This is a genomic window from Paenibacillus sp. J31P13 (assembly GCF_056269295.1).
The window spans coordinates 1-57,671 of the sequence record NZ_JBWDNR010000005.1 but is presented as its reverse complement, the minus strand read 5'-3'; the positions used below and the strand labels follow the sequence as shown (position 1 = coordinate 57,671).

At 43.5% G+C, this 57,671-nt stretch carries 51 protein-coding genes, 16 tRNA genes, 1 rRNA gene and 1 pseudogene (1 of these 69 running past the window's edge); 10 read left to right on the top strand and 59 right to left on the bottom strand.

Going from position 1 to position 57,671, the window contains the following annotated elements; genetic code table 11:
• The 11 genes from AC0YOD_RS17490 to AC0YOD_RS17440 all read right to left on the bottom strand — a co-directional run.
• On the bottom strand, positions 1-1,376 hold the 5' portion of the coding sequence (locus AC0YOD_RS17490) for an ABC transporter substrate-binding protein (protein WP_475800607.1). Its footprint begins 82 nt before the window's first position; only the first 1,376 of its 1,458 coding nucleotides appear in the window; the start codon lies at positions 1,374-1,376; the stop codon falls past the left edge of the window.
• 111 nt (positions 1,377-1,487) lie between these two features.
• The gene (locus AC0YOD_RS17485; RefSeq protein ID WP_475800606.1) at positions 1,488-2,360 is read right to left on the bottom strand and encodes a carbohydrate ABC transporter permease; all 873 of its coding nucleotides are present in this window, start codon (positions 2,358-2,360) and stop codon (positions 1,488-1,490) included.
• Positions 2,361-2,362: 2 nt separating this feature from the next.
• A complete protein-coding gene (locus tag AC0YOD_RS17480; RefSeq protein WP_475800605.1) occupies positions 2,363-3,280 on the bottom strand; it encodes a carbohydrate ABC transporter permease in 918 nt (305 codons plus the stop codon).
• Positions 3,281-3,385: 105 nt separating this feature from the next.
• Positions 3,386-4,723 carry a response regulator transcription factor gene (locus tag AC0YOD_RS17475; RefSeq protein WP_475800604.1) on the bottom strand — a complete coding sequence of 446 codons (1,338 nt, stop codon included), beginning with the start codon at positions 4,721-4,723 and terminating at the stop codon, positions 3,386-3,388.
• Positions 4,724-4,751: 28 nt separating this feature from the next.
• A complete protein-coding gene (locus tag AC0YOD_RS17470) occupies positions 4,752-6,554 on the bottom strand; it encodes a sensor histidine kinase (RefSeq protein WP_475800603.1) in 1,803 nt (600 codons plus the stop codon).
• Positions 6,555-6,756: 202 nt separating this feature from the next.
• A complete protein-coding gene (locus tag AC0YOD_RS17465; protein ID WP_475800602.1) occupies positions 6,757-7,773 on the bottom strand; it encodes an HD-GYP domain-containing protein in 1,017 nt (338 codons plus the stop codon).
• Positions 7,774-7,962: 189 nt separating this feature from the next.
• Positions 7,963-8,430 carry a hypothetical protein gene (locus tag AC0YOD_RS17460; protein WP_475800601.1) on the bottom strand — a complete coding sequence of 156 codons (468 nt, stop codon included), beginning with the start codon at positions 8,428-8,430 and terminating at the stop codon, positions 7,963-7,965.
• A gap of 233 nt (positions 8,431-8,663) precedes the next feature.
• The gene (locus AC0YOD_RS17455) at positions 8,664-10,592 is read right to left on the bottom strand and encodes an ABC transporter permease (protein ID WP_475800600.1); all 1,929 of its coding nucleotides are present in this window, start codon (positions 10,590-10,592) and stop codon (positions 8,664-8,666) included.
• Positions 10,567-11,337, bottom strand: coding sequence for an ABC transporter ATP-binding protein (locus AC0YOD_RS17450; RefSeq protein WP_475800599.1), 771 nt, complete (start codon positions 11,335-11,337; stop codon positions 10,567-10,569). The genes AC0YOD_RS17455 and AC0YOD_RS17450 overlap by 26 nt, the downstream gene beginning before the upstream one ends.
• Positions 11,338-11,479: 142 nt before the next feature.
• Positions 11,480-12,466, bottom strand: a complete 987-nt coding sequence (locus tag AC0YOD_RS17445; protein ID WP_475800598.1) for a sensor histidine kinase — start codon at positions 12,464-12,466, stop codon at positions 11,480-11,482.
• Positions 12,463-13,170, bottom strand: a complete 708-nt coding sequence (locus AC0YOD_RS17440; protein ID WP_475800597.1) for a response regulator — start codon at positions 13,168-13,170, stop codon at positions 12,463-12,465. Before AC0YOD_RS17440 ends, AC0YOD_RS17445 begins: the two co-directional genes overlap by 4 nt.
• Before the next feature lie 220 nt (positions 13,171-13,390).
• Here AC0YOD_RS17440 and AC0YOD_RS17435 point away from each other — a divergent pair, with 220 nt between their 5' ends.
• On the top strand, positions 13,391-14,086 hold the full coding sequence (locus AC0YOD_RS17435; protein WP_475800596.1) for an SDR family oxidoreductase: 696 nt from the start codon (positions 13,391-13,393) through the stop codon (positions 14,084-14,086).
• Positions 14,087-14,197: 111 nt separating this feature from the next.
• Here AC0YOD_RS17435 and AC0YOD_RS17430 read toward each other — a convergent pair whose 3' ends face one another.
• The 3 genes from AC0YOD_RS17430 to AC0YOD_RS17420 all read right to left on the bottom strand — a co-directional run bounded on the left by AC0YOD_RS17430 (position 14,198) and on the right by AC0YOD_RS17420 (position 16,108).
• Positions 14,198-14,380: a hypothetical protein gene (locus AC0YOD_RS17430; protein WP_475800595.1), complete on the bottom strand. Its 183-nt coding sequence runs from the start codon at positions 14,378-14,380 to the stop codon at positions 14,198-14,200.
• A 231-nt stretch (positions 14,381-14,611) separates the two neighbouring features.
• The gene (locus AC0YOD_RS17425) at positions 14,612-15,433 is read right to left on the bottom strand and encodes a TrmH family RNA methyltransferase (protein WP_475800594.1); all 822 of its coding nucleotides are present in this window, start codon (positions 15,431-15,433) and stop codon (positions 14,612-14,614) included.
• A 9-nt stretch (positions 15,434-15,442) separates the two neighbouring features.
• On the bottom strand, positions 15,443-16,108 hold the full coding sequence (locus AC0YOD_RS17420; protein WP_475800593.1) for a potassium channel family protein: 666 nt from the start codon (positions 16,106-16,108) through the stop codon (positions 15,443-15,445).
• Positions 16,109-16,284: 176 nt separating this feature from the next.
• On the opposite strand from AC0YOD_RS17420, the gene sspI reads away from it, so the two are divergent.
• Positions 16,285-16,518, top strand: coding sequence for a small acid-soluble spore protein SspI (gene sspI / locus AC0YOD_RS17415; protein WP_475800592.1), 234 nt, complete (start codon positions 16,285-16,287; stop codon positions 16,516-16,518).
• Here the strand turns inward: sspI and AC0YOD_RS17410 are convergent.
• The 3 genes from AC0YOD_RS17410 to AC0YOD_RS17400 all read right to left on the bottom strand — a co-directional run bounded on the left by AC0YOD_RS17410 (position 16,512) and on the right by AC0YOD_RS17400 (position 19,703).
• On the bottom strand, positions 16,512-17,717 hold the full coding sequence (locus tag AC0YOD_RS17410; protein WP_475800591.1) for an alpha-D-ribose 1-methylphosphonate 5-triphosphate diphosphatase: 1,206 nt from the start codon (positions 17,715-17,717) through the stop codon (positions 16,512-16,514). The genes sspI and AC0YOD_RS17410 overlap by 7 nt on opposite strands.
• Before the next feature lie 66 nt (positions 17,718-17,783).
• A complete protein-coding gene (locus AC0YOD_RS17405) occupies positions 17,784-18,782 on the bottom strand; it encodes a phosphotransferase enzyme family protein (RefSeq protein WP_475800590.1) in 999 nt (332 codons plus the stop codon).
• A gap of 357 nt (positions 18,783-19,139) precedes the next feature.
• Entirely contained in the window at positions 19,140-19,703 is a 564-nt protein-coding gene (locus tag AC0YOD_RS17400; protein ID WP_475800589.1) for a GbsR/MarR family transcriptional regulator, read from the bottom strand.
• A gap of 238 nt (positions 19,704-19,941) precedes the next feature.
• Here AC0YOD_RS17400 and AC0YOD_RS17395 point away from each other — a divergent pair, with 238 nt between their 5' ends.
• Genes AC0YOD_RS17395 through AC0YOD_RS17385 form a run of 3 tightly spaced genes read left to right on the top strand, consistent with a single transcriptional unit; the run spans position 19,942 to position 22,877 of the window.
• A complete protein-coding gene (locus AC0YOD_RS17395) occupies positions 19,942-21,135 on the top strand; it encodes a quaternary amine ABC transporter ATP-binding protein (protein ID WP_475800588.1) in 1,194 nt (397 codons plus the stop codon).
• On the top strand, positions 21,135-21,971 hold the full coding sequence (locus AC0YOD_RS17390; RefSeq protein ID WP_475800587.1) for an ABC transporter permease: 837 nt from the start codon (positions 21,135-21,137) through the stop codon (positions 21,969-21,971). The genes AC0YOD_RS17395 and AC0YOD_RS17390 overlap by 1 nt, the downstream gene beginning before the upstream one ends.
• Before the next feature lie 39 nt (positions 21,972-22,010).
• Entirely contained in the window at positions 22,011-22,877 is an 867-nt protein-coding gene (locus tag AC0YOD_RS17385) for a glycine betaine ABC transporter substrate-binding protein (RefSeq protein ID WP_475800586.1), read from the top strand.
• A 106-nt stretch (positions 22,878-22,983) separates the two neighbouring features.
• On the opposite strand, the gene AC0YOD_RS17380 is transcribed toward AC0YOD_RS17385, so the two are convergent.
• The 8 genes from AC0YOD_RS17380 to AC0YOD_RS17345 all read right to left on the bottom strand — a co-directional run bounded on the left by AC0YOD_RS17380 (position 22,984) and on the right by AC0YOD_RS17345 (position 32,740).
• Positions 22,984-24,084 (bottom strand): Gfo/Idh/MocA family protein, encoded by a 1,101-nt coding sequence (locus AC0YOD_RS17380; RefSeq protein ID WP_475800585.1) that lies wholly within the window; start codon positions 24,082-24,084, stop codon positions 22,984-22,986.
• Positions 24,085-24,203: 119 nt separating this feature from the next.
• Complete coding sequence (locus tag AC0YOD_RS17375; RefSeq protein ID WP_475800584.1) at positions 24,204-24,920, bottom strand: ThuA domain-containing protein; 717 nt, start codon at positions 24,918-24,920, stop codon at positions 24,204-24,206.
• A 41-nt stretch (positions 24,921-24,961) separates the two neighbouring features.
• Positions 24,962-26,125, bottom strand: coding sequence for a Gfo/Idh/MocA family protein (locus AC0YOD_RS17370; protein ID WP_475800583.1), 1,164 nt, complete (start codon positions 26,123-26,125; stop codon positions 24,962-24,964).
• 20 nt (positions 26,126-26,145) lie between these two features.
• Entirely contained in the window at positions 26,146-27,168 is a 1,023-nt protein-coding gene (locus AC0YOD_RS17365; protein WP_475800582.1) for a LacI family DNA-binding transcriptional regulator, read from the bottom strand.
• A gap of 168 nt (positions 27,169-27,336) precedes the next feature.
• On the bottom strand, positions 27,337-28,404 hold the full coding sequence (locus AC0YOD_RS17360) for an undecaprenyldiphospho-muramoylpentapeptide beta-N-acetylglucosaminyltransferase (protein WP_475800581.1): 1,068 nt from the start codon (positions 28,402-28,404) through the stop codon (positions 27,337-27,339).
• Between the two features lie 180 nt (positions 28,405-28,584).
• Complete coding sequence (locus tag AC0YOD_RS17355) at positions 28,585-30,171, bottom strand: peptide chain release factor 3 (protein WP_475800580.1); 1,587 nt, start codon at positions 30,169-30,171, stop codon at positions 28,585-28,587.
• A gap of 39 nt (positions 30,172-30,210) precedes the next feature.
• Positions 30,211-31,767, bottom strand: a complete 1,557-nt coding sequence (zwf, locus tag AC0YOD_RS17350; protein WP_475800579.1) for a glucose-6-phosphate dehydrogenase — start codon at positions 31,765-31,767, stop codon at positions 30,211-30,213.
• A 136-nt stretch (positions 31,768-31,903) separates the two neighbouring features.
• Positions 31,904-32,740, bottom strand: a complete 837-nt coding sequence (locus AC0YOD_RS17345; protein ID WP_475800578.1) for a YwmB family TATA-box binding protein — start codon at positions 32,738-32,740, stop codon at positions 31,904-31,906.
• Positions 32,741-32,868: 128 nt separating this feature from the next.
• Between AC0YOD_RS17345 and AC0YOD_RS17340 the strand changes: the two genes are divergently transcribed.
• Both AC0YOD_RS17340 and AC0YOD_RS17335 read left to right on the top strand, forming a co-directional pair.
• Positions 32,869-33,255, top strand: coding sequence for a hypothetical protein (locus tag AC0YOD_RS17340; protein WP_475800577.1), 387 nt, complete (start codon positions 32,869-32,871; stop codon positions 33,253-33,255).
• A gap of 171 nt (positions 33,256-33,426) precedes the next feature.
• On the top strand, positions 33,427-34,101 hold the full coding sequence (locus AC0YOD_RS17335) for a hypothetical protein (RefSeq protein ID WP_475800576.1): 675 nt from the start codon (positions 33,427-33,429) through the stop codon (positions 34,099-34,101).
• Positions 34,102-34,304: 203 nt separating this feature from the next.
• On the opposite strand, the gene AC0YOD_RS17330 is transcribed toward AC0YOD_RS17335, so the two are convergent.
• The 12 genes from AC0YOD_RS17330 to AC0YOD_RS17275 form a co-directional block, all read right to left on the bottom strand.
• Positions 34,305-34,964: a response regulator gene (locus tag AC0YOD_RS17330; RefSeq protein WP_475801022.1), complete on the bottom strand. Its 660-nt coding sequence runs from the start codon at positions 34,962-34,964 to the stop codon at positions 34,305-34,307.
• Positions 34,965-35,050: 86 nt separating this feature from the next.
• Positions 35,051-36,034: a sensor histidine kinase gene (locus tag AC0YOD_RS17325; RefSeq protein ID WP_475800575.1), complete on the bottom strand. Its 984-nt coding sequence runs from the start codon at positions 36,032-36,034 to the stop codon at positions 35,051-35,053.
• A 102-nt stretch (positions 36,035-36,136) separates the two neighbouring features.
• Positions 36,137-36,838: a PspA/IM30 family protein gene (locus tag AC0YOD_RS17320; RefSeq protein WP_475800574.1), complete on the bottom strand. Its 702-nt coding sequence runs from the start codon at positions 36,836-36,838 to the stop codon at positions 36,137-36,139.
• 1 nt (position 36,839) lies between these two features.
• Positions 36,840-37,322, bottom strand: coding sequence for a PspC domain-containing protein (locus AC0YOD_RS17315; protein WP_475800573.1), 483 nt, complete (start codon positions 37,320-37,322; stop codon positions 36,840-36,842).
• Positions 37,310-37,996, bottom strand: a complete 687-nt coding sequence (locus tag AC0YOD_RS17310; RefSeq protein ID WP_475800572.1) for a PspA/IM30 family protein — start codon at positions 37,994-37,996, stop codon at positions 37,310-37,312. Before AC0YOD_RS17310 ends, AC0YOD_RS17315 begins: the two co-directional genes overlap by 13 nt.
• A gap of 72 nt (positions 37,997-38,068) precedes the next feature.
• Positions 38,069-38,365: a LiaF transmembrane domain-containing protein gene (locus AC0YOD_RS17305; protein WP_475800571.1), complete on the bottom strand. Its 297-nt coding sequence runs from the start codon at positions 38,363-38,365 to the stop codon at positions 38,069-38,071.
• Positions 38,366-38,773: 408 nt separating this feature from the next.
• The gene (locus AC0YOD_RS17300; RefSeq protein ID WP_475800570.1) at positions 38,774-40,339 is read right to left on the bottom strand and encodes an ABC transporter substrate-binding protein; all 1,566 of its coding nucleotides are present in this window, start codon (positions 40,337-40,339) and stop codon (positions 38,774-38,776) included.
• Between the two features lie 141 nt (positions 40,340-40,480).
• Entirely contained in the window at positions 40,481-42,022 is a 1,542-nt protein-coding gene (locus tag AC0YOD_RS17295) for an ABC transporter substrate-binding protein (protein WP_475800569.1), read from the bottom strand.
• Between the two features lie 85 nt (positions 42,023-42,107).
• Complete coding sequence (locus tag AC0YOD_RS17290) at positions 42,108-43,040, bottom strand: carbohydrate ABC transporter permease (RefSeq protein ID WP_475800568.1); 933 nt, start codon at positions 43,038-43,040, stop codon at positions 42,108-42,110.
• 51 nt (positions 43,041-43,091) lie between these two features.
• The gene (locus tag AC0YOD_RS17285; protein WP_475800567.1) at positions 43,092-44,069 is read right to left on the bottom strand and encodes an ABC transporter permease; all 978 of its coding nucleotides are present in this window, start codon (positions 44,067-44,069) and stop codon (positions 43,092-43,094) included.
• 118 nt (positions 44,070-44,187) lie between these two features.
• A complete protein-coding gene (locus AC0YOD_RS17280; protein ID WP_475800566.1) occupies positions 44,188-45,801 on the bottom strand; it encodes a response regulator in 1,614 nt (537 codons plus the stop codon).
• The gene (locus tag AC0YOD_RS17275) at positions 45,794-47,539 is read right to left on the bottom strand and encodes a sensor histidine kinase (RefSeq protein WP_475800565.1); all 1,746 of its coding nucleotides are present in this window, start codon (positions 47,537-47,539) and stop codon (positions 45,794-45,796) included. The genes AC0YOD_RS17280 and AC0YOD_RS17275 overlap by 8 nt, the downstream gene beginning before the upstream one ends.
• 286 nt (positions 47,540-47,825) lie before the next feature.
• On the opposite strand from AC0YOD_RS17275, the pseudogene AC0YOD_RS17270 reads away from it, so the two are divergent.
• From AC0YOD_RS17270 to AC0YOD_RS17260, 3 genes and pseudogenes are all read left to right on the top strand, one after another.
• Positions 47,826-50,126, top strand: a pseudogene (locus AC0YOD_RS17270) (rhamnogalacturonan lyase); the annotation flags it as partial.
• A complete protein-coding gene (locus AC0YOD_RS17265; protein WP_475801021.1) occupies positions 50,103-50,969 on the top strand; it encodes a cohesin domain-containing protein in 867 nt (288 codons plus the stop codon). The pseudogene AC0YOD_RS17270 and the gene AC0YOD_RS17265, both read left to right, overlap by 24 nt.
• Before the next feature lie 124 nt (positions 50,970-51,093).
• A complete protein-coding gene (locus tag AC0YOD_RS17260) occupies positions 51,094-52,104 on the top strand; it encodes an S-layer homology domain-containing protein (protein WP_475800564.1) in 1,011 nt (336 codons plus the stop codon).
• A gap of 53 nt (positions 52,105-52,157) precedes the next feature.
• On the opposite strand, the gene AC0YOD_RS17255 is transcribed toward AC0YOD_RS17260, so the two are convergent.
• The 22 genes from AC0YOD_RS17255 to AC0YOD_RS17150 all read right to left on the bottom strand — a co-directional run.
• Complete coding sequence (locus tag AC0YOD_RS17255; protein ID WP_475800563.1) at positions 52,158-52,910, bottom strand: hypothetical protein; 753 nt, start codon at positions 52,908-52,910, stop codon at positions 52,158-52,160.
• Entirely contained in the window at positions 52,907-53,605 is a 699-nt protein-coding gene (locus tag AC0YOD_RS17250; RefSeq protein WP_475800562.1) for an ABC transporter ATP-binding protein, read from the bottom strand. The genes AC0YOD_RS17255 and AC0YOD_RS17250 overlap by 4 nt, the downstream gene beginning before the upstream one ends.
• 13 nt (positions 53,606-53,618) lie before the next feature.
• Complete coding sequence (locus AC0YOD_RS17245; protein ID WP_475800561.1) at positions 53,619-53,993, bottom strand: GntR family transcriptional regulator; 375 nt, start codon at positions 53,991-53,993, stop codon at positions 53,619-53,621.
• A gap of 44 nt (positions 53,994-54,037) precedes the next feature.
• On the bottom strand, positions 54,038-54,796 hold the full coding sequence (locus AC0YOD_RS17240; protein WP_475800560.1) for an ABC transporter permease: 759 nt from the start codon (positions 54,794-54,796) through the stop codon (positions 54,038-54,040).
• Positions 54,789-55,742, bottom strand: coding sequence for an ABC transporter ATP-binding protein (locus AC0YOD_RS17235; protein WP_475800559.1), 954 nt, complete (start codon positions 55,740-55,742; stop codon positions 54,789-54,791). The genes AC0YOD_RS17240 and AC0YOD_RS17235 overlap by 8 nt, the downstream gene beginning before the upstream one ends.
• Positions 55,743-55,929: 187 nt before the next feature.
• Positions 55,930-56,008: transfer RNA gene (locus AC0YOD_RS17230), tRNA-Leu, on the bottom strand.
• A 12-nt stretch (positions 56,009-56,020) separates the two neighbouring features.
• Positions 56,021-56,097, bottom strand: a tRNA-Arg gene (locus AC0YOD_RS17225).
• Between the two features lie 22 nt (positions 56,098-56,119).
• Positions 56,120-56,193, bottom strand: a tRNA-Cys gene (locus tag AC0YOD_RS17220).
• Positions 56,194-56,200: 7 nt separating this feature from the next.
• Positions 56,201-56,275: transfer RNA gene (locus AC0YOD_RS17215), tRNA-Gly, on the bottom strand.
• 7 nt (positions 56,276-56,282) lie between these two features.
• Positions 56,283-56,356 (bottom strand) — tRNA-Gln (locus AC0YOD_RS17210).
• Between the two features lie 33 nt (positions 56,357-56,389).
• A tRNA-His gene (locus tag AC0YOD_RS17205) sits at positions 56,390-56,465 on the bottom strand.
• 17 nt (positions 56,466-56,482) lie between these two features.
• Positions 56,483-56,556, bottom strand: a tRNA-Trp gene (locus AC0YOD_RS17200).
• A gap of 9 nt (positions 56,557-56,565) precedes the next feature.
• Positions 56,566-56,650 (bottom strand) — tRNA-Tyr (locus tag AC0YOD_RS17195).
• A 3-nt stretch (positions 56,651-56,653) separates the two neighbouring features.
• Positions 56,654-56,729, bottom strand: a tRNA-Thr gene (locus AC0YOD_RS17190).
• A gap of 36 nt (positions 56,730-56,765) precedes the next feature.
• Positions 56,766-56,841 (bottom strand) — tRNA-Phe (locus tag AC0YOD_RS17185).
• 20 nt (positions 56,842-56,861) lie between these two features.
• Positions 56,862-56,938: transfer RNA gene (locus tag AC0YOD_RS17180), tRNA-Asp, on the bottom strand.
• 36 nt (positions 56,939-56,974) lie between these two features.
• Positions 56,975-57,051, bottom strand: a tRNA-Met gene (locus AC0YOD_RS17175).
• A 16-nt stretch (positions 57,052-57,067) separates the two neighbouring features.
• Positions 57,068-57,143: transfer RNA gene (locus AC0YOD_RS17170), tRNA-Val, on the bottom strand.
• 68 nt (positions 57,144-57,211) lie between these two features.
• Positions 57,212-57,286, bottom strand: a tRNA-Glu gene (locus tag AC0YOD_RS17165).
• Between the two features lie 6 nt (positions 57,287-57,292).
• Positions 57,293-57,383 (bottom strand) — tRNA-Ser (locus tag AC0YOD_RS17160).
• Positions 57,384-57,389: 6 nt separating this feature from the next.
• Positions 57,390-57,465 (bottom strand) — tRNA-Asn (locus AC0YOD_RS17155).
• A 113-nt stretch (positions 57,466-57,578) separates the two neighbouring features.
• A 23S ribosomal RNA gene (locus AC0YOD_RS17150) occupies positions 57,579-57,671 on the bottom strand; the annotation flags it as partial.

Here is a 57,671-nt window from a genome sequence, read left to right as displayed (position 1 = left end):
TTTTGTGAAAACACTTCCTGTAGGACATTCGTTAATTCACCATAGTAATCCTGTGTATTGTATTGGGCTTCTGGCTTGCCGTCCAGTAAAGAATCGGACTCCGCGTTGTATTTGTATACGTTGTCGTATTTATTGAAAATAGCTTGTGCTTTTTGACCATATTCAGAGCTGCTGCTGTAATAATTCATTTGCGGCGGGATGAAGAATTTTCCTTCTGCTTGGCGTTTTTGAATATCTGCTTCAAGAGACTCTAGACCTTTATCAGTGAAATAATCAAACGTGATGTATCGAAATGCCATTTCTTGCTCATCTTTTGTAGCGTTAGGATTAATAACAAGATAGTCACCGCCAAGTATACCTGTGTGCTTGCCGCCCTTCTCAGCAGCCGGCATTGGGAATGTCAGTACATCCTCAGGCTTCATGCCGCCTTGGTTGAGCGCTTGTTCCAAAACACCTTCTGCTCCTGCGATAACCATTGCCGTACGACCTTGGGCAAATGCTCCGACCGCATCTCCCCAGCCAAGCGCCCAGTCCTGTGGAATCGCGTTAGCTTCCCATCTAAGCTTGTTATAAAAGTCGAGTGCTTTAAGACCAGCTGCTGAATTAAAGGTTGCCTTCACCTTGCCGTCAGCAATTTCTTGAACCTCGCCTCCTGCTTCAAATAAGAAGTTGGTCCAGTTCCAGCCTGCTTCTGTTCCTTTACCCATCGGCGCGATACCAGAGATACCCTTCTTAGGATCAGCAATCGCTTTAGCCGTATTGTACATATCATCCCATGTCCAATCATAAGACGGAACGGCAACGCCTTTATCTTCAAGCATTTTTTTGTTCACGACTGTTGTTGTTACATAGGCTTTCTGAGAAACCCCGAACACTTTGCCATTTATTATGAATTGACTTTGCAGAACCGGGTTGATTTGATCCTTGAATGCGTAAGAATCCCAAAGCTCCGTTATATCCGCAACCCAGCCGCGCTCCTGCAGAAACTTCGCTTCTGTAGCCCATGTATTGAAGAAGGTCGGCGCTTCATTTGCAGCCATTTTGATGCCGATTTCACTCGGGTTATAATGCCAGTCGCTTTTCACAATTGTAACGTTAGGGTATGCCTCGTTAAATCGTTTAATTTTATCGTCCTCTAGCTTACGATTTTCAACCTGATCAGGCAATGGATAGTAAATACTGATTGTAATTTTCTTGTCTTTAATATCTTCCTTAGGCGGGTCCGTTGCCTTCGTTCCAGTGTTATCCGTTGCAGCGTTAGTTGGCTTAACCGATTCCTTTGGATCATTTTTCGAGTTGCTCCCTCCGCTGCAAGCAGCCAGAATCGAGCACAGCATTACTAGGCAAATCATGACGGCGATATTTTTCTTTGGCATTGATATTCCCCTTCTCCATTCGTATTTTCGCTACATCACCATCATAAAGGAGGCGCTTTCAATCGGGCGAGGTGTATTCCTATTCCGATCATGTGCATACTTACGAACCCTTTAACCCTTAACCCCGCCAAGCTGAAGCCCACGCATGATGAATTTCTGGAATAAGAGGAAAACTACGATCGGAGGAAGCATCACCATAGTAAGGATTGCAAAACGAATGTTTAGATCCAGCCTTCGGGCATTTATGACGTATTTATATACTGCAGTAGCAAGCGGATATTTGTTGTCGCTATGCATGACAAGAGATGGCCAGAACCAATCATTCCACGCTGTAGAGAAGATGAATATGGCTAGTGTAGAAAAGATCGGAATCGATAACGGCACCGCGATCAGACAGAAGCTTTTCCAGTCGGATGCTCCGTCAATTCTAGCTGCTTCTATCATTTCATGATGAATGCCATCGAAGAAATTTTTTAGGAGCAGCAAATAAAAGGCGCTAGCGCTGGCAGGGAGCCAGAATGCAGCATACGTATTAAGCAAGCCTAAATCCTTCAGATTAAGAAAATTCGGAATGATGTAGGTACTAGGCGGGATAAACAACGTGATCATAAAGAAAAAATAGATGCCTCTTTGATAAGGGACATTCAGCTTCGATAAACTGAAGGCTGCCATCCCAAGCACCATAATAGTCATAATTAAATTTCCGCCGAAAATCATAAGTGTATTTTTCAAAAATTGCGGCAGGTTAATGAAGTCCCAGCCAATGCCATAGTTATCGAAATGCCACTCCGCCGGCAAAAAGTGTGGAGGAAAAGAGTTCACCTCTGTGTTTGCCTTCAGACCGTTAAACAATGCGCTCAATACCGGATAGAGCATAGAGCCAACCATTATTATAATGACAACAATGACAAAAAGAAGGCCAAACTTATTCGTACCTTTACGATAATCATAACTTGATAAAATTCCACGCTCTAAGCTCTTCATGACTAGCTTGCCTCCCTGTTGTTCAGCTTAAATTGCAATAACGCCAATCCGCCAAGAACAAGAAACATAAGCACACCTAACGCGGATGCAACCCCGTAATCAAGACGAGTGAAAGCATATTTGACGATAAGAAGACTATAGGTTAGCGTCGCTTTATTAGGGCCGCCATCCAGCAAGGCAAGCTGAGATTGAAATCCTTGTGTAGTTGCAATTAGCTGAAGTAGGAACAATAGAAGCACCAAGCCTCGTATAGAAGGAAGTGTGATATGCCATATTCGTCTGAAAATCCCTGCTCCATCAATTTCCGCAGCTTCATACCAATCTCGCGGAATGCTTAGCACAGCAGCTAAATAGATAAGCATGCCCGATCCGAACTGCTGCCAGGTTTCCATTATGACAAGTGAGATCATCGACCAGCTTTTGTTGGTCAGAAAAGCAATTTGGTCCGCGCCTGCTTCCGTCAGCATCCCGTTGATGGGTCCAACCGGATCATAAAACCAGCGCCATAAGCCATAAAGAACAACCGCTGGAATGACATTGGGCAAATAAGCAGCCACTCGTACAAAGCCTTGAAAGCGGCGCAGCTCAGAGATGGCAATCGCAAACAAAATCGGAACCCAGAAACCGATTACTAAGCATAAAAACATGTAATACAGCGTGTTCTTCACACCAATCCATACATCAGGATCATCGAATATCGTTTTGTAATTTTGGAATCCGACGAATTCATTTCCCTTTACAAAGTCGATCGTATAGAAGCTGTAAATAATCCCTTTTGTTATTGGCACCCACAAAAACAAAATAAAAATAATGGCCGCTGGCAGCAGAAATAAATAACCCGAAACATGCTTTTTCCACCTGCCAGTTCTCCTCCGTCCTTCCATATAGAGCGGCTCGTCTACTGTCACTGGTTGATTCATCCGTTTTCCCTCTTTTCTTTTCTATCGCTCCATTTTATTTTAGAAGCAAGGGGGCTCGTTGATAATGTCCATATCCAAGTGAATAATAGCTATTTTTACTTCATTTTATTTCTTCTCATCCTTCTTCAGCTCACTGGGGCTCATGCCGTAATATTTTTTGAATATTTTGCTAAAATGCTCTGGCGATTCGTATCCGACCCGCTCTGAAATCTCATATCTCCGCAAATCGGTGTTCAAAATAAGCTTTCGGCTCTCCTCCATCCGAAGCTTGATCACATATTCCCAAAGATTGCTCCCTGTATCCTTCTTGAACAGATAGCTCAAATAATTAGGACTAACATGATTTTTCTGTGCCACTTCATGCAGCGTTAGACCCTTTTGCGCAAAATTCCGATCGATGTAAGCCTTTGATTTCTCTACAATTAAGCTGTTTTGCTGGCTTAGCTCCTCAGCCGTTGGTTCCTTCGTATAGGTGCTCCAATTGAAGTCACCGTAGTAAAATACAAAATGATCCGGATGCTCCCGATTCCACATCATCGCCTTGCTAGCCTGTTCGCCCAGCATCCCCAAATATGCGATACCACGCGTAATTTGGCTAATGCCAATAACACAATGCAGCTTTAAATATTTGTGAATATTGTAATGAAGGCTGCGCCCGATCATATCCAATTGATTCATTTTATTGACACTGACTTCTCCAAACTCACTCTCATCCCATTGAATAAGAACACTTATTTCTCGATTGGGTGAGTAAAAGGCTAAATAATTCCATTCCTTATCAAGCAGCTCATTCACGATATTTAGAGCGGCATACTGCAGAAGCAAGGCATCGCTTGCCGCAAGCTCTTGATCCTTATCGAACCTATTCAATCGAAGCTTAATAACCGCATAATAAGGCCCCTTTAACGTTATGGCATAACGCTCCCAGAGCAGCTTTACAAACTCCTCCGAACTACTTTGCGTACCTGACAATAGCCCGTTAAGCAGCTCTGTTCGCTGCGGCAGAGGCTCCTCCATATGAAAATGCACCAGCAGCTTCGATAAAAACTGCTCCTCGGACGCTGACGGCTTATCTAGTTTGAGCAGTACATTCCTAACAGAATCAAGAAATTGAATGTTATTAAGCGGCTTGATCATATAATCCTTGGCACCCAGGCGGAGCGCCATTTGCGCATATTGAAACGTTTCGTAAGCAGAAATAATGATGGTCTTCACCCATGGCTTTAACAATTTGGCTTGATGCATCAGCTCAATGCCGTTCATAGAGCCCATTTGAATGTCCGTTATAAGCAAATCAATTTCTTCAGTCCGCAAATAATCAAGTGCTTCATAACCGCTAAATGCCATATATACATTAGCTAAGCTGATATCGGAAGCTGACAGCAGGCTATTTAGTCCCTCACATATCAACGGCTCATCATCTACGATCAAAATATTGTACATGCCGGTTCCTCCCCATTGAATCACTCTATTATTTGGGTTCATCATGGTTAAGCGGAAGGATAATGGTCACCACCGTTCCACCCTTCTCTCCCCTTTTGTAGCTCATTCCGTACATATTGCCAAAATGAAGCTGAATGCGCTGCTGAATATTTCGAATCCCATAGCCTAATGAGTGATCAGACTTATCCCCGCTCAGCATACGATCAAGCGAGCTGTAGTCCACTGCCTTATGTCCATTATCTTCAACCTTTATCGTGACTCTTTCACCCTCCACTACGGCAGATATATGAATCTCTCCATCCTCGCCCATAAACTTAACGCCATGGATGATGGCATTTTCAATTAGCGGCTGTAGGGATATTTTCGGAATAAGGATCGTACGAGCCGCATCGGGTATGCTCCAGACCGTCTGAAATTCATACTTGTAGCGCTTCTGCTGCAGACTGACATAAGCGGAAGCATGCTCCAATTCCTCTTCGAGTGGAATAAGCTCTCTTCCCCTGCTCAAACCTATTTTCATCAGCTTCGATAAATCCTTAATCATTTCTGCCGATTCGGTATTTCCCTCCAGTGAGCTCTTCCAGTAAATACTCTCCAGCGTGTTATAGAGCAGATGCGGATTTATTTGTTGATAAAGCAGCTGTAATTGCGACTCCTTCTGCTTAATGTCCATTTGATATTTATAGTGAATGAGTCCATTCAGCCTTCGCGCCATATCATACAAAGCAGCTATTAATACGCCTACCTCGTCTTTTCGTCCTTTGCCCGGTGTCTCCGGCACTAGCTTACCAGGCTCATAAGTGCCAACAAACTGCGCCAGCTTCTGCAGTGGCGTCATAAGTGAACGCCAGAAATAAACCATTACAACGCAGCCGAATAGGATATACGCAATCGATATAAGCTGAATGACATGCTTAAGCTCGTCTTGCTGATTTAATAAAGAGCTAACCGGAATCTGATAGACAAGCTTCTCTTTCAGAATTCGGTTATAGTTGACCACATAAATATAGTCTGCCGTCATAAAGTTAAGTGTTCCTTCCGCTTCCATCTCATCTTTAATTGCGATTTGAGGCGGCAGCGTCAAAGTCTTGCCCATCATCTCTGTATTCGATGCTGCAAGCACTCGGTTCGACCAGTCCGTAAACATGATCTTACCGTCTGGAAGCGAAACTGATTTCAATGATTCCGTGATCTTCATGTCCATCTTCGTTGCTACTAAAACCCCTATGATACCGTTTCCAAGAGTAACGTTGCTAACTGCCCGAATATAGGCTAGCGTACTAATTCTGGATAATCCCACGTTAGAATTAATAATTTCCATATAACCTTTACTTTTTAAACCTACCGCATCATCAAACCAAATGGGTTTCGTGCTATCAGAAAAAAAATAAACCCCAGACTGCATCAGTTGACGTTTTGGAGCGAAAAAATAATAGTCATGCGGATCATACACATATAGGGAGTAATAGACCGCTTCTCCGCCATTAATAGGAAGCGAGTAGCTCGCTAGCAGCTTATCGACCTTATCATATTTCCGTACCCGCTCAATGACGGTATCGCTTCCTCGCGGGATAAGCTGCTGCGTTAGCGGATTTTGTATAATCGTTGTCGTAATTTTACTGATTGTATCCATATCTCGGTTAATCAAGGTGTAGTTTTGCTTGATCAGCTCGACATAGGCATTCGTCACATGATTTTTGAGCAGATGCTCCGCCTTCATATTTCCATACCAATGCAGCAAGAAAATAGGGCTTACCATTACGAGAAACAAGAGGATCAGCTGCTGCTTTATGTTCATTCTTGTCATTGGATTACTAAAAACGGTTCGCATGCCGGCACCTCCGACTAATAATTGTACTATAGCAAATAAAACAATAATTCCGAGTGGCTATTTCTATCCTCTTCACGCATGAAATTGATGCCCATCGTAGAAATACACCTATTTTTCATCCGCTTCTGCTCAAATCCAATTAGGAGAGAAAAAAGTGCTGCTAATCAACGAATGTTGGTCAGCAGCACTTTGTAAGTATGTATCAAGCGATTATTGCTTTAATATGTATGTCGCGCTCAATGCTCAGGTCTACAAAAAAATCATTTAGCTTGATTAGCGGGGTTTCGATATTATGCGGGTTGATGAATACAACCTCTCCTTCACGACCATCCGTCAGAAGGACTTGTTTTCCTACGAGTCTCTTCATCATATTTTCAATAAAGACTGAAATAATTTGTGGATTTAGTGCGCCAAACTTTCCTTGCCCCATTTGATTGACGATTTCATGAAAAGATAGAGGCTCATGATAAGGACGATGCGAGGACATCGCATGGAAGATATCTGCTACTGCGACAATGGAGCTGAACAAGTCTATATTTTCCTTCTTTAAGCCTAGCGGATACCCATTGCCGTCCTCTCGCTCATGATGCTGAAGGGCAACCCTAGCAATTCTCTGGCTTAAGCCTGTCGTTCCCTTCAGCAGCTCGTAGCCAAAGATCGTATGCTTCTTTATTAATTGAAATTCAACCTCCGTTAGCTTACCTGGCTTATTTAAAACCTCCAGCGGGAGCTTCACTTTCCCAACATCATGGAGCGTAGCGGCTAAGGATAGGATCAGAAGCTCTGCTTCATCCAAATCTATCCATCTGCCAATTAGCGTAGAAATGACGCCCACACCAACATTATGCTGATAAACATAATCATCTTTTGCCTTAACGGCTTCAAACAGCTCAAATATGTCCGAATTTTTCGATAATTCGAGAATGGCAGGCAAAACCTCGTTGCGAATTTCCATCAGAGGTACTTTACGAGAGATCGCTATGGATTCAAATAATCCCTTGGACATCGCCACGGTCTGTCCTACGAGTTCATGTGTTTGTTGTCGGGTTCGATTGGTCTCTTTTCGTTCAGAGACAAGCGCGAGCTGGCTAAAATCTATACGGTGATTCATCATAATCTGTAGTGTTTCACGAGTAATAACAGAGCTGGCAGCGACAATCGTAACACCATATTCATTGACTATATCATTCTTAACTTGCTTTCCGATAAACTGCTCCATAGCTCCACTCCTCATACTTAGCGGTTCATGGTTTAGTTTACCATAATTCATTGAAATTAAGATATCTTGTATTTTTAAAATAATGAGGAATAATAAGTATTTAACATACATTATTTTAAAAATAACACAACAATAGGATATGTTTGATCGAATAATGGTTTGAGAAAGCGATTATCACCATTACATGCTTTATTTCACTTCTGACGCAAGCATCATTATACTCATTACAATGGTGAGAATGGAGCCAATTATGAAGGGCAGATACCCTCGTTTATTATTTGCAATCCATGTGCCGATTGTGAAAACGAGCGCAGAACTTGCGAAAAATAAGATGAACAAGCCCATTTCAGGAGAAAGGAAATCACGAATGCCCCATATTCCGAATCCCATCATAGATGGCACTGACAATGCTGCTATTATGCTTAATACAATAAGAAGAATAGCTCGAATCCCCCATAGTGAACGCCTAATTAAAAACATAATCGTGTAGAAGGGGAGAATTAAAAATATATAGGGGAAAAAAGTCCAGATTAATAATTTCCAGCCCTCACTGCCCATTCCTTGATGGTAGACCACCTTCAAATAGCCCAAATAGGCTAGAACCCCAGCAAAGTAGCTTGTCACCGCCGTTAGTAAATAAAATAGCTTTCGTTTCATAACACTAGCCACCTCCGAATGAAATCACTTCTGGCCCTCCATAATGGAAGGGGCTCTGTGTAATTTCTTATATCATACGGCATCCTTTATGCATCAAAACAGTTCTAACTTTTGTAGTACCGGGGTCGCTAGATGCAACCCTTTCTGTACATATAATAGAAAAAATCTCAATTCTCGCACCCAGTTAGAGCGATTGAATTGAGATTTTATAATACTTGCAACGAGCTTAATCTCTAAGCCAACTTAAGATGCATATGCCGCAAATAACGCCAGCGAATCATGAAGAAGTAGATAAGCTGCACCGCAAAGAAGCAAAGGTAAATAATGAAGGCATGACCCATCATCGGAAACTGAACGAGCAGCTGGATGTTATAGAACGCTACCGTACTGTGTATTAACGCCAAAGCGAATGGCAGGAAAAACATCAGCGCGAGCTGACGCGTCACTAGCTTGTTAAGCTCTTTGCTGCTTAGACCTAGCTTGCTGATCATCTGGTATTGCTTCTCATCTCGTTCTAAATCTGCATACAACCTAAAGTAGATAAAGCTTGCTGCAAAGGTGAAGAAGACAACCCCAACCAAAACACTCATGATTAATAAAATTCCGTTTAATTGCTTTTCAGCTTGCCAATCCAGAGCGAGCGAATTTAGTTCATACGTATAATAACCATCTTTCTGCTCCAAGTCCTTTTCTAAACCATGTGCAATCTTTAACGTTTTATCCCAGTTCTTCACGACGAAATAGTAATATATTACTTCCTTCGGCTCATCTATTTTTGCTTTATACAACTCGTCGAACAATTCATCTGTAACAATGATCGTATCCTCAAAGTTAGAAAAAATAAAATAGGGGCTTCTTTTCTTCACATGAAGCTCGCTGGTTTCCTCGCCTTTCCTCCAACTCCATTCCAGATTAATGACGGGATCATATTCCTTTATCTTTTTCCCTCTCGAAATGACACCTGAAGCGATGATTGCCTCATCTGGCCCGCTCAAGGTTTCCGTCTCATGCCCCAACATACCTGCAAGCCGATTATATTGGGAGAGCTTGATGACCGGCTGTCCATTATCTGAGTAGGCAAAGGAAGCACCCGCCAATTCATAGGCAAATCCGCCTTTTGTTAAACGCTCGCCTATTTCTTTCAAATGCTCCTGCTCTGTCTTATTCTCTGGGAATGATATATAAGTGAAGGCATATGGATTATCCTTCTCAGACAGGTTAGGATCTCCCATAGCTAGACAAACGCCTATGCCGCAGATAGCGACGGCCGTGACGGTAGCAACCATGAAGAACATAATAGCATTGTCTTTCATTCGATAAGCGAGGTCCGACAGTGTTAATAGGTTGATTTTATGAAAAAACAGCTTTTCTTTCTTCTTGAGCGCTCGAATCGCATAGACACTGAGCTGTGTGAACAAGAAATAAGTACCCAGTACGACACAGCCAATCGCCACCGCAAGAAGTGCTATATAGAACGCCCTGTATAAAACGAAATAAAATACCATGCCGTATCCCGCTAAAAGCAGTACCAGAGAAAGAAGGGAGAGCCATAATGAAGCTTTGGGCTCCTCCTTTGGTTTTTCATCCGATTTGATGAGATCCAAAACCTGCTGCCTCCTTCCAACACGAGAGGTGAGCAGCGATAGAATAAGAAACAAGACAAAAAATGCTATTGCAGTCGTCCAGACCGCTTTAATTGGAACTAGAAAATCCAGCCCATCCTCCAACATAAGCAATCGCTCGCTAATAAGAAGAAACAGCTTCGTAAATAAAATGCCGGTACCAATCCCAACAACAATAGACACAAGCCCGATAATCATATTTTCTACGAAAATAAGCCTGTTGCGCTGTTTATCTGACATCCCGAGCATCATCAATATGCCAAATTCCCGTTTGCGCACCTTTAGAAAAGCGCTTGCTGAATAAAGCAGAAATAGGAATGAGAAGACAAAAATGAAATACTGTGAAATTTTCAGTCCCATCGTTCCAAGCATAGAAGCCGTATCATTGCTGGAAGCAAGCTGCCCCTGCAAGGAGGGATGAAATAAAAGTACGGCGTAAATAAAGAAAATCATAACGGCAAATGCACTGCTCATGAAGTGAGCGGCATAGGTTCTCTTCTTGCGCAGAACATTATTAAACGCGAACTGTCGAAAATTCATTCTCATTCCCTCCAAGCAGAGCTAACACGTTAATGATTTTTTGATAAAAGATGGCTCGGCTCTCACCATAATGAATCTCACTGTAAAATTGTCCATCCTTAATAAATACGACACGGTCGCAGTAGCTCGCTGCCATAGCATCATGCGTAACAAGCATCATTGTCGTATTTTCCTCTTTATTCATCTTGCTCATCAGTTCCATCACATCACGCGCCGCTTTGGAGTCCAAATTGCCTGTAGGCTCATCTGCGAGCAGCAGCTTCGGATTATGAATGAGTGCTCTTGCAATAGCCGTGCGCTGCGCTTGACCGCCGGAAATCTCATATGTCCGTTTATCTAAAATTTCTGCAATGCCCAGCTTATTCGCTATGAATGCCGTGCGTCTCTTCATTTCATTCAATTCCATTCCGTCCAAGGTGAGCGGCAGCATAATATTTTCCCGCACGGTCAACGTATCCAGCAAATTGAATGCCTGAAAGACAAAGCCCAGCTCTCTCCGGCGAAAATGTGCAAGCTTCTCTCTCGTCAGCTCATATGGGTCCTGTCCGCCAATATGCAGCTCACCCGAAGTTGGACGATCAATCGTAGATACCATATTGAGCAGCGTTGTTTTCCCGCTTCCGGACGGCCCCATGATGCCGATAAACTCCCCTTGCTCAATCGTTAAATCAATATTTGTCAGTGCCTTATAGGCCACCTTGCCTGAATAAACCTTGTTTAAATTCCGTGCTCTCAATAACTCCATTGCAATCTCTCCCTGCTTGTTCTTGTTACATCTAGTGTAGCCCGAAAGCAGGCAATCTCCTATAATCTTTACTTTCATTTACCTAACAACTTTGTAAGATTCATCAAAAAAAGACCGATGAACGGCAATGCCATTCATCGGTCTATCTTGCTGCAAACGGAAAAATAACGCGAACGGTCGTCCCTTGACCGATTTTTGATTCTATCTTTATTTCATGATTCATTCTGTCCAGCACGGATTTCACAATATAAAGTCCCATACCCGTCGATTCTTTAAATTCCCTGCCGTTCTCGCCAGTAAAGAAAGGATGAAAGACACGGGACAAATCAGATGTAGGAATACCAACACCTTTATCAATGACCTCCAGCAGGACAGCTTTATCCTCTGAAAAGGCGCGTATGATCACTTTCTCCCGACTCCCAGCTGAGTATTTAACCGCATTCGAAACGAGCTGCTGTAAAATAAAATGAAGCCATTTGGCATCTGTTTCTACCTTCAGTCCCTCCTCAATGTCCATTTCAGGATGGACGAAGTTCCGAATGAACAGTCGTTTGTTCTCTAAAATAACCGCATTGGCTGCTTCTCTAAGCGAAATGGAGTCAACGTGGAAATCCTGCTCAAATGTCTCCAGCCTTGCCATATATAGAACCATCTCAAGCCCTTTGCGGATGCGATCGGTTTCCTCACGCATGCTCTCATCGCGAGGCTCATCACTGTCCTGAAGCATTAATTCCAGTACAGATAAAGGGGTCTTCATCTGATGGACCCAATGATTCATAAAGTGAATATGATTTTGTTGCTTGCGTTCTCCTATAATAATTAGATTCTGATAATGACGATATTGAAACTGCATCAAATCTCGTAAAGCAAGTGGTAAGGGAGAGGCTTCCTTGGTGCCTGCATTTTCCTCATCATACGTACCATTATGCTGTAGAAGCTCGTAAAACTTCCGATGAGTAAAGTAGCGGTATGCCAAATAGCCAATAAATACACATAGCCCAAGTAGGAGCGCATAAGCAGCAACCTTGAAATCATTATAGCCATCCAGCCAAAACACAAGAACAACCGCTGCCAGCTGTATAACCGTAAAGATAAGAAGCGAAACCTGATCTCGCCAAAATAGTCTCATCGCTGCGCCTCGTCTACCCATGAATCATTCAGACGATAGCCAGTCCCGCGTACGGTCTCGAGCGCATCCTCAATGCCGAGCTCTGCCAGCTTCTTGCGAACACGTGTTACATTGACACTTAAGGCGTTATCGTCCACATAGGTGTAATCATCCCATAGCTTCTCCAAAATCGTCTCCCTGCTAACGAGCCGTTGACACTTCTCTAGCAATGTTTCCACAAGTATCGTTTCTTTCTTGGTAAGTGCAACCGACTTGCCACCCAAGCTCAGCTCCATCCGCTCAGGATATAGCGTTAATCCCGATCTTTCTATTAAGCGCTCACCAACAGCGGCAGCATAATCACCGTAAACGCGTCTAAGCTGGCTTCGTATTTTCGCCATGACAACCTCGTAGTGAAATGGCTTCGTTAAATAATCATCCGCGCCATTTTCAATTGCTCTAACCTGCTCCATCTCTCCGCTCCTTGCGGATATAAAGATAATCGGACAGGTAGATACCGTCCTGATCTGGCGGCACCAATAATAACCGTCAAAGCTTGGAAGATTAATATCCATAAGCACCACATGCGGCTTTAGTAGTTGAAATCCTTCTAGAACTCGCCCAAAATCGGAGATTATGACAGCCTCATCCCCATACTTCTCAATATGCGACTGCAGTAATTGTGCAATTTTCTCATCGTCTTCGACGATCATAATCGTGTACAAGAGGGGATCCTCCTTCCATCTCATTGGAATATGATCTATTTTATATGAGCTCGGCCCTTAGTACAAATAATGAGATTAAAAATTAGAAGCCTCCATGCATTATTCCTACTATTCCAATGCGAAAAATATTGTAGTATAATTTGGGTTGTCAATTCAATTTTAACTTCTCATTCCAAAGAGAGATTGATCTATTAGTGAGTCAAAGAAGGAGCTGGGCAGGATGAATCTCAAAGACAAGCGTGTCGTAATCATAGGTGGAAGTACCGGAATAGGTCTAGCTACAGCTAAGATGGCTATTGAACAAGGAGGCCATGTCGTTATTGCTGGTCGTTCATTAGAGAAGCTGAAGAGGGCCCAAGAGGAAATCAGTAGTCATTCACTAGAGATTGCACAGATGGATAACGGAAATGAAGTGTCCATAAAAGCATTTTTTGATGCGGTTGGCCCATTTGATCATTTGTTTACACCTGGCGCAGCTTATGTGCTGGGTCCCATAACAGCCGATACGGATACAGCAATAAGCTGTTTTCAAAATAAATTTTGGCCACAATATTTTGCAGCGAAATACTGCCTGCCTTATCTTTCAAAGAGCGGCTCTATTGTTCTTATGTCTGGCGCGGCAAGTCAGAGACCAATCAATGGAGCAGCCTCCTATGCAGCATGTAACGGAGCTATCGAGAGCTTGGGAAAAGCATTAGCTGTTGAATTAGCTCCTATTCGAGTCAACGTGGTTTCACCTGGCACGATCAGAACGGAAAAGGAACGGACGGAAGCTTACGAGGCTTACAAGGAAATGTGTTTGTTAAAACGTGTAGGGGATGTTGAAGACATTGCACATTCCGTTTTGTATTTGATGACGAACCGATTTACGACAGGCACCACTCTCTTTACGGATGGCGGCTATGTGCTAAGCTAGCAGCTGGCTTTCAAGGCAAGAACAGAAAAGAATAGGAGAGTGTTATGAAAAAAGCCGAGCAGCATGTAGAATTTAAATTCTGCAAACCGCTCGGCTATATAATATTTGCTCCTAAAGTTGTTCAGCGTTTTTCAAAGCATGATCCCAGCTTGGAAAATGGAACAATGCATTTCGCATTAACTCAGGATCACTTTGCTTAACTTGTTTTTTACTGACCGTCCCACCATTTGATTGAAGCAGTCTTATGCGATTAATAACCTCGTCTGCTCCTAGTGTAATATCCAGTACCTTCACTTCCTTCCTATTTATATCTCCTCCTTACTTTTCCCATTATCTGTAAGAGTTATTCGATGATTTTCGAATAACTCCCATGGAAGGAGATTAAAGAAACGAAATTAATAAAAAATTAATTTCAACAATTCATTCCATTAGAACGAAATAAAATAAGTGCCGTTAAAGTCATGATGACTTCACGGCACTTATATTATGTTTCTAAATAAAAATTACAGTTACATTTTCATATTATTATTTAAACTTCCTCTGCCTCAAACCCTCATACAGCAAAACCGTCGCTGCCATCGCTACGTTAAGCGACTCCGCTTGTCCCACCATGGGAATAATAACGGATTCGTCTACATGTCCTTGAACCTCGGGTGATAATCCTTCCGACTCATTCCCCATCAGCAGCCATGTGGATTGCGTCCAGTCATAGCTATAGCAGGTATGCTTTGCCTGCAGGCTTGTCCCAATAAGGTTCACACCCTTAGCCTTCGCCTGAGGAAGCAGCTCCTGCAAATTCCCTTCGATGATTGGCAAATGGAATAATGATCCCATCGTCGAACGAACCGTCTTTGGATTATACAGATCGACGCAGCCTTTCCCCAGTATGACTGCATCCGCGCCTACCGCGTCTGCGCTGCGAATAATCGTGCCGGCGTTACCGGGATCACGAACCCCGTCTAGTACAACGACTAAGCAATTTTGCTTAAATAACGGCGTCATAACTGGTTTAAGCTTGGACAAAATCGCAAACACAGGCGGCGGTGTATCCGTCCCTGTACATTTTGCCATAACCGCTCGCGATACTTGAACCCACTCCAGCCCGAATGTTGCTGGTGAATCATTCGTTTCACGTTCAAGTTTGAGCTCAGGTGGGATGCCTCGTTCTGAATCGTATACAATTGTCATGATTTCAGCACTGCCCTGCAGCGCCTCTAGTACTAAATGAACACCCTCAATAAGAAATTGACCCGTGCGATCACGGTTTTTTTTATCAAGAAGGGATGCCCATTGCTTTACTTTTTCATTTTGTAAGGATGAGATGATAGGATCAAAGTTTTCATTCATAGTTTGTTTTTAACCTTCCGAGTATGCGATCTCTAAGTTTTTCAAATCTTCGTTTTGGCCGACGATAACGAGAACATCCTCTGGAACGATCAAGTCATCTGCATAGGGAGCAATATTCATTGCTGAACCCTTTTTTATAGCCATAACATTGCATTTATATTTCGCTCGAATATCTAGCTGCTTTAAGCTTTTTCCGATCATATGCTTGGGCGCTTTAATTTCAATGATACTATAATCATTCGAAATTTCGATGTAATCGAGTATGTTCGGTGAGACAAGATGATGAGCGACACGAAGTCCCATATCCCGCTCTGGATAAATAACCTTATCCGCGCCGATCTTATTCAATACCTTGCCATGCAGCTCGTTTTGCGCTTTGACGATCAATGTTTTGACGCCTAAATCCTTCAAAATAAGCGTCGTCAAAATACTCGACTGAATATCTTGTCCGATCGCTACGACGACAACATCAAAGTTTCGAATGCCAAGCGCCCGCAGTGCTTCTTCATCAGTTGAATCTGCGGATACGGCATGGGTTACCGTACTGACAACATCCTGAACACGCTGCTCGCTGGAATCGATAGCCAGCACCTCAAAGCCCATTCCTGTCAGTGCTTTTGCCACGCTGGAGCCAAAACGCCCCATGCCGATTACCGCATACTGCTTCTTCGCCATATAAAAAATATCCTCCTTGCAGGATGATTACATCATTTAGCTTATATAGAATAAGCGAGTTTATATTGCCTGTACCTAATATTCACAGTATACCATAGCGGGCACACAGGATGAATGACGCTGCTGCTGGACATAGTAAATAAGTAAATAATGAATAAGCAAGGAGGTTTTCTAAGTTGAATACTGTAGATCTACGTCAAGCTATCGTGATGCGCGTACAAGATAATTCAACTGTTGAGTTATCGGAAGTTATTGAGGACTCCATCGGTGCCGATGAGCTTGCCCTTCCTGGATTAGGAGTTTTATTTGAGATGATTTGGCAGCAATCCACTGATGCGGAGCATGGTCGGATGGTTGATTCTCTGTACAAGCATCTTCATCATGCTGATCATGCCAACCCGTCTCAATAACAAACGGCAGCCGAATACACGATGCGCCCTCCGACTATTGTATTTGTAACCCAAGGAAGGCCTTCATAACGACTAACCACAATAAGGTCGGCTGCTTTGCCCTGCTCGATGGAACCTAATTCGCTGTCTGCGCCTAAAGCTTGAGCAGGATGAAGCGAAGCCATCCTTACTGCTGCAGGCAAAGCTGCCGCGCCTTCATCAGCCAGTTTGAACACTGCTGCGAGCATAGAAGAGGGATGATAATCGGAGCATAAAATTTGAGCAGCACCTGCTGTTATGGCATCAACTGCTCGTAAGTTTTTGTCATGAGATCCCCCTCTTACTACATTAGGCGACCCTACACACACTTGAATGCCGCGTTCAACCGCATATTTGGCTGTCTCCAAATTGATAGGGAATTCACTAATAGAAACCCCGCAATTGATAGCTTCATCCACCTTTTCTATGCAATCATCGTCATGTGAGGCAATTGCAATCCCCTGTTCAGCAGCAAGCTTACTTAGTTTAAGCAGATGAGCCGTATTCACTTGCTTACGTCGTTCATTAAGATCATCAACGATGACTTTAACCTCATCTATGGTCACACCTTCATTTTTCATCACATAGCGTTCAAAAGAACCTGGCTCGCGATATTGTCCCTGTCCTGGTGAGTGATCCATAAACGAAAGATAATGAATCGCCTTCTTCTTCAAATAATGTTCCACAATGGGCATGCCCACCAAGTAGGATACTTCGAACCGCAAATGAATACGATTGCGAATCATTGAGCGTCTGCTCGAATAGCTTCCAATATGATCAATCATCCCAGTTAGAAAATGATCCCCGCGTAGGCTTAAACCAACTCCAAGTGATAAGGAATGATACATTGTCGTAATTCCATGTACCGGGAGCTTGCGTTCAAACTCAAACAAAGCCATTTCAATTGGAAATAACGTATTTGGTCTCGGCTGCACTTCCTTCTCGATCGCATCACAATGAATATCAATCAGACCAGGTAAAACATAGTCACCCTCTGCATCAAGCACCTTTGCATCGGCGTTCAGCTCTAACCAAGAGCGAATGGATGCTTCATCCGTTAGCAAAGCATTGATTCGCCCATATTTGATTGCTACCGCTAAATGCTCAATCCGATCCGGCAAAACAACCCTTCCATTCGTCACAATTATAGACTCTGTGTTGTTATGCATATGCTCGCTCATCGCTCCGGATCTCCTCATCCTAATGATTTTAATTGATATAATCTTGCCTCAATCCGCTCTCTTCATTCATACCGCCGTTGTACCTTCAATTTTCTTACGATAATCCGTAACACTTCTCGCTAACTTTTGTCGCAAACTCTCCAGCTTTTCACCTGCACCAAGCTCCGGCAATCCATCTACCGACCGAATTAGCTTCGCAAACATGACAAGATCATGCATACGCATGAATGAATCCAGCTGACTTAGCAAAACATCATCTAGCTCGGTTTTCATTTTATAACCATCGATAAATGCTTGTACTTTGTGATTCTTAAGATCATTTTGATCCTTAATCAAATCCCTCAGTGCGTATGCAATATCTGCCGCATACCAGTTCACCGAGCAATCGTCAAAATCAATGATTCCAATATTCCTATCCACCCACCGATGATTGTCCAGCTCAAAATCATAATGGATAATACCGTACCTGCTTCTATCACTCGGCAGCTGTTCCGCCCATTTCAAGCAACGCTCAAGCTCCAATCTTGCGGCTCTCTCTTTTACCGGGAGCATTTCGTAGACCTCATGCAGCTGATCCTTCCAGCTCGGACGTTTCCCTAGCAGCTCCACTGGTGCCTCTTTCAAACACGCATGAAGCTCTCCTAAAGCACTTCCCCAATCATGAAGCTGATTTTCAGACATTTCATCCAGTTCAAAATGCTCGCCTGGCATCGCTTCAAAAACAACCGCATGGTAAGTACCTATATCGCTGACAATGGTCTCCACATACTGATCATTCAATGAAAGGATTGGCTGTGCCGCTCTAATCATGCTATCTTTCAAATAACGGAGAACATCTATTTCACCTTGAATGAAATCCCGCTCTCTTTCTGAGACTTCATTAAAGCGTAAATATAGATTTTTCCCATCCCTTTTAAAAATGAAGACAAAGTTCGCGCTCGCCCGCCAGAAAAATACGGTTCCCTCATCATATCCCCAGCGCTCCAAGATTGTATTCGCTAGCGCACTTCTCCATCCACTGTCGATGGTGTCCATTACTGCCTTCATCGTACTTAATTTCATCATTAGCCGTACCTCCGTTTTGTTTTTGGATAAGTCGGTTGCCCCTATCCCTCAGCGAAAACAGAAAGAAGCCGCGGGAAATAATACTCCCACAGCTTCCATGCACGACAAAACAAAAGCCCATGCGCTTTACGCTTGGACTTCGTTTACCCTGCTGTCATGACAGTGAATGCCAAAGGCATTGCTGCAATTGAATCAGCAATCATTAGCCTTCGCTTAGGAGTGAGGGGCAACGAAAAGATAGTAGAACATTTACTTGCTTATTCATGTTCAACATCGTATTTTGCTCACTCCTCTCGTTATTGGTTACCGTTATTATAACCTTATATTTTATATATTGTAAATAGTTTCCTTGTTTACTTAATTCTGAGGGTCCTTCGGTATAAAATTATAAATATCACCGGTTTCGAAGGAATCAATTAGACGATGAAGCCAATTATAATAACTTAAAGCCTCATCAATTTTCTGTGAGTCATTTTTTAGAATCTCCATGAAAGCAGAATCATGCTCGTACTGCTCCTGAAGAAGCTCCAGTTCTTTCTTCGAACGTGTTAAAACACTCATATTTTGCTCGACTGCTTTCCTCCATTTAATAGAGAAGAAATCCGAGAAGTTTTGATGCCAATCCGTTACAACCTCATAAAGATCCTTGCGAGAGCCTTTGCCCCATACTTTATTTATCATTTTCAAATCATGCAACGTGCGCATTCCCGTGCTCATTGACGTCTTACTCATTCCCATTGTGGCGCTCATTTCATCTAGGGTCACCGGCTCCTGATTAAAATACATGTTTCCATATAAATGACCAATAGATAACGTTATACCATACAAATCCATGTTTTTTCCGATAGATTCAATGACTTTACGCCGCGTATTATTCAGTTTAGTGAGCTGTTCGTCTGTTAATGCTGCAAGTTCATCCATGTCTTTCCTCCTGCGGAGTGTCGTGACCCCATCTTTCCTACACTGATTATTGTAATCAAATGCCTATCCATATGTAAAGAATGCTTTTGATACGAGAAAGGGAGTTATCAAGAGAATACAGTACGTAAAGTACGTAAAGTTATAACTGTACAAAGTATACGGACGCTCACGCCTTTTGACCTTTACAAAGTTAACCAACTAAACTTATAAGAGAAAAACATCAACAAGGGGGCATTATATGGCGATTTTAGAAGCCAAAAACCTAACCAAGATATTTGGACATGATCCAAAAAAAGCGATTCCTCTACTAGATAAAGGATGGTCCAAAGACGAAATTTTCGCAAAAACGAAGCTTACAGTTGGTGTGAATCAAGCGAACTTCACAATCGAAGAAGGACAAATATTCGTAATCATGGGCTTATCCGGCAGCGGTAAGTCAACACTTGTACGTCTGCTTAATCGGTTAATTGAACCTACATCCGGTCAAGTACTGTTTAACGGAACCGATGTACTGAGCATGTCACCTGAGAAGTTGCGGCAGTTCAGAAGAAAAAATGTAGGCATGGTATTTCAAAAATTCGCTTTGTTTCCGCATCGCACCGTCATTGAAAACATTGAATACGGTCTTGAGGTGCAAGGCATTGAGAAGAAGAAACGAAGAGAAATGGCGATGCAGTCATTAGAACTCGTCGGTCTAAAAGGCAGGGAAGACAGCTATCCGGATCAGCTTAGCGGTGGTATGCAGCAGCGTGTCGGACTAGCAAGAGGTCTCGCTAACGAGCCCGATGTCCTGCTCATGGATGAAGCATTTAGTGCACTCGATCCGCTTATTCGGAAGGATATGCAGGATGAACTGCTGGAGCTTCAATCAAAAATGAAAAAAACAATTGTATTCATTACTCATGATCTTAATGAAGCACTACGAATTGGCGATCAAATCGCTCTGATGAAGGATGGCAGCATCGTCCAGATCGGTTCGCCTGAAGAAATCCTTATGCAGCCTGCAAATAAATATGTTGAACGGTTTGTCGAGGACGTCGATTTGTCTAAAGTGCTTACCGCATCGCATGTCATGATAAAACCAGAAACTATTACGCTTGAGAGAGGTCCTCGTGTAGCGTTGCAATTCATGCGTGACAGAGGTGTATCTTCCCTTTATGTTGTCGACAAAAGCAAGCGTCTGCTCGGTGTAATCACTGCGGAAGAAGCCGTCATCGCGATAAATAATGGTCTTAAGCTTGAAGAATCGATGGAACGTGATGCGCCTACCGCTACTGCAGATACACTGCTTCATGAATTATTCGAGATTATGAGCAATTCAAAGTTTCCCGTCTCCATTATTGACGACAGCGGAAAGTTAAAAGGCATCGTCATAAAAGGCGCCGTACTAGCCGCTTTATCCGGAAACTCGGTATTGGAGGCTAATGAATAATGAATATTCCTAAAATACCCTTAGCCAATTGGATTGAATCACTTGAATCCTGGCTGGAAAATAACTTTGATCCACTTTTCCGATTTATACGAATAATAGTCGGAGAAACCGTTAATGGGCTCGATGCTTTCCTCAACTGGTTCCCCGCACTTGTTCTGATTATTATTTTCAGCGCACTTGCTTGGTATCTAGGCAAATGGAAAATGGGACTTTTCACCTTGTTTGGATTGTTAATAATTGAAAATCTCGGATACTGGTCACAAACGATGCAGACGCTCGCACTTGTTTTAACCGCTGCATTTATATCCGTCATAATAGGTGTGCCTGTAGGAATCCTATGTGCACGCAGCAATAGAATCCAAAAAATAGTTACTCCTCTGCTAGACCTAATGCAGACGATGCCAGCATTCGTATATTTGCTGCCAGCCGTAACCTTTTTCTCCCTCGGTGTTGTTCCAGGTGTTATTTCATCCATCATCTTTGCAATTCCGCCCACTATTAGGCTTACAAACCTTGGTATACGTCAAGTACCGGCTGAGCTGGTTGAAGCAGCTGACGCATTCGGCTCCACACCTTCGCAGAAATTATTCAAGCTGCAGCTTCCAATAGCAATGCCAACGATTATGGCAGGCATCAATCAGACGATAATGCTATCGCTATCTATGGTCGTTATTGCCTCCATGATTGGAGCGCAAGGTGTAGGCGCATATGTGTATCGCGCCGTTACACAAGGTAATACAGGCGTAGGCTTTGAAGCAGGACTTGCCATCGTCATTTTAGCTATTATTTTGGATCGTTTAACCCAACAGATTATTCGAAAATCAAAAACGAACTAATTTCATATGAAACCTTAAAAAACTTTTAGGAGTGATCTTTTGAAATTTAACAAAATGAGTATATTTGTAGCAGCTTTGATGGTCGTTGTATTATTGGCAGGATGTTCTTCAAACAACGGAGAAAGTAAAAAGAAAGTAACTCTTGCCTATGTAGCATGGGATTCTGAAATTGCGAGCACCTATGTAGTCAAAGAGGTGTTTGAGCAAAAGCTAAAATACCAAGTTGAAATGCTTCAAGTTGACGCTGGTCCTATGTGGGCAGGCATATCCGATGGAAGCGCAGATGCAATGGTAGCCGCTTGGCTGCCGACAACACATGCTTCCTACGTCTCAAAGTATAACGGTAAATATGAAGATCTAGGACCAAATCTCGATGGTACCAAAATTGGTCTAGTCGTTCCCCAATATATGGACATAAACAGCATCGAAGAGTTAAATGAAAAGATAGGTGCTGATGTGGATTACACGATTATCGGAATTGAGCCTGGTGCAGGCTTGATGATGTCTACAGAAAAAGCATTAGACCAATATGGCTTGCGTGATAAGTGGACATTGCTTGAAAGCTCCTCTGCGGCTATGACGCAGCAGCTTGAGAAAGCTTACGCTAAAAAAGAGCCGATTATCGTGACTGGCTGGACACCTCACTGGAAATTTGCCAAAATGGATCTGAAATATTTAGAAGATCCAAAAAATGTATACGGCGGTGACGAGCAAATTCATACGATAGCTCGCAAAGATCTAAAAACGGATAATCCTGAAGCTTATGCTTTCTTAGATAAATTCAATTGGACGCCAGATGATATGGCTGCTGTCATGGTTGATATTCAAGAAGGAAAATCACCTGAAGATGCAGCTAAAGCGTGGGTTGAAAAAAATCAAGATAAAGTGGATGCTTGGTTGAAATAATAAAATCATAACGTAAATAAAGCACAAAAAGAGCACCAGCAACGAAGACGCGAAATAACGTCTCGGAAGCTGGTGCTCTTTCCTTATTACAGGCATACCTATGTCATTAGTCTAAGCAATATGGGCGTAAGCCTAATGGGAACAGCTCTGGACGCTCACAGGTGCTCTTCATGATATAATGCGTCCCTTGTTCCGATGCGTCATGGAAACCATGCATAGCTTCAAGCACATGATAGGCTAGCTCGCCATTTGCGCGATGCTGCCTGCCCGTTTGAATCGCCTTCGCCATATCTGCCGCACCGACACCGCGTGCATTTTCTGTATAGCCGTATGCTAGAGGGATATCCGACCACTCGTTGGAGCCTGCTCGGCAAATACGTATAGTTCCTCCGAAGCCATTCGGATCTGGTACGATCATCGTGCCTTCACTGCCGTAAACTTCAATACGCGGCAATGTAGAACCGCCTTTCACATCAAAGCTCGCCAGCAGTGTTCCGATTGGACCCGATGCAAAGTCGATGACACCGGCAATATGCGTAGGCACTTCTACCTTTACCTGTTGACCGTATTTCGGTTTGCTTGTTATCGTTCTCTCTGGAAAGCTCATGCGTGCTGAACCTGTTACGCGTGTGATAGGTCCCAATAGCGCTACAAGAGCCGTTAAATAGTATGGACCCATATCGAACATTGGTCCGCCGCCTGTTTGATAATAAAACTCAGGGGACGGGTGCCAGGATTCATGACCGCCGCCTACAACGAATGCAGTAGCACCAATGGGCGTTCCGATCCAGCCATCTTGAAGCAGTTTAATGCTCGTTTGAATGCCGCCGCCAAGAAAGGTATCCGGTGCACTGCCGACACGAAGTCCTTTCTTCTCAGCAAGCGACAGAACCTCCTGTGCTTCCTCTCTTGTTACTGCAAAAGGCTTTTCTACATAGACATGCTTGCCAGCCTCCAAAGCCCGCAAGCATACCGAAGCATGCGCCTGAGGAATGGTTAAATTAATAATCATTTCAATTTCCGGGTCGGCAAGCAGTTCATCAACGGAGCATCCGCGAACACCAAACTCCTCGCCTCTCGCTTTTGCACGATCTACATCCAGATCTGCACAAGCTACAACCTCAAGCGCATCAAAGCGATTGCCATTTTCCAAATATATTCCGCTTATATTACCTGTGCCGATAATGCCTGCTTTTATTTTACTCATTTCGGTCCGTCCCTCATCCCATATTCTAGTAGATTAATTAATCTAAATAATGGCTAGATAAGATAATTAGAGTGCAATGGGGTTATTCTTGCTGAATTCGCTAATCATCATTATGAAAACTAAAGCTGATTATCTGCCATGCCGCTGTAGGCGGCATTACCTTCTCCAGATGCCTTTGTTTTACCTTCAGCACACCATAGGAAACCTCTTCGCATAAGCTCTTTCACAGTAGCAATTTCAATAATGTTCGCTTGATGGCCAAGTGAGTTATAATAGACACGACCAACACCCCAACGCTTCGTCCAAGCGACTGGCATATCCACTGCCTTATTAAGTGAATGAGGACCCTCTGCTACTGGGAAGCGAGTCGTTGCAAGTACTTCCACAGCGGGATCAACATGCAAATAATACTGCTCGGATTTAACAATGAAATCTTCAATGCCCTCCGTAAGCGGACTTGAGGAATTATTTATGTTAACCGTATACTCCACTCCGTCATTTCCAGGGTGAGCTACCCATTGTCCGCCCGTCATAAACTGCCAATCGACGTTATCTCGAAACGCATCGCACATGCCGCCATGACAGCCTGCCAATCCAACGCCGCTTTGAACCGCTGCAGACACATTATTTACGAGCTGCTGCTCAATTCGCGCCATCGTCCATACCGGAACAATAAGATCAAGGCCCATCAGCTTCTCCGCATCAGCGAATGCTTCCAATGTGTCAGAAACCTCCACCTCGAAGCCTTCTCCAACTAATACCTCGCGAAATATTTCGGCTACCTCTTTGGGCTGATGCCCATCCCAGCCGCCCCATACGATCAATGCCTTTTTCACTTGCTCTCCCTGCCTCTCTATCCAGCTCTATTGTGTTTCTCTTATGACAACTCACTAATGGAAACCCAGCGACGCTCTGCAATAGACAGATCAACCGCCTCCAGCACCTCTTGGCATTTCACGCCGTCTACGAAATTCGGTGCCGGCTGACGATCCTCAGCAAATGCCGCCATTAGCTCATGTATTTCATGAGTGAATGTGTGCTCGAAACCAATGGTATGCCCAGCTGGCCACCATGCGTCCATATACGCATGCGAAGGATCAGTCGCAAGCACGCGTCGGAAGCCTTGTACATCCTCTGCATCATCAGTGAAATAAACTTGAAGCTCATTCATGCGCTCAAAATCAAACTTAATGCTTCCTTTGCTGCCATTGATTTCGAAGCTGTTCGTACAGCGGTGTCCAGCAGCGAAGCGTGTAGCCTCAAAGCTCCCCAGCGCCCCGCCAGCAAAGCGGGTCATGAATAAGGTGGCATCATCCACCGTAACCTCACCGCGCGGCGCATCCGCGCTGCCCTTTGCGCTCAGTCCAGTCATCGCAGTAGCAATCGGACGTTCCTTCACAAATGTCTTATTCATGCCGATTACCTCGTCAAATTCGCCAACAAGGAAGCGCGCCATATCGATAAGATGAGCACCTAGATCGCCATGCGAGCCAGAGCCTGCAATATCCTTCTGAAGACGCCATACGAGAGGGAAGTTTGGATCAATGATCCAATCCTGCAGAAACATGGCTCGGAAATGATAGATCTCACCGATTCGCCCATCGGAAATGAGCTTTTTTGCAAGCTGCACAGCCGGTGAAAAACGATAGTTAAAGCCAACCATATGCTTTACGCCAGCCTTTTCAGCCGCTTCCAGCATTTCGCGTGAATCCTCCAGCGTAAGTGCCAAAGGCTTCTCGCAGAAGATATGCTTGCCGGCTGCTGCCGCTGCGAGTGCAATTTCCTTATGCGCATCACTTGGGGCATTAATATCTATGAGATCAATATCGTCGCGAGCAATGAGCGCCTTCCAATCCGTCTCTGCGCTTTCCCAGCCGAACTGCACGCGAGCTTGCTCAACGCCCTCTGGATCACGACCGCAAATAGCTTTCATTTCCGGCTTAATCGCGTTTGGGAAGAACATGGGAAGTGCACGATAAGCATTGCTATGCGCTTTACCCATAAATTTATAGCCAACCATACCTACTCTTACTTTATCCATTGTGGAACCGCCTCTCATTTTTAAGATGTTTCCCTTTGAATGAAGCTTACAGGCAGCATTTCCTGGGCATCCTGATTGGACTGCTCCTTATGCTCCTGATCAAGCAGTCTAGCAGCTGCCAGCTTCCCCATCTCATAAAAGGGAACTGCTACCGTGGACAACTGCGGACTCATAATTCGTGAGCCGTCGGAATCATCGTATCCGACCAAAGAATAGTTCACGCCCGCCTCTAGCGAGAGCTGGCGCAATCCCTGCATCAAACCAATCGCCATACGATCATTTGCCGCAAATACAGCATCAATGCTTCCTGATGCTATACCTGCTGCAATTCCCTCTGCATGCTGGCTTCCGCTCTTCCTGCTATAATTGCCCATGTAAACAAGCTCTTGTTTGTAGGGAATACCAGCTTCATTCAGCGCTCTCTTATAGCCTTCAAGTCTATCCGCACTATTCGAATATTGCGATGGACCATTCACGAACGCTATATTCTTCTTTCCTTGCTGGATCAGATGCGTTACAGCGTCTCTGCTCCCCGCAGCATGGTCAGCATCAACCGTCCAGTAGCATTCCCCGTCATATCTTTGATTGACGAGACAGAAGGGATAGCCTCCCTCCTTCAGCTCCGCAAGCGCAGCACGTTCCTCTGGCACATCTTCTGACCCTAGAACAATACAAGCATCTATCTTATGCGCCCGAAACAGCTTTGCGTAATCTCTCACGCCGTCCGGTTCTCTAAAGATGAGCAGCAGATCATAGCCGCAGCGCTTCGCCGTCTCCCCAATTCCGCTTAAAATTTCCGAGAAGTAGTAGGTTGAAAATAGATGCACCTTCGGAACAAAAGGCAGGATAACACCGATATTCCCACTCTTTCTTCTTGCGAATTGTTGTGCCAGCGCACTAGGGACATACCCTAGCTCCGCAGCGGCACGCAGAACCCGATCCTTAGTCTCCTGCTTGATGGGACCGACATCATTTAATACTCGTGATACAGTCGCCTCCGATACGCCAGCCAGCTTTGCTACGTCTTTCCTGCTAATGATCAATTGCCTCCTGAAAAACTATATTTCAAATAAAAACGTTTAATGTACACGCGTACATTATTGCATGAAAACATTTTAGCGTCAATATGCTTTTCACATAAAAAAGCGATCCAACCCACTATAAGAAATGGTTCAGATCGCTAGTTATTATAAACCTACACGTTGCGAAGATTATTTTTTGGCAATCTCATTGATCCAATCAAAAACGGAAGCTAGAGCATTCTCGTCTTTATTCTGATTCATTTGTTGAATATAATCCTGCCTATTGTCATACAGCTGTTCAATTTCTTTAATCAGAGTGCCTGCCGTCATTTTCTCTTCATAGAGAACCTTGCAATAGCCTGACTTCTCAAATGATTGTGCGTTCAAGATCTGATCGCCTCTGCTCTGTTCCTTCGTTAAAGGGATGAGCAGCATCGGTTTTTTTAGCTCCAAAAATTCAAATATAGAATTCGAGCCTGCACGGGACACGACGACATCCGCCATCGCCAAAACATCTGGAAGCTGCTCATTTACATATTCAAATTGCTTATATCCGGGCTCAACAATAGAAGTATCGACTTGTTTTTTGCCGCATAAATGTACGATTTGAAACTGCTTAGTCAATCTCGTCAATGCTTCTCTGACCGTCTGATTGATCTTACGGGAGCCAAGACTGCCACCCATGATCAATATAACCGGTTTATTCTTTGTAAACCCGCAGTAGGCTCTGCCGCGATCAGCATCCCCCTGCTTTACCTCTTCACGAATAACCGCGCCTACATGGCGAGATTTTCTCTCCTTCAGCATGCTGCCCGTTTCTGGGAAAGTCGTGCATACGCCGGTTGCAAAAGGAATTGAAATCCGATTAGCAAGCCCCGGTGTCAGATCAGACTCGTGAATAAGTACGGGTACTCGATTTAACCAGGCACCTATAACAACAGGAACCGAAACAAATCCGCCTTTGGAGAAGATCACATTAGGCTTATTCTTTTTTATGAGCCGATATGCCTGATAGAGCCCTTTTACGACCTTGAAGGGATCCTTCACATTCTGAATATCCATATACCTTCTGAGCTTTCCTGTTGCTATCGCAAAATAGTTAACCTCCGGAATCGTGGAGATGAGCTGCCTTTCAATGCCGCTCTCCGATCCGATATATTGAACCGACCAGCCCGCTTCTACAAAATGTGGGATCAAGGCCATATTAACGGTAACGTGTCCGGCCGAGCCGCCCCCGGTGAACATAATTTTTTTCATGGATGCCTAGCCACCTATTCATCATTTATCCACTTATTATACGGCTAAAATCATGATTTAGCACTGAAATCAATAGATTCATAACTGTTTCCAATATATGCGCAAAAAAAAGCATCCCCTGCCGCAAAGAATGCTTCGCTTTTGGCTGGGGATGCTTGCATTGCCATTATGACCTTGCCATTAAGGAGCGGTTTCCAAAAACTTAGAAGTAGGGTTTTTGTCCATCGCGGTCCGCATTGCATATTCATTCTCAAACAAGACAACATAATTGTTCTTCTTGTCCTTAACGAGTGTCGTATTAATACGGAATTTGCTTGGATCAATGTTATCATCAACGATCCAGCGAGCAAATTGGAATGTCATACGATGCAGTTGAATTTCTACACCATACTCTGCTCTCATCCGGTGTTCAAATACCTCGAATTGCAATTGCCCAACTACCCCAAGAATCGTCTCATCGAAGTTGCCTGTTGAATGGAACACTTGAATGGTGCCCTCTTCGGTTAGCTGGTCGATCCCCTTCTGATATTGCTTATGCTTCAGTGCGTTCTTCACGGTTACTTTAGCAAATATCTCTGGAGAGAACGTAGGCAGCTCATCGAATACAACCTCTGCACCCTGCGACAATGAATCTCCGATTCGGAAAATACCCGGATCAAACAAGCCGATAATATCGCCCGGATAAGCCGTATCGACAATATCACGATCCTGCGCTAGAAATTGCTGAGGCTGCGCGAGCTTAATATCTTTTCCGTTACGCACATGACGGACACTCATACCCCTCTCGAATTTGCCTGAGCAAATACGAAGGAATGCGATACGATCGCGATGCGCCGGGTTCATGTTCGCTTGAATTTTAAATACATAGCCGGAAAACTTTTCATTCGTTGGCTCTACCATACCTGTCGTACTAATACGCGACGTCGGCTTTGGCGCCAGCTGCAGGAAGTTTTCCAAGAAGGTTTGTACGCCGAAGTTATTAACTGCGCTTCCGAAGAACACAGGAGTTAGTTCCCCTGCCCGTACCTTTTCATAATCAAATTGATCGCCTGCAACATCAAGCAGCTCTAAATCGCCAATCAGCTGATCGGTCAAATAATCGCCAGCCATTTCACGAATGATCGGATCATTATAGTCGCTTACAGGACGAACCTCGATTGTAGAATGATCATTGCCTTGGAACAGCTCAACCTGTGATTTCGAACGATCGTATACGCCGCAAAGCTCGCGGCCCATACCGATCGGCCAGTTCATCGGCACTGCGCGAATGCCTAGCACCCGCTCCAGCTCCTCCATCAAATCAAATGGACTTTGTCCTTCACGGTCTAGCTTATTGATAAAAGTAAAAATCGGAATACCGCGTTTGCGGCATACCTGGAACAGCTTAATCGTCTGTGCTTCCACACCTTTAGCTACGTCAATAAGCATGACGGCGCTATCGGCAGCAGTCAGTGTACGATAAGTGTCCTCACTGAAATCTTGGTGACCAGGCGTATCAAGAATGTTGACGCGATGTCCCAAATAATCGAACTGCATTACGCTCGATGTTACCGAGATCCCCCGTTGTTTCTCAATTTCCATCCAGTCAGATGTTGCGTGACGGTTCGCTTTACGCGCTTTGACAGATCCTGCAAGACGAATGGCTCCACCAAATAGGAGGAGCTTCTCAGTTAGAGTCGTTTTACCAGCATCGGGATGAGAGATAATTGCGAATGTGCGGCGCTTATCTACTTCCTGTTTAATTTCTTCCTTTAACGATTGGCTCATGCTTGACTTCCCTTCATTAAGCAGGATATTCAGCAGCGATTAATGTTCGCTGTTCGATACCCATATAACTTTGTCTTCCTCTTGACCATTAACCGGCCACCAGTGGAAACCATCCTCTGCAAGCAGCTGATCTGCTGCTTCTGGACCCCAAGATCCAGCAGGATATTGCTTCAGATCGGATTTATCTTCACGCCATGCTTGCGCAATACGGTCTACAAACGCCCATGCTTGGGAAACTTCATCCCAACGAGTGAAATAGGTAGAATCGCCGCGTACTGCATCATGAATAAGACGCTCGTATGCTTCAGGTGTATTCAAGCCGATTTGGCAGCTTTGGCAAAATTCCATCGCTACCGGCTGAATTGCATTATTTTCGCCTGGTGTTTTGGCATTTACTTTAATATAGATGCCTTCCAGCGGATTAACCCGAATAACAAGCAAGTTCGGAGCTAGATCATGACGCTGTGCAAACAAAACATTTTGCGGCATGGACTTGAATTCAATAACAATCTCTGTCGTCTTTACCGGTAGACGTTTGCCTGTACGGATATAGAATGGCACGCCAGCCCAACGGAAATTGTCTACACTTACTTTTGCGGCAAAATAAGTTTCAGTCGTTGATTCCTCACCAACTGAATCCTCTTGGCGATAGCCAAGTAATTCTTTGCCTTTCAAGCTGCCTTGGCTGTATTGTCCGCGAACAACCTTCTCTCGCACATCTTCACTTGTCGTATAATTGCGCAATGAACGAAGCACTTTAACCTTCTCGTCACGAATATCTTCTCCGTGCAAGCGGCTTGGCGGCTCCATAGCGATCATTGTGAGCATTTGAAGCATATGGTTTTGACCCATATCACGCAATGCGCCCGATTTATCATAATAGCCGCCGCGATCTTCAACGCCAACTGTTTCTGATAACGTGATTTGAACGTTCGCAATATGGTTATTATTCCATAGCGGCTCAAAAAATGCATTCGCAAAACGAATAACTTGAATATTTTGAACCATTTCTTTACCCAGGTAATGGTCAATCCGGTAAATTTCTTCTTCTTTGAACACTTGGTTGATTTGTTCATTCAACTTTTGAGCGGAAGGCAGATCATAACCAAATGGCTTCTCAATGACTACACGATGCCAGCCGCTGGATTCCAACAGACCGCCGTCGCGCAGATTGAATGAAACAGGTCCGAACAGGGACGGCGCAAGCGCCAAGTAAAATAAACGGTTCCCCGGAATATTAAATTTCACGTCTAATTGCTCCGATAAGCGGCTAAGCTCGCGGAAGCCTTCCACATCGTTAATATCAAGTGACATGTATACAAAATGCTCTGCAAAACGATTCCAAAGCTCTCTATCGTCCACTTTGTAACGACAAAATTCAACAATGGAGTTATACAGATCTTCACGGAACTGCTCATTTGTCCGAGGACGACGAGCTAGACCTACAACTGCGAAGTTTTCTGTAAGTTTGCCTTCTTTATATAAACTGAAAAGGGCAGGAAACAGCTTGCGTCTTGCTAAATCGCCAGTTGCTCCGAACAAATAATAGACTGCGCCCTCTGTGGCGACGGATTCTAGATTATTATTATAGGTCATTTGCCTCATTCTTTCCTATGAATTTGTATACAGCTTTGCATGATATGTAGTTTAGCATATTCATCCTTAAATCGCTATTCAACCCAGCATAAAAAATACTGATAAAGAACCTAATTTATTCTAATCAGTCCTCTTTTTACGGAAGCTCGTTCTGCGGTATAACGCTGTAATCACCTGTAATTAGTGGGATTCCGATTGTTAAAGCTATTTTCCCAGAATTCGACTCCTTGTGGACCGCTATTTGCAAATTCGCCGATTTACCGCCCCCAGCCTTAATGCTGGAGCGAAGCATACCCGAATATAAGGTCTCACTAATCGTTCCTTGATCTTCAAAACGATCAATTTCCTTCGCATTCGCATCCTTTTTTAGACCCTCTGCAGCATGCTTATTATCCGTAAAGCCCTGTACCTTCATACTGCTTGTAAATGTTGTCGTTAAGAGCTCCAGCTCCTTCGAAATTCGTTCTGCTGCATTTAGAAGCATGTTTTTATCCTGCAGCATTTTCGCATTTGTCTCCAGCAGCATCATTAACTGTTCGCTGTTTGAATCGGTTTCAATAAGACTAATGGAAACCCGTCCTCCCAACGCTGGAACGACTCCTGTAATCGTCTTCCCATCATTTTTAACGAGCTTTTCCACCATTCCGCCCTTTTCGTCATGGAACAGCTTCTCACCAAGCTGATTCATCGCTCCAAGATTGCCTCTAGCATCCCAGCGCACAGTCCATTCGGCAGTCTTAGAACCATTTTGAAGCTCACCATTGCTCCAATCCCATAATGTCTGCAAATCATGGGTCAGCAGTCCACTGTCGCTCTTTGTTTCTTTTTGCCCGCGATCCCCTTGCCATAACGCCATTGCAGCACCGATTAAAATAACAAGCAAAGCAAGCATAATACCTATCCGCGTTCTTCTGACTCGCTGTTTCATCGTTAATTGATTTTTGGAGAACGTCGATTCTTTATAAATAATCATAATTAACGCTCCTATTCTCAACAATTAGGTATACGTCTATACGCGTTTGCCTCTAGGTGAATACACTGGTTGCAGAATAATATTATCGAAACTTGCATTGCAATTCTGTAGGAGGTGTCAGAGAGCGTATGGAACAAGTTTATCCATTACATGAGGATGTCGTTTCAAGATATTGCGGACTTCCCGTTTGTGTCATTATGAATGATGGTACACGTCATGTTGGTATTCTTAGCTCATGTCAGAACGGTCAAGTTTGTCTTAATGGGGATGCAAGTTCGAAACAGGGACCGGAAGCAACTTTAATGAAAGCACAGCCAAGCGTTTCAAAGAAGAAAAAGGGTGGTAAAGGTAGTAAAGCGGCCGATCATCTTTCCGGTAAAATACAAGCGCAAACGCAGCAAGCTTATCCCTATGATCCAGATGGATATGACTATGGATACCAAAATTACAATCCATGGGGCGGACCGCTTCTGCTTGATTTCGCTTTAATTGCATTCTTATTTTTGCTTTTGTAGAAATATAAGCGGCAACGCTCTAAGGAGATACGCCGCTTTTTCTATTTTTATAAACCCGTTACATAGGCACTTACACGTTTCTACAGTTTTTGCATGAAACATGCATTAAGCTGACGTTATACGGAATTTTGTTAAGCAGAATCACTTTAATTTAGAAAGGAGAATTTCAATATGAGCTCTTCTATTCGATCTATTAGAGGAATTGAACGTTCGACTGCTTTTTCACCTATACAGCCTATAAGTCCTTATGCGTATTATCCCTATCGAGATGGCGAGACACAGCTTCCTCCTTATATGGACAACGATCTAAATATTGTGTACGAGCAAGCCGCGAACAGCTTGGCAATCTGGCTTCAAAGCATTAAGGAAGCGAAAGGTGAATTGGAGCGAATAAGCTGGCAGCTTGGCAGACAGTTGCGAGCTGGGGTTTCGATTGATGAGAGCATTCATAAAATTCCACCATTACTTAATGATTTGGAATCGCAATACAATCAGCATTCTGGTGATTTGATACCGGAGCTTTGGGACCGCATTGAAAGGGCACTGGAGCACCCTGCCTCGAGGATGCTTGTCCTGCAGCGCAGCCAAGAAACAGCGTTATGGACCATCCAATCCGTTTCGGTCAAAACCTTCCATCAATCTATACAAATAAAACGTCTGCTTCTTGGCTCAGATGGTTTGCTTACGAGGCTGAGGGATGCTTTACAGTTTGCGGATTATCAGAAGGCAGCTGATCTTGTACAGCCGCATATTATGACTAGTCTTCCCTATACCGCCTATTATGGCTCTTTGCAAACGTATATGCCGTTGCCGAATGCCGGATTAATCTTTAATCAATCCTTGTAATTTACTAATAGTCATGTAATCAACTGACTCTCTTATTAGTAATATTCGTTATCTTTTATCCCTTATCCTTCAACATTTTCTAAAATAAACCACATAAATAGATGTATTCACGCCATTTCCTTACTAAAAAATGAAAAGCAAATACCGGCATAACCCTATTGATTGGTTTGCCGGTTAATAGAATGCTTTTTATGATAGGAAGCCTAATCGGCTATCCCTTGCTTTAACGCATATATAGCTGCCTGTGTACGGTCTTCCACTTCCAGCTTATTAAAAATATTCGTAATATGAAATTTAACCGTCTTGATGCCAATAAACAATTCATCTGCAATTTCTTGATTGGAGCGTCCTTGTGCCACTCGCTTAAGCACATCCATCTCACGCTCTGTCAGTTCCTCATGCAGCGCTGCTTGCGCTTGCTGCTTCGGCTGTCGGAAACGATTCATCATTTTCGCTGCGACTTGTGATTCCAGTACCGATTGTCCCCGAGCTGCGGCACGGATTGCATCCGCAATTTCCGTCGCACGCGATGTTTTCAACAAGTAGCTGAACGCACCAGCTTCAATGACCGGGTAAAGCTTGCTGTCATCCAAATAGCTCGTTAATACAATAACTTTGCACTCCGGATAGAGCTCTAGCAGCTTTGCTGTCGTCTCAACACCGTCCATCCCGTCCATTACCAAATCCATAAGCACGACATCGGGCTTATATGCCTGTGCTAATCGAATGCCGTCCATCCCGTTGCTAGCTTCCCCAACTACCTCAATCCCATCTTCTGTATCGAGCACAGCTGCGAGACCTATCCGTACCATTTCATGATCATCAACAAGCAGAACCTTAATCGGCTGACTCAATTGATCCATTGCTTCCACCTTTTACACCGCCTATGTTTTAAACGAATAACTTCATCCTATAAATCCTTATTTCTACACTATTATTCCTATTCCCTTTATACATCCGTTGGAACCCAAATTTGAATGCAAGTTCCTTCCCCGACCTTTGAGATCATTTTCAAGGACCCGCCCAGCTCATTTACACGTTCTTCCATCGTGAGTAGGCCATAAGAAGTTTGCTTCTTCGCTTCAAGGTCGAAGCCAACTCCGCTATCCTGCAAGCTCATAAAAACCTGGTCTCCCGTACGCACAAGCCGAATATCCATGCTGTCGGCCTTGGAATGACGAAGGGTATTGGATAATGCCTCCTGTGCAATTCGGAATAGATGATCCTCCGTATTTGGAGGCAATACTATTGTATCATCAACTTCAAGAGTAATGGTCATTGGAACCTTCTGCTTAAGCTCATCCACCAGTACTGTGAGAGCCTGTCCTAGGTTTTTCCCATCAAGATGAACAGGGCGAAGATGAAGCAGCAGCGCTCTCATTTCTGATTGCGCAACGGCAGCCATCTCTTCAATAAGCTGAACCTGGCGTTTGGCACGTTCCCAGTCACGATCAATCGTTCGGCTTACAGCCGTCGCCGTCATAGAGATGGCAAATAGCTGCTGGCTTACGGCATCATGCAGCTCACGCGCCAATCTTTGTCTTTCCTCTATTACCGCTGTGAACTTCACTTTTTTGGTCCAGTTGGGATCAACCTGCTCCTGCTCCGACATTTCGTTCTCTGCCGCCTCGCCGTTACTCAATGTAACTGTGAAATGTCTTTTCTTCTGCTGCTCAGAGAGCCGCTTAACGGCTGCCTTCAGCCTTGAGTTTTGCATGTATCCGTTCAGCGCTGCAGCAGCCAAACCCGCTCCGACGATCGTTAGACCAATGACTGCCCACTTGCCTTGCAGCGTAAATAGCTCAACATAACCAATCCCTTGCAGCACAATCACTACTAAACTAATGATTATTAGAAGCCATAATATGGTTTCCGTAACATTTCGCCTGCGGGCCGCATGATTCGGTTGCTCCTGACCCTTGCCCTTCTCCATACGGCTCACATCCCCCTATGTGTTCATTCTAATATTTATGTTCATATTAAAGCATGAAAGAGCAGACCAGTAATTGGTCTGCTTCTTTCATTATTTCGAATACTATTCGTCTTTTTTGCTTAGTGAAGTTGTTGGATTCAATTTGTTTTTGAGCGCTTGCAGCTGCTCATCCACTTTATTTTGCTTTTCTGCATCTGCTACATTAAAGCTGCTTGCTGGGTTGCTGTAAGAAGAAGGAGTGCGGAGCACATCAGCTTCAGCTTCAAGCTGCATGATTTTCTCCTCCATACGGTAGAAGCCTCTCGATGCTGAGCCGCTGTCAATGGTATGGTTGGCAGAAAGCTGAGCCATTTGTTTTTGAGCTTTGGCAACTTGAGCGCGTGAAGCAAGCTCATTGCGCTTGTTGCGCAATTGGTAGAACTCATCCTTCATCGTGTGCAGCTGTTGCATCAATTCTTCCGCTTGCCCCTTGGCTTGCGCATGCATATCTACATATTCCGTTACTTTTTGATCAAAGTAAAGCTTCTCTTCCAGCAGCTTGCGCGCAAGCTCCTCTTGGCCCGCTCTAAGAGCTGCCTCAGCCTTCGATTCACGATCAGCAACGCTGCGTACAGCTTCCTCAAGGCGCTGCTTCACACGACGCTCATTAGCCATTTGCTTTGCTACGGTAACCTCAGCTTGATGTATTTCAGATTCCATATCACGTAGATATTGATTCAACATAATAATTGGATCTTCAATTTTATCCAATGCCTCATTTACCGATGCCTTTGTCATATCCTTCATACGTTTAAAAATTCCCATTTTATAAATCTCCCTTCTCAATTTGAGCGATTTTGGCTTTCAATTCTGCAATTTCCCGACGTAATGCTTTTTTCTCTAAATCATCCATCATATTATCGAACTGAGTCGATGTTGATGCTTGCGGCGCTGCCGATGGCTGTGTTTGACCCCATGAGCCCGGCGCTTGCGGTGGGTTTTTGTATGGACCGCCATATTGCGGCTGTGAACCGAAGCCTGGATTGTATCCACCATGTCCACCGTTTCCACCGTGTCCATCACCGAAACCGTTCGGGTTAAAGTTTGAATAAAATGGTGGTTCCTTGGGTACAACCAAGCCCGCTATGATATAGATCAGAATAATTAAACCACTTGAAAAGATAGTTACAACGATAAGTAATATCCTAAGCAGCGTTGCGTCTACATTTATCATTTCCGCTAATCCGCCGCAAAGACCAAACAACTTCTTGTCGCGTGAGGAGCGATAAAATTTTTTCAAGACTTCCATCCTTCTTTCTCAAGCTTTCGCTTCAACTGCTCCAGCTCTCGTTCGATAACGGATTGTACGGTGTTGCCCGCTTCCGATACAAATTCCTGACCCATTCTGCGAATTTCGCGCAGGCTCTTGGCCTCATGCTCCATTCCGCTAATGCGATCTTCAAGTCTTCTAAATACGGAGCCTGATTGAACCCCTTGCTCACCAATACCGCTGTTATATCGACTGTTCATACGTTGCTGAAGTCTGAGTGACTCCATGCGAGCCGCATAATATTCACGTTTATCATAGACCGATTGATACTCGCTGCGCATCTCACGAAGCTGATCCTCAAGGTCGCTTGTATTCAATCTGCTTTGCTCATAAAGATCACGATATTGATTAGAGCGTTCTTCTGCAGTGGCTTTCTCATGCAATGCAATCCGAGCCAGCTGCTCTTCACCCGCTTTAAGAGCAGTTAATGCTTGATTCTCACGTTTTTCTTTCATCGCTTCTGCTTGAAGCCATTGTGCCTTTAAATGGTTGCTATGGCCCGCATATTGTTGATAAAGCTTTTCTGCTCCAATAATATCTTCACGAGTCGACCAGAGAAACTGATCAATCAACCGCACTGGATCCTCTGACTTCTCCAGTCTTTCATTTAATGTAGCTGCTGTAATATCACGTACCCGTTTCAAAATGCTCATTCCTTATCCTCCTTCATGTATGGCTAAGCAAAAAGTTTCTTCCTTTAAACCCTCTATCCTTGCTCGCAGATCTTAGTAAGATCTGCGATTATCTCTTTTGAAAAGGCTGACTCCTGCAACAATTAGACCAATGGCAATCAGCAGCATGAGAATACCGCCGAGCTTACCAAGCAACATAATTGTACCGACGACGATGAGAACACCGCCTAGCCCTTTTTTGTTGTTCATCCAACCAACGACACCAAGTCCGATAAAGATGAACGGAAGCAATAGACTGACTATCCATCCGAAATTAATGCCGAGAAAATTAAGTACCGCGATACCGCCGACAATGACCAGCAGTGCACCTAACGCACTTTTTCCATTCATATCCTATTCATTCTCCTCTCTACTTTTAGATTTTTTTCATTATTGCTTATCAGCCGAGTGAGTGTTGCTCTTGCTTATGTACTTAGTTTAGATCAATTTCCCCTTTTCTAAAACGGACTTTCGGCGGTTTCTTAACTAGACTTAGGTCGAGTCGTTAGCCAGTCTATGGTGCTGTTATTTGATATTTACTCCTATTTTAAAGCTTAAACTGCATTTAGCCTATGCTAAGTTGTACCAGCACAGGAGGTATCTACGTAAATGGTGGAGTAAGCGTAGACACTATCAAAAACAAACACTGGGAATATCTCTTTATTTTCTATGGAAATACAATCGAAATAAACGTTGTTGCTATGAAAAAAGTGCCGGGATAGCGTCTGTCGCTTAATCGGCACTTTCTTCATCTTCATTCTATTTATCAGCGAGAAAGACATTGAATTGCTTCTGCTTTTCTGCAACAATCTTCTCGATTCCAGCAGCTTTAAGTCTCTCTATATACTCTGGCAATACTTTATCAACATCAACAGAGCCGGTCTCAAGTGCCGTCTGATATTGACGATCCACATTTACGACTGCAGCAATCTCAGCTCTTACAGCATTACCGTCGAAGATAAAGCCAAGTCCAGGAGACAGCTTCGCATTCTGATTAAACTCATGGAAATTTTCCCACTTATCCGGATTCTCCGTATCCCACACATAGTTCAAAAACTGATTGCCAAACATCCAGTTCGAGCTGGGATTATAATCCTTTGTTTGATCTGTAGATGTAATGACTTTATCGTTTATCTTTATATAGTGCGTGCCTTCAATTCCATAGTTCAATAAATTATTTAAGTACTTATCCGTATGAAGCAAATTAATAAACAACATAGCGCGCACCGGATCTTGCGAGGTTGAGGAAATACCTAGCATCGAACCCGCCGTTTCGGAAGTTGCAATCGTCTTCACATTCAATTCCAATTGAGCCAGCTTGCCTATCAAATTCGTTTGCATCGCAAGCTCTTCGTTTTTCCCTGGTTTTAAAGCTGCTGTAATTGAAAAGACATCGCCCGATCGCATGGCATCCATATTCATCGTTTGATTTGTAGCAGCGTCCTTATTAATATACCCTTTTTTGAAAAATTGGCGTGTAATGTGCAGCGTATCCACATACCGTTCCACCTCATAATTAGGCATCACCTTTGTACTATCTCCATCTTTCAAAATAATACCAGGAATCGACGTATCGCCAAGAGCATCGAAATTTCCGATATAATGCGTATTGAAGGTTTCACCGAGCTTCATATATAAAGGTGTCATTTCCGGTTTCTTCTCAAGAATAATTTGATAAACGGCATCCAAGTCGCTAATCGATTTGACCGTCGACATATCTATACCTAATTCCTCCGCAATATCGGAGCGGTATATGATTCCACCCTGTGCCGCAAACTCTTTATTTGTGGGAACCGCGTAGTTCTTCCCGTCGATTTTTGCTCCCTCTAAAAATACAGAATCAAGTGATTGCAAAATCCCTTGCCCATACTGCTCCAGCAAATCATCTAGCTCAAGAAAAGCTCCTTTTGACACATTTACTGCATGCTTATTCCATTGCGCTGTAAATATAATATCCACCTTTTCACGCGAGGCGATCATTAGATTGATCTTATCGTCCCAAGGGCCCCAATCTATCGGCATAAGATCTATTTTGGCATTGATCTTATCTACTAGGTAGGCATTCATGGCCGCCTCAATTTCTTCCTTATCATGCTGCGGTGATCCTGTGTAAACAAACTTGATCGTATATGGTTCTGAATTATCTATCACATCTGATTTATCATTTTTGTGTGAAGCGCTTTCATTTTCTGTATTCATACTTATATTCGTTTCATTATTTTGGGAAGAAAGCTCATCTGTCCCATTCGAACACGCAGAAATCCAAATGAAACAGACCATCAGAATGATCCTTGCACGAAATAAACGGCTCATTGATCGGGCCATATTGAATTTGCCCCCTAATTGGATGCTCTGATTTGAAGATGCTAGTTTAATTGTAAAGAATAAACAAAAAAATGCAAGCAAGAAAAACCCGCATCTCTTTATAGAGATGCGGGTTTTGACTATTTAACTCCTATATACTTCCTATTTACTTGCCAAAAACGCATCAAATTGTTTTTGCTTCTCAGCTACAACCTTGTCAACGCCTGCTTCTTTGAGTTTTGCCTCATATTCAGCCAGTGCTTTATCGACATCTACTGAGCCTGTTTCAAGTGCTCTTTGATACTGACGAATAACGTTTGCCAGAGCACCAACCTCCGCTTTGACCGGTTCGCTATCAAATACAAAGCCTAGTCCTGGAGAGATTTTAGCATTTTGGTTAAACTCTTTGAATTTAGCCCATTTTTCTGGGTCTTCCGTACTCCATACATAGTTCAAGAACTGACTGCCGAACATCCAAGCCGCTCCTGGGTTGTAATTCGCTGTGTTTGCTGTTGCTGTAATGATTTCGCCATTACGTGTAAAGTGGTCACCCTCAATACCGAAGTTAATAATATTGTTTAACTCTTTATCGGTATGCAGTAGATTAATGAGCATCATAGCACGTGCTGGATCCTTCGAAGTAAAGGAAATACCGAGCATGGAGCCAGCTGTTTCAGAAGTAGCAACTGTCTTCTCATTCATTGTGATTTGTGCAAGCTTGCCAGTTAGATTGGAAGCACTTGCAATTTCATCCGCTTTACCTGGTTTTAGTGGCTCAATCGTTGAGAACACCGTTCCCGCCAACCAAGCATCGCTTGAAGAAACTTGCGTTGTAGCAGCATCTTTATTAATGTAACCCTTTTTAAAGTAATCACGAGTCAGATTCAAATATTCTTTGTACCGAGCAATCTGTTCCGCAGGTGCAACCGTTGTGCTGTCTAGATCCTTCAGAATGGCTCCAGGGATCGTGGAATCACCTAAGAAATCATAGTTAGCAAAAAAGTGGGAGTTAAAAGCGCCAGCCGTTGTATAAAGCGGCGTTAGTTCCGGTTTTTTAGCCAATACTTGTGCGTATACAGCATCTAGATCTGCCGGTGTTTTAACATTGCTCATATCAATGCCAAGCTCATCCGTTACATCTTTACGATAAACGATACCGCCTTCGGCAGCCAACTCCTTGTTTGTTGGAACGCCGTAGTTTTTGCCATTGATTTTTGCGCCTTCAAGAAATGCAGGATCAAGGGAATCTTTAATGCCTTGGCCGTATTGATCAATCAAATCACCAAGTTCGATGAAAGCTCCTTTAGCAACATATTTTGCATGTCCGTTCCATTGTGCAGTGAACACAATATCAACCGCTTCACTAGAAGCAACCATCAGATTGATTTTGTCGTCCCATGCGCCCCAATCGATTGGTCTTAGATCGATTGTTGCATTAATTTTTTCCGTAAGGATTTTATTTAGAGCTGCTTCAATTTTCTTCTCATCAGCTTGCGGTGTGCCCGGATAAACCAAAGAAATTTCATAAGGCTTCAAATCAGACTCAGTTGATTTTTCAGTCTCTTTTGGTGCATTTGTTGCTGCGTTTTCTTTCGGCGGATCACTAGGCTTGTTGCCACTATTTCCTGAGCATGCAGATACAACCAGTACGATGGCCATCATCAGAAGAAGAAGCATGGATGTTTTTTGTTTAACGTGCTTCATTGCGGGTGGACCTCCCTTTAAAATATAAGATTATATGCTAATCCGACATTGTCGGTAAAAGCCTTCCATACGCTGCTAGGCGGTGTTAACCCTTTACCGCGCCGACAGTCAAACCTTTTACAAAATACTTTTGGAAGAATGGATAAGCGAAAATAATTGGACCGATTCCTACAACAACCATCGCCATACGAACAGTCTCGCTCGGGAATTTAAAATCTCCTCCAGCTGCTCTGATCGCTGCGGCTGCCGTGCTGTTGTTCGCCAGGAACTGAATATTAAGCATCGTCTTGTACATCAGATATTGAACGGTAATGTTGGCATCCTTCGTAATGAATACCAGACTGAGAAACCAGTCATTCCAGTACGTAAGTGTCTGAAAGAGCGCTACGGTCGCAAGTACAGGAAGGGAGAGCGGCAGGACGATTTTCGCAAAAATGGTCAATTCTCCCGCTCCGTCTATCTTCGCAGACTCCAATACCGCGGACGGAATCGTAGTCTGGAAAAACGTTCGAATAATGAGTACGAAGAAAGCAGCTACGACAAGAGGCATAATAAGCGCCATCATGGTATCTTTCAGTTCAAGCACTTGGACATAAACCAAATACCATGGGACCAATCCGCCCGAGAACAGCATCGTGAAAAATACGAAGAAAGTGAAGAACTTAGCATGCGGGAAATCCGTTCTTGATATCGGATATGCATATAGCGCCATGATGATTAGACTTAGTACGGTTCCAATAACGGTAACCATGATAGAAATGCTGTAGGAGCGAATAATTTGTGTAGCATCTTTAAACAGAAACTTATAGGCTCCTAGATCCAGCTTGGAAGGGATGAACTGATACCCTTCTCTTACGACCGTTCCTTCATCGGAAATGGATACCATAATAATCAGCACTAGCGGTATGATACAAAGCAATGAGTAAGCAATAAAGAAAATATTGATACCTAGAGAAGCCGGGAGAGACAATTGATTTTTCAATTTAGACCCGGACGATTTTTTCTCGACTGCTTCCATAGGATCACCTCCATACGTTTTTCTTTAAAATACAAAGCATCAGCATTTCTGCTAAAAGAGAGCATTATCCTTATTAATTCGACGCACAACCCAATTGGAAAGGAATACGAGAGAGAAGCCGACAACCGACTGCAGCAGCCCCGCTGCTGATGATAATCCAATATCGCCGACTGTCAGGAACGTACGATAAACGTAAGTGTCGATAACATTCGTAACAGGGAACAGTACTCCTGATTCTCTTGGAACCTGGAAGAAGAGTCCAAAATCCGCATTGAATATTTTCCCTATTTGGAGCAAGGTCATAATCGTAATAATTGGCATAATTAACGGAACGGTGATACTCGTCATTTGCTTCCATTTACTTGCCCCGTCTATTGTTGCTGCCTCGTAATACTCATCATCGATACCGATAATCGCTGCCATGTAGATAACGGTAAAGTACCCCATGCTTTTCCATGTGTTTACAATAGGCAGAATGTATGGCCACACATTTTGTGTGAAATACCACTGTACAGGCTCAAGTCCAAGCGCTGGCAGCAGAGAAGTATTTAAGTAACCATGCTGATCGCTCAAGAAACCAAATACGAGATAGCTAATAACGACCATGGACAGGAAGTAAGGTAAGAACATGATCGTTTGGTGCAGCTTAGCGAGAAATCTGCTTCTTATTTCATTGAGCATGATCGCGAATGCCAGTGGGAAAATGAGATTCAATATGATAAATCCTGAGTTGTACAGCAGTGTATTACGAGTAATGACCCATGCATCTGACGTTTTGAATAAATACTCGAAGTTTCTAAGCCCGCTCCAAGGACTTCCAAATATGCCGTCCGCATAGTTAATGTTTTTGAACGCGATTATAATTCCGAACATTGGAATGTAATTGTTCAACAACAGCAGCACGATCGCCGGCAGCATCATCACATAGAACATCCAATATTTTCGGAAAATACGGAGCTGCGAAATTTTCTTGATACTGCTTTTTGGATTATAGGCGGTTGTAGCCGCTTCCGACGTCTGGTTTGCCATCGCCTTCCCCCTCCTCTTTCTATAACTCATTGCCTTAACTCTTGCATTTATTGTATAAAAAAAAGACGCCGACATCTGTCGGCGCCGTGACCGTATTAACGGTCAAGTGACTTTTCATCTAAACATCTTGATATTTTTTACGATATTCCTGTGGGGTAAGCCCGATCATTTTCTTAAACAGTTTGGAGAAATGAGAGAAGTTGCCATAGCCTACATTGATAGCAATATCGCTCACTCGATTGTTCGTCTTCTCTAGCTCAGCGCGTGCTTTCGCAATGCGAAGCTTTACCAAATAATCCGTTAAGGAAGACCCTGTTTCCCTGCGGAACAAACGTGAGAGGTAAGCCGGGTTCAAATATACATGCTCCGCTGCTTGCTCACGGCTGAATTCCTCACCGAGATGCTCCTCCATATAACGCTGCACCTTCTCGACGACCTGCGAGACGTCCTTTCCATTCTGATTCGCATACTGCGTCACTTGCATACTAATCTGCTGTGTCCAGGTCTTCATGCGAAGCAGTGATTTGAGAATGTTCTCTCCTACCTCCCATTCTCTCATTGGAAATACATCCGTTATTTGCACTGATTTCTTGTCCAGCCATTGGAACAGCATATTCATATAACCATAGTAAAAAGAGAGCATGTACGTATAATCGACCTTCATCTCTTGCATGCTCTCAAAACATTCATCAATTCGCGCTGATAGTTCCTTTTGCTTGCCTGACTCCAGCAGCAGCGCCCATTCTGAGAAAGCAACACCTTGTGTTGTTCTTTGCTCCAGCTTGGCCTTATTATCCTTTTCCTTGATTACTGTACAAGTTTTGCTGACATTGCTGCGCTCCAAGGCAAGCAATGCGCCTGTAGATGAGCGAATTGCCTGAACCTCTGCAGCCTCTCCGATATAACAGGACAGCTGGCAATGCAGCATGCTTTTGCATTGATAGATGAATGTTTGGCAATTCTCTGCAATTTGATCTTCCAGCTGATTGTCATCATCCTGCGTTCCATAGAATAGAACATACAATATGCCATTGTTATCCTGCAAAATATGACCGGGTGCTGATCCAAGAATGATTTCCTCGGCTGCATTTTTTACGCCATAAGTCATAATTTCCTCATCACGAGCAGACCATTCCTCGCGCCACTGCTCGATGCTAATGAGTACAACTCGGATAGAACTGCTCGATTGCAGCGGCAGTCCGTAATTTTGCAGAGCAGCATCAAGCTGCAACGGTGCTGCTGAAAGTCTATAGTGAAGAAGATCCTGCCAGAACCGTTCAATTAATATGGGACGCTGCTTGCTCCACTGCTCATAAAATAAACTGTATGTACCTCGAATTTCGGCCAGCTGCTCCAGCTCCCGCACCTTACTCAGCGCTCCGTTTACACATGTTTTGAGTGCGGCATGATCAATCGGCTTCAGCAAATAATCGAAGCAATCAAGCTGCACGGCTTGCTGTGCATATTTGAAATCGGCATGCCCCGTAAGAAAGATGGTAATGCTGGAGGGAGAATGCTCATTCACCCATTCAAGCAGATCAATTCCGCTTTGATTCGGCATATCAATATCCGACAACACAACGTGAATGTTATGCTCTGTCAATATTGCCTGTGCTTCCTCTACATCATATGCCGTATATATATTGGCGATCGGCAGCTCCGACCAATCAATTCCTTTTACAATGCCGCGAATAGCAATATCCTCATCATCAACGACCAATAAATTATACAACGGCTTTGACTCCTTCCATAGGCTTTGGAAATACGATCGATACGATCGCACCGCCTTCTGATTGATTGCTGAATGTAATTGAAGTCTGCATCCCATACAAGAGCTCCAGCCTGTGTATGACGTTCATTATGCCTAAGCTGCTTGTCTCCTCTTGCTGGAGTATTTCTTTATTTTGCAGCTTCTGCAATATCTCTGGTTTGAATCCAACACCATTGTCGCTAATCGTAAGCACAAAACTATGATCCGAATTCATTTTTGCAGCAATTTTAATTTGGAATAGTTGGCGTCGATTTTTAAAGCCATGGATAATGCAATTTTCTACAAAAGGCTGAACGGTCAATGCTGCAATGGGATAGTCTAAAATATCATCCAGCCCTTCATACGTACAAAGCAGCTTATCAGGAAATCTAATTTGCTGAATGGTCATGTAGTTTTCGATATGGGAAATCTCTTCCTTAAGCGAGATTGTGTCTCGATTGGCACGCATGATGAAGCGGAAATAATCCGCTAGATGCAGTGACATTCTTTTGACAGACTCCGTATCATTCAGCGCTGCTAGATTATAGATGATATTTAAACTATTCATATAAAAATGCGGATTTATTTGTGCTTGCAGCTGCTTCAATTCCCCTTGCTTTACGCGAAGCTGCTCCTCGTACACATCAATCTTTAACGTTTTGATTTGCTCAACCATCACATTAAACGTGTTGCCCAAAAACTCGAATTCCATTGATTTGTTCTTCTTCAACCTTACGTCCAGCATACCGAGTGAAATCTTCTTCATTCCAAGGATGAGCTCTTGCAGAGGCTTAAACAGCATGTTCCGCATAAACACCAAATATATAAGCAATATCGCGAGAAACCCAATAGGCGCAAATAAGGTCGCATTACGAAAAAATATTAGATTTTGCAGCAGCGTCTCCTCTGGTATAACGACGCGATAAGCTATATTAACCATTTCACTCGTTCGGTTCATGACGAGATAGGTTTCCCCGCTCTTCCTGTCCGTGAGGGATTCATAGGGCTTATCCGTTAAGTTATAGCTCAATTCAAGCGGCGTGAAATTTTCCGTCAACGGCTGCTTAAGACGAGTGCCGTCTCTCAGATAGATGCCATTATGACCAATATCACCATCGCTCCACTGGATGGAGAGCATCGCATTAATATCTTGAATTTTGATAATCGCTCCAACATACAGTCCCTCTGATACTTTAATGAAATTAATAATAAAAAACTTCCCCGGCATTCGCTCGTCTTCCCTTACCTCCCACAAATGCTGATCGCTTTGAGCGCTGCTTCCGTTATTCGTCATACTATCCATATGCGTTTTGATAATTTTTTTCGTCTCATTATATACGCTGTCGGTTCCAAAAATAATATCATCCTGATGATACAAAAAAACAGCATCAATCAGATTATAAACACCAACATCCCGGTTCAGCTTCGCATCGATCCTTATCTTCGTTAACGTATAACCGTCACTGTCCATTGGGAAGGACATAAGCAGCCCTACATCAGAATCAAGCACTGACATCTTATATAAGTAATCATTAATTTGCGATAGGTTATGATCTGTTTGTCCCACAAAAATGTCTAGCGTATTCCGATAAGTCTCTGATACCTTCTCCCTAACGATATCCCTGGAGTAGCTGTTATTAATGAGCATATAAATGACGACCGGAAGCATAACCGCCATAAATCCGATAACCAGACGTGTTCGAATGGATTTTACATACATGAGGCTTAACTTCCCTCCTAATGAGATGCGAAATATTCTCTAATTCTACCATTTAATGCGTTTTCTTAATATAAAAAAGTAGGACGTATTTTGAGGCTTAGATGATATAAATTGGTTAAAATATACTGTTTTTTGTTAGAGAATAACTGTTTTTTTGATGTTATTGCATTTTTATTCCTCCTATACTTAAGAGGAGCAACTATTTAAAAGAATAGAGGGGTGAAGAGTGTATATTCATGTAAGCGCAACCAAAACCAAACGAATACGAAAAGGATGGTGAAGATTAATGAATTGGCAATCTACAAAGATAACTAGAAGACTCATTGCGATGACTACGGGCATAGCACTCCTGTTAAGCACAGCTCTCCAAGCTTCGGCTTCTGATACGTCTATTAGCGTTACAAGCAATCACTCTACCGGCTTGCAGCTTGAATACTTGGATAGAGGTTTAGTTGCTGCCGCTACTTCAGAAGGCGTTTTTCTCAGCTGGAGGCTGCTCGGCAATGAAGTAACGGGTTACTCCTCTAAAGGGATGACTGGCACTAACTTCAACGTTTATCGTGATGGAGCCAAAATTGCTTTTGTTGAAGACAGCACTAACTATGTCGATATTGGGGGAACAACTGCATCTCATTATTATGTGGCTGCTGTCGTAGACGGTCAAGAGGTTGATCAAAGTTCATCTGTATCGCCTTGGAGCAACGCTTATTACAATTTACCACTTCAAAAGCCTGCTGATGGCGTTACACCGGTCGGCGAAGCTTATTCTTATTCGGCTTCAGATATGAGCGTCGGTGATGTCGATGGCGACGGTCAATATGAGTATTTTGTGAAATGGGATCCCTCAAATTCGAAGGATGTATCACAAAAAGGGTATACAGGTAACGTCTTCATCGATGCCTATCGTTTTGACGGAACGCTTTTGTACCGCATAGATCTTGGGGTTAATATTCGAGCGGGTGCTCACTACACCGAATTTATGGTTTATGACTTCGATGGTGACGGTAAAGCGGAGCTCATGTTCAAAACAGCTCCAGGTACCAAAATAATCAAACTTGATGCTTCAGGCTCTGTTATTTCAGAACAATTCATAACGATGCCCGAAGCGGACATCCTCGCAGGATACAGTCATACGGATGACTATCGCGTTAGTCGTCAGGATTATTTTGATCATATCGTTGAGATGTTTATGGGCTGGCAGGCTCATGAGGAGGTCATTAATGGGAGTTGGCCATCCACTCTCGAAGAATGCTTTGGCATTTCCAAGCTTTACAACTATCCCCTCTCGCGCGTTGATGCGGAGGCTTTAACGAAATATTTTATGGATGTGTATGCACCAAGCAGAAGCGGAAATAACAAGCTTCGTGAGTTTGAGGGTTTTATTTTAAAAGGGCCTGAGTACTTAACCGTATTCGAAGGTGAGACAGGCAAAGAGTTAGAGAGTATCCCTTATAAACCCGGTCGGCAAGATGATGGTCTTATGTGGGGAGATTATGCTATGGCACGTATTGAACCGGGAAATCGGGTCGATCGTTTCCTTGCCGGCGTTGCCTACTTAGATGGGGAGAAGCCATATGCTGTTTTCGCCCGCGGGTATTACACAAGAACGACCATGGTTACTTACGAATGGAATGGCAAGCATTTGAAAGAGCATTGGTTTGTAGACAGCGGCTGGACGCCTATGACCAATCCTTTTAACGATAGTCCGCATGGCAGACTTGGTACGGATCCATTGCTTGGCTCATTGACTACCCAAGGTGCTCATTCTCTTAGTACAGCTGACGTTGATGGAGACGGAAAGCAGGAGATTATATATGGATCTTCCACGATCGACCATGATGGCACTTTATTGTACAGCTCAAAAGATGTTATGCCTCCTGGCAGTGCAACACCTGGTGTGATAGCTGGACTTGGACATGGGGACGCTCTCCATGTTGCTGATATTGATCCGGACAGACCGGGACTGGAAATCTTCATGGTGCATGAAGGCGGTACTTACGCTCCCTACGGTTATGCTCTGCGGGATGCGCGGACCGGCGAAGTGATTTACGGTGCTTATACCGGTAAAGATACAGGACGAGGGATGGTTGGTGACGTTGATCCTGATTCACGTGGATTAGAGACATGGGCTGTTGGTCTCTGGAGTGCTTCTGGCACACAAATAAGTACATCTGCACCTGGAACCAATATGAATATTAAATGGTCAGCGAATATGACCACTCAAATTGTAAATGGTTCAGGCAACAGTACACCGACTATCGATGATTGGAAGAAAGGGAAGCTGCTAACTGCTGCAGATACCCGAACGAATAACGGAACAAAGGGTACTCCCTCCCTTGTTGCGGATATCTTCGGTGACTGGAGAGAAGAATTACTTGTTCGTACGACAAATAGCTCAGCTATACGGATATATGTAAGCACGGAGTTAACCGATCGCAAGCTTTATACGTTAATGCATGATGCCCAGTATCGAACAGGGATCGCATGGCAAAATACGACGTATAACCAGCCTGCTTATCCAAGCTTCTATTTTGCTTCAGATACAGACTTTGCCGATGTTCCTATTCCAAAATTCTGGACTCCGCGAGTAGATAATGGAATAACAAGCAGCGCTATTCTGACCGGCCCAGCTGCTAGTGAAAGGGGACAAACCTTTTCCGTAAATTATGGATTATCAAATATTCAAAAGGAAATTGTAGCGCAGGATTTAACCATCAGCTATGATGCTGATACATTAGAGCTTACTGGACCACCGGTCATTATTGATGACAATAAAATTACCCTAGTTGATTCTGATACAGATACAGCTGGGCAGATTAGAATTCTTGCTATTCATTTGGGAGAACAAGCTCATCATACAAGCGGAGATCTTCTAAAATTGAATTTCAAGGTCAAGGAAACAGCGAATAAAGGCATCTCTAATGTTCGGATTTCAAAATTGCTTGTCGCTGATAGCAACGGCATAGAATCATTACTAGAAGGCGGCGGTATCAGCATAGAAATCGGTGTCGACAAGGCTGCCCTGCTTGCTCTTATCTCAGATGCACAAAGCAAGCATGATGGAGCTGTTGAAGGTAGTCGAATTGGCCAGTACCCAGTAGGCTCCAAAGCTGAACTGCTGCAAAAAATTGCTTCTGCTCAAGCAGTAGCTTCACAATCCTCTTCGACGCAATCACAAATTGAAGCAGCTGCATTAGATTTGAACAACGCGCTGCAAAAATTTATGTCCTTAGTCAACGAAAAGGTAGAAGGCGATTATAACCACGATAATGTTACAAGCATCGGCGACCTTGCGCTAATGGTTAAAGCATATGGCAAGAATTCATCAGATAGCGATTGGAACACGGTAAAAGCCTTCGATCTTAATAAAGACGGCATCATTGATATCCAAGATCTTGTTACACTTGCCAAATTAATTTTGAAATGGTAACCCGCATGACTAACATTTTAATACGATTTCGCTGAAAATGGGCTTCGGGAGGGAACAACTATTGTCTTCCTCCCGCTGCTTATGGAAGGGATGGATGAACCTTTTGAAATATAAATTAATCATATTGAGTTTATTAGTGGGTCTAGCTATATTTCCAACTATAGCTTGGGGGCAGAATAGTCCATCCTTCACCTTTACCTTATCGACACCCGCCGCCAGTGTAAAGCAAGATGTACGCATTACCGTTAAAGGAGATCAGCTTCAAGATGTGTACGGCTATGAAATTCGACTTCAGTATGATTCATCTCGACTGCGTTTCAAGAGCGCATCTGCTAATTGGACGGGGCTTTCTGTTCCTGCTATCGATGAGAAAGGACTCGTTACTTTTGCTCATACGAAGCTCGGCAATTCATTAGGAGAGAATGGATCAGCTAATATCGCCACCTTTGCGTTTGAGGCGATTGCTGAAGGAACTGCTATTGTCAAATTAGAGCGAGTAAAGCTGATTGACAGCAAGATTGCAGCTATTACTCTATTTCCTGACACGCAAAAAAAAATTAATATCAACCTACACAGCCAAAACAAGGAGTTTAATGATATAAAATCGCACTGGGCTGAAGCGGATATAAAGTACGCCTTAGAGCTTGGTTTTGTAAATGGATACCCTGACGGAACCTTCCGTCCGAATAGTAATGTTACAAGAGCCGAGTTCACAGCTATGCTTGCTCGCGCAGTCACATTGCCGCTCTCATCAAGCGTGAACAATGAGATTACTCTCGATTTCATTGACTTAGCTTTAATTCCTCATTGGGCGAAGCCTTATATAGCGGAAGCTACATCGTCAGGCATTATTTCCGGCTATGAGGATCAGACCTTTCGTTCATTAAATCTAATTACTCGTGCTGAAATGACGCTTATGATCGCGCGTGCTGCGGGCTTTGATCTAAAGCAAAACAAAAATACCTCGTTTGATGATGAAGACAGCATACCAAGCTGGGCGAAAACAGCCGTTGCTGATAACGTCACGGAAGGTTTAATTAAAGGCCGGGGCAACAACCGATTCGCTCCTCTTGAACATGCATCTCGATCAGAAGCGATAACCGTAATACTAAAGCTAAGAACCTTGCTTCAATAACAAAAAGGAGTATGGACGGCTATAAGCCCTCCATACTCCTTTTTTCGTGGTAATTAGATTTCTACTTTCTTGTTCAATAAATAGGACATGAGATACAGGGAACCTGCAACAATGACCGCTTCCAGCAGAAATGGACCAATTAGAAAATTTATGCCCTGCGATGTCAACAATGATATTCCATTTGTATTTTCAGTAACCTCAAAAGAAACGTTTCCCGCTGAAGCGCTGCTTCCATTAAATAGAAGATGATCTATATAAAAATAAACCGTATACAGCAGGATGAAAAAGAGAACACCAATCCAAGTGGTGCGTCTTACTCGGAAACTTCTCGCAACGGTAATGGATAACATAATCGATACTAATAAGAAAGTATACATCCACAAGCCTTGTAGAAGCATTATCGCAATGGATCGAATACTCCATAATGCAGATTCCTTCAGCAGACTTAAATCCCAGCTGGTATAGCCTGTGTAAATCCAAAAATGGATGGTCGCAATGGCTGTAATAGCTACTAGGATGATCCAGCTGAGCAGGATAATAGCTCCAATACCATTCATAGGATGAAGCGTTAGTAATCTGCGGCTGTAGGACTTAATATTATGATCAAATGATTTACAGCAATTAATAAATAACAAAGCACCCGTCAGCATATAAAAGAATGCACTAAGCCCTAATATAAGCGCATCTACCCAGTTATTCATTTTACCGACTATGGTAAGCACGACTTGCACGATAATGAGTATTGCAAAGGTGCTAAGAATGCCGTCACTGCTTCGTTTCCAATCATATTTCAACAGCTTAATCATTCTCCAAACACCTCCTTAAACAACTCATCTACGCTTTTACCATGTGTGAGACGAATATTTTCTACTTCATCCTGTAAAACAACCTTACCATTGCTTATAAAAATAACTTCATCAAAGATCCGTTCTATGTCGTGAACCAAATGAGTCGATACAAGCAAGCTGCTATCCTCTGTATAATAGCTAACGATGGCATCCAAAATCTTAGCTCTAGCTACAGGATCTACTCCTCCGATCGGCTCATCCAGCAAATAAAGCTTCGCATTACGTGATAATGCCAGTGTGAGCTGCAGACGTTCATTCATTCCTTTAGATAACGTACTGACGCGATCCCTTTTGTTCAATTTCATAAAAGCAATCATTTCATTCGCTTTCGCTAAGTCGAAATCGGAATAGAAATCCTTATAAAATTGGATGGCATCCTCTACTCTCATCCAGTTCTCCGTAAGCGGCTGATCAGGCATAAACGAAGTATATGCTCTTGTCTGTCTTCCAACCTGTAGACCGCCAACCGTTACCGTACCAGACGACGGCCCAGTTAGACCTGCCGCTAATCTCATCAGCGTACTCTTTCCACTTCCATTGCTGCCCAGTAAGCCGATAATCTTCCCAGGAGCTAAGGATAGCGTTACTTGATTTAAAGCTTTCTTGCCCCCATAAGATTTAGTTACATCATTTAGCTGCAATACACTATCCACTGTTCCTTCACCCCTATTCTTTATCTTCCTCGTTTACCGCCTCAGTAACGATTGTAACGATATCGTTATTTGCAAAACCAAGCTCCTGCATACCCTGGATGAAGCGACCGAGTAAGTCGCCGGCCATTTCTTTTTTGATTTCCATAATTTTCGACTCCTCACTAGTCACATATCTTCCTAATCCACGTTTCGTCTCCACAATTCCTTCTCGTTCAAGCTCTTGGAAGGTTCGCTGTACGGTATTGGGATTAATTTGTAATTCAAGCGCTAATTCACGAACTGCAGGTATTTTATCTCCAGCCTGTAAGTGACCAATCACAATTTCTTTTTTGATATAATTCATAATTTGCAAATATATCGGTAAGTTATTATCGAATTCTATGCTCACAATTTCTCCTTCTCCCCTCCGTCGCCTCAGCTTTCTTTATTAACTTAGGCTATATCTCGCTTGTTAAATGTAACAAAGCTCGCTGCTAAAAATAATAACACATAAGCTGCGATTACAATGCTGGAGAAAACAACTGTCATTCCTTCCATCGGCGGTTCAAGACCATTGTACATGGATAAATCGGTATTCATGAACAACAAGTATTTTGAGAATTCATACCGAGCTAACAACATACTGAACAATCCCTCCAACAGAACGGCTGTCATTCCGATACCAATTGTTGCTCCTGACGATTTCGTTATTACACCAAACATGAAGGCAAGCGTAACATAAATAACTGTATAGATCATTTGGTATAAGGCAGCTTGAGCGACATCCCCCCATGTACTCTCACCTGCTCCAAATCCAAAAGCAATGGATCCCGATGCAAGAGCAACAACTGCAGTAAAAATAAACAAACTGATAACATAAAGGAGTGCAACTGCATACTTCGAAGCTAAGATCTTGCTTCTGCTATGCGCTCGTATCATTAAGAATTTTACAGTACCCTGTTGATGCTCCTTAGCAACAATACCTGCTGTAAAAATGATCGCGATGATCGTTATGATTTGACCCATGCCGCCTCTTGTCATAATCGTTGATGCGAAATCCAAGATTGCAGGTAAATCACCGCCTGACATCTGCCGTACTAGATACGTGAAACTAGCTATTCCTATTAAGATCATTGCATATGAAATATAGAAACTTTTCTTCTTAGATAATTTCAACCATTCATTTTGAACGAGCTTTCCGAAACTAAGCAATGCGGTTTCCTCCTGTCCATTTCATAAATTCATCTTCCAATGATAATTTCGTTTCCGTTATTCGGTATATGCTGATATTGTCTGCTCCAAGTTTCGATACAACCTGAGGTATTCGCTCATTCATCAGCGACAATATTAGCTCATTCTTATCTGTATTAGTTTGAACAATACTTACACCCTGAATCGCTGTGGCTACAGCTGCAGCACGTTCAATGTTATCAACTCTTATGGAAACGGAAATGATTTCTTCCTTTACGTCATCTTGAGCCAATGTACGATGAGTTACATATTTCCCTTCTTGAATAACGACTACTCGGCTGCACATCAGTTCCATCTCCGCAAGCAAATGGCTGGATACTAGAATTGAAATGCCTTCTTCATTTGCTATCCTTTTGAGATATTCCCGCATTTCACGAATACCTGCTGGATCAAGTCCGTTTGTCGGCTCATCCAAAATGAGTAAAGAAGGATTATGCAGCAGTGCCTGTGCAATACCAAGTCGCTGTCTCATGCCAAGCGAGTATGCTTTGACTTTTTTATTCATCGCGTTTTCCATACCTACAAGCTCTGTAACCGTCTTAATTCTTTCCTCTGTCACTCCCTCAGACATTCTTTGATATTGCTTCAAATTGTCGTACCCCGTCATATACGGATAAAATTCCGGATTTTCGATGATTGCTCCTATATGGCTTATCGCATCTGTAAAATTATTACGAATGCTTTTTCCTTGAACGATAACGTCTCCCTCGCTCATCGCTATTAATCCTACAATCATGCGAATTGTCGTTGTTTTACCTGCTCCATTAGGTCCAAGCAAACCAACTATCTCTCCAGGCTCTACCTCAAATGAAAGCCGATCTACAATTGTTTTACCCGAAATCTTTTTCGTAACGTTCTTTAATTGCAGTACAGCATGCTGTTTATTTTGACTTTGTGAAATCGTCATTTAACATTTACCTCCAGTGTCCTTGTGTATTAGTTAAATAGTACACTAATGATTAAGTACTGTAAAGAGGCAAATATAAGAAAAGTTAACATTTCGAAATACCTATAAGTTTGAATTTATCTTCTATTAAACACAAAAAAACTCTTAAGATCTAATGATCTTAAGAGTTCTTCATTTAAAGATATGATGCCGATGAGAGGACTCGAACCTCCACGGTTTCCCTCACGATTTTGAGTCGCGCGCGTCTGCCATTCCGCCACATCGGCATGTTGTAAAGATGGCGTGCCCTAAGAGATTCGAACTCCTGGCCTTTTGATTCGTAGTCAAACGCTCTATCCAGCTGAGCTAAGGGCACGTATTATGTTTTAGAAAAAATGTGGAGGCGCCACCCAGACTCGAACTGGGGGTAGAGCTTTTGCAGAGCTCTGCCTTACCACTTGGCTATGGCGCCAACTTATTGGAGCGGAAGACGGGAATCGAACCCGCGACCCTCGCCTTGGCAAGGCGATGCTCTACCGCTGAGCCACTTCCGCATATAAATGGCTGGGGATTCAGGATTCGAACCTGAGATGACGGAGTCAAAGTCCGTTGCCTTACCGCTTGGCTAAACCCCAACATTTTGTAATCGTATTTTCCTAGAAAATAAATGGGGCGATCGAGGGGAATTGAACCCCCGAGTGTCGGATCCACAAACCGATGCGTTAACCACTTCGCCACGACCGCCACAACAAGTATTCTATTGGCAGGGGCAGCAGGAATTGAACCCACACCAAAGGTTTTGGAGACCTTTGTTCTACCTTTAAACTATGCCCCTAAGGTAAACTGGTGGAGGATGATGGATTCGAACCACCGAACTCAGAGAGAGCAGATTTACAGTCTGCCGTGTTTAGCCACTTCACTAATCCTCCATATGGTGCCGTCGAGAGGACTTGAACCCCCAACCTACTGATTACAAGTCAGTTGCTCTACCAGTTGAGCTACAACGGCATATTAACTTTGTTTCTTTCTGGTATTGATCAAAAATGGTGGCTCGGGACGGAATCGAACCGCCGACACGAGGATTTTCAGTCCTCTGCTCTACCGACTGAGCTACCGAGCCTGATGTTTGTTAAAGATAAGTGGCGGAGCTGACGGGATTCGAACCCGCGGTCTCCTGCGTGACAGGCAGGCATGTTGGGCCACTACACCACAGCTCCACATCATAATCTCGGAATCTTCCGATAGGTGAAAATTGGTTGCGGGGGCAGGATTTGAACCTGCGGCCTTCGGGTTATGAGCCCGACGAGCTACCGGGCTGCTCCACCCCGCGTCATTAAAAAGTTATATGGTGGAGGATGACGGGATCGAACCGCCGACCCTCTGCTTGTAAGGCAGATGCTCTCCCAGCTGAGCTAATCCTCCATGTTGAGCGACCTTTATATCTTATCATAGGCCATTCTTTTAAGTCAAGTGCTTTTTGAAAAGTTTTTTGGTGACCCGTAGGGGAATCGAACCCCTGTTACCTCCGTGAAAGGGAGGTGTCTTAACCGCTTGACCAACGGGCCGCATACTGGCGGAGAAGGAGGGATTCGAACCCTCGAGACCCGGTTAGAGCCTACACGATTTCCAATCGTGCTCCTTCGACCACTCGGACACTTCTCCAGTATATGGCTCCCCGAACAGGACTCGAACCTGTGACAACTCGATTAACAGTCGAGTGCTCTACCAACTGAGCTATCAGGGAAAATTAATGATTTCAAAGCAAGTTGCACTCTGAAAACTGGATATGAAAGATAGAGGCTGCTGAAGCCTTAAAGCTATTGTCTGCTGGATGTATGGGTCACAGCAAACCATTTTTAGGATAAGCCCTCGACCGATTAGTATTCGTCAGCTCCACACATTGCTGTGCTTCCACCCCGAACCTATCAACCTCGTCGTCTTCAAGGGGTC

What these genes read in the sequence shown, in the direction of transcription:
- AC0YOD_RS17315 (WP_475800573.1), bottom strand. Translation starts at nt 37,322, where the DNA reads ATGGAAGTCTTGAAAAAATTTTATCGCTCCTCACGCGACAAGAAGTTG.
- AC0YOD_RS17475 (WP_475800604.1), bottom strand. Translation starts at nt 4,723, where the DNA reads ATGTACAATATTTTGATCGTAGATGATGAGCCGTTGATATGTGAGGGA.
- zwf (WP_475800579.1), bottom strand. Translation starts at nt 31,767, where the DNA reads ATGACCTATAATAATAATCTAGAATCCGTCGCCACAGAGGGCGCAGTC.
- AC0YOD_RS17395 (WP_475800588.1), top strand. Translation starts at nt 19,942, where the DNA reads ATGGCGATTTTAGAAGCCAAAAACCTAACCAAGATATTTGGACATGAT.
- AC0YOD_RS17330 (WP_475801022.1), bottom strand. Translation starts at nt 34,964, where the DNA reads ATGGATCAATTGAGTCAGCCGATTAAGGTTCTGCTTGTTGATGATCAT.
- AC0YOD_RS17275 (WP_475800565.1), bottom strand. Translation starts at nt 47,539, where the DNA reads ATGTATGTAAAATCCATTCGAACACGTCTGGTTATCGGATTTATGGCG.
- AC0YOD_RS17445 (WP_475800598.1), bottom strand. Translation starts at nt 12,466, where the DNA reads ATGAGACTATTTTGGCGAGATCAGGTTTCGCTTCTTATCTTTACGGTT.
- AC0YOD_RS17410 (WP_475800591.1), bottom strand. Translation starts at nt 17,717, where the DNA reads ATGAGCGAGCATATGCATAACAACACAGAGTCTATAATTGTGACGAAT.
- AC0YOD_RS17290 (WP_475800568.1), bottom strand. Translation starts at nt 43,040, where the DNA reads ATGGAAGCAGTCGAGAAAAAATCGTCCGGGTCTAAATTGAAAAATCAA.
- AC0YOD_RS17460 (WP_475800601.1), bottom strand. Translation starts at nt 8,430, where the DNA reads ATGAAACGAAAGCTATTTTATTTACTAACGGCGGTGACAAGCTACTTT.
- AC0YOD_RS17325 (WP_475800575.1), bottom strand. Translation starts at nt 36,034, where the DNA reads ATGGAGAAGGGCAAGGGTCAGGAGCAACCGAATCATGCGGCCCGCAGG.
- AC0YOD_RS17285 (WP_475800567.1), bottom strand. Translation starts at nt 44,069, where the DNA reads ATGGCAAACCAGACGTCGGAAGCGGCTACAACCGCCTATAATCCAAAA.
- AC0YOD_RS17235 (WP_475800559.1), bottom strand. Translation starts at nt 55,742, where the DNA reads ATGACGATTTCACAAAGTCAAAATAAACAGCATGCTGTACTGCAATTA.
- AC0YOD_RS17295 (WP_475800569.1), bottom strand. Translation starts at nt 42,022, where the DNA reads ATGAAGCACGTTAAACAAAAAACATCCATGCTTCTTCTTCTGATGATG.
- AC0YOD_RS17425 (WP_475800594.1), bottom strand. Translation starts at nt 15,433, where the DNA reads ATGAATGAAAACTTTGATCCTATCATCTCATCCTTACAAAATGAAAAA.
- AC0YOD_RS17420 (WP_475800593.1), bottom strand. Translation starts at nt 16,108, where the DNA reads ATGGCGAAGAAGCAGTATGCGGTAATCGGCATGGGGCGTTTTGGCTCC.
- AC0YOD_RS17340 (WP_475800577.1), top strand. Translation starts at nt 32,869, where the DNA reads ATGGAACAAGTTTATCCATTACATGAGGATGTCGTTTCAAGATATTGC.
- AC0YOD_RS17345 (WP_475800578.1), bottom strand. Translation starts at nt 32,740, where the DNA reads ATGATTATTTATAAAGAATCGACGTTCTCCAAAAATCAATTAACGATG.
- AC0YOD_RS17455 (WP_475800600.1), bottom strand. Translation starts at nt 10,592, where the DNA reads ATGAATTTTCGACAGTTCGCGTTTAATAATGTTCTGCGCAAGAAGAGA.
- AC0YOD_RS17300 (WP_475800570.1), bottom strand. Translation starts at nt 40,339, where the DNA reads ATGGCCCGATCAATGAGCCGTTTATTTCGTGCAAGGATCATTCTGATG.
- AC0YOD_RS17400 (WP_475800589.1), bottom strand. Translation starts at nt 19,703, where the DNA reads ATGGATGAACTTGCAGCATTAACAGACGAACAGCTCACTAAACTGAAT.
- AC0YOD_RS17305 (WP_475800571.1), bottom strand. Translation starts at nt 38,365, where the DNA reads ATGAATGGAAAAAGTGCGTTAGGTGCACTGCTGGTCATTGTCGGCGGT.
- AC0YOD_RS17255 (WP_475800563.1), bottom strand. Translation starts at nt 52,910, where the DNA reads ATGATTAAGCTGTTGAAATATGATTGGAAACGAAGCAGTGACGGCATT.
- AC0YOD_RS17450 (WP_475800599.1), bottom strand. Translation starts at nt 11,337, where the DNA reads ATGGAGTTATTGAGAGCACGGAATTTAAACAAGGTTTATTCAGGCAAG.
- AC0YOD_RS17355 (WP_475800580.1), bottom strand. Translation starts at nt 30,171, where the DNA reads ATGAGCCAATCGTTAAAGGAAGAAATTAAACAGGAAGTAGATAAGCGC.
- AC0YOD_RS17320 (WP_475800574.1), bottom strand. Translation starts at nt 36,838, where the DNA reads ATGGGAATTTTTAAACGTATGAAGGATATGACAAAGGCATCGGTAAAT.
- AC0YOD_RS17465 (WP_475800602.1), bottom strand. Translation starts at nt 7,773, where the DNA reads ATGGAGCAGTTTATCGGAAAGCAAGTTAAGAATGATATAGTCAATGAA.
- AC0YOD_RS17310 (WP_475800572.1), bottom strand. Translation starts at nt 37,996, where the DNA reads ATGAGCATTTTGAAACGGGTACGTGATATTACAGCAGCTACATTAAAT.
- AC0YOD_RS17435 (WP_475800596.1), top strand. Translation starts at nt 13,391, where the DNA reads ATGAATCTCAAAGACAAGCGTGTCGTAATCATAGGTGGAAGTACCGGA.
- AC0YOD_RS17470 (WP_475800603.1), bottom strand. Translation starts at nt 6,554, where the DNA reads ATGCGAACCGTTTTTAGTAATCCAATGACAAGAATGAACATAAAGCAG.
- AC0YOD_RS17405 (WP_475800590.1), bottom strand. Translation starts at nt 18,782, where the DNA reads ATGATGAAATTAAGTACGATGAAGGCAGTAATGGACACCATCGACAGT.
- AC0YOD_RS17390 (WP_475800587.1), top strand. Translation starts at nt 21,135, where the DNA reads ATGAATATTCCTAAAATACCCTTAGCCAATTGGATTGAATCACTTGAA.
- AC0YOD_RS17370 (WP_475800583.1), bottom strand. Translation starts at nt 26,125, where the DNA reads ATGGATAAAGTAAGAGTAGGTATGGTTGGCTATAAATTTATGGGTAAA.
- AC0YOD_RS17335 (WP_475800576.1), top strand. Translation starts at nt 33,427, where the DNA reads ATGAGCTCTTCTATTCGATCTATTAGAGGAATTGAACGTTCGACTGCT.
- AC0YOD_RS17485 (WP_475800606.1), bottom strand. Translation starts at nt 2,360, where the DNA reads ATGAAGAGCTTAGAGCGTGGAATTTTATCAAGTTATGATTATCGTAAA.
- AC0YOD_RS17480 (WP_475800605.1), bottom strand. Translation starts at nt 3,280, where the DNA reads ATGAATCAACCAGTGACAGTAGACGAGCCGCTCTATATGGAAGGACGG.
- AC0YOD_RS17380 (WP_475800585.1), bottom strand. Translation starts at nt 24,084, where the DNA reads ATGAGTAAAATAAAAGCAGGCATTATCGGCACAGGTAATATAAGCGGA.
- AC0YOD_RS17360 (WP_475800581.1), bottom strand. Translation starts at nt 28,404, where the DNA reads ATGAAAAAAATTATGTTCACCGGGGGCGGCTCGGCCGGACACGTTACC.